This window comes from Caldimonas hydrothermalis, from assembly GCF_056746695.1.
This window is the reverse complement of sequence record NZ_JBWQXA010000013.1, coordinates 1-57671: the sequence shown is the minus strand read 5'-3', so window position 1 is coordinate 57671 and position 57671 is coordinate 1. Positions and strand designations below refer to the sequence as shown.

The window sequence follows — 57671 nt, the reverse complement described above, 5'->3', positions numbered from 1 at the left end:
CGCGCATCCGATCCGATGCTGCCAGGCATCAGCCGCGGCGGAGTTTGCAAGCCCTCCCAGTTGTAGGCGGCCAGCGCCTGCCCGGTGCAGCCGATCAGCTCAGACAACAAGGCCGGAGCGACCGCGCCATCGATCACCACGGCCGGTAAATCCAGAAAGGCTGCGCCGGACACCACGCAGTGCGCCAAGGCCCGTGCCGCGTCGTCGACCCATTGCCGCGCGTGGGGCCACCACGGTTCTTGCAGCGCGCGATCGTCATAGGCGGCCATGGGGTCGAGCCCGTGTTCGCGCAAACGCTGCTCGAGGTCCCACAGCGAGGCGCGACTGAGCAACTGCGGCGGCACCTCGCCAGCACCGCGCTCGGCCACGCCCAGCGGCAGCGAGGCCACGGCGCCGGCATTGCCATGCTCGCCGCGATGCAAGCGCGAATGCAGCACCAGCCCACCGCCGATGAAGGTATCCAGAAACAGATAGAGAAAACTATGGATGTCGCGGCCCTTGCCTTGCAGCAGTTCAGCCACGCAAGCCGCGACCGTGTCCCTGGCAAAACTGACCGGCAAGGACGTCATGCGCTGCACTTCGGCGGCCAGGTCGAGCTGGTTCCATGCGTCGGACTGCGCGCGGGTCAGACCCAACATGCGGTGCCAGCCCCCGAGCTGGAATGGCGCGGCCACGCCCACCCCCACCACCCGCGAGGCCAGCGGCCCGAGCCGACGCAACAACTCTTCGAGATGGGTCCGGATGGTGGGCAACAGGGTGCTCGCATCGGGAAATGCGTAGGTCTCGCTGATGCGCTCGCGCACCCGTCCGGTGAAATCCACCAAGAGCCAGTCGGCACTGCGCCGTGCAATCTTGATGCCAATGGCGAAGGCGCCATCCGGGTTCAAGCCAATGGGCACCGAAGGCTGCCCCACCTTGCCCCGCACAGGCGCGCCGCGGGTGAGCAGATCGTCTTCGTCCAAACGGGCGATGATCAAGCCGATGGTCTGTGCCGTCAGCCCGGTGATCCGGGCCAAATCGGCTTTGGCCAGGCGACCATGCGTGCGCAGCGCTTGCAGCACCACGCGCTCGTTGAACTGCCTCAGGCCGACCTGGTTCGATCCGCGGGGGCGCAAGGGTTGTCCGGCGATCTCGGCCAGGCGGGGGGATGGATCGTTGGAAGGGTTCACGGCAAGTCAATGTGCACGCAATGACGATAACGGCCGCGCGGATCAGGGCCGCAAGAGGGCGCTGGCTGACATCAGCACGTCGTCGTGCCCCCGTTCGGCCGGCACCTGGAGCCGCTTGGGGCCGAGCCGCGGATCGACGTCGAGCATGTCGCGGCCTCAGGCCAGGCACTCGGCCGGGATGGCCTCGGGGGGCATGGCACCGGTCATCACGGCCACGGTATCGCTCATGCTGATGGTTTTCGGGTTCACCACCGCCGCGCGTTTGCCCAAACGGGCAATGTGGATGCGGTCGGCAATCTCGAACACATGCGGCATGTTGTGGCTGATCAGCACCACCGACAGGCCCCGATCGCGCACGCGGCGGATCAGCTCGAGCACCATATTGCCTTCCTTGACACCGAGGGCGGCGGTGGGCTCGTCCATGATGACCACATGCTGCGCAAAGGTGGCCGCTCGAGCCACCGCCACGCACTGGCGCTGCCCGCCCGACAAGGTCTCCAAGGCCTGCGTCATGGAACGGATGCCCACCTTCAGCTCGTTCATGCGGGCGATGCTTTCTTCGAGCATCTTTTTCTTGTCGATCGCCTGGAACACCCGGCCCCATAGGCCTTGGCGGCGGATCTCGCGGCCGAGGAAAAGGTTTTCGGCAATCGTCATTGCCGGCGCCACGGCCAGGTCCTGGTAAACGGTCTCGATGCCGGCGCGACGCGCATCGATGGGGCTGCGAAAGTGCACCCGTCGTCCGTCGAGGTGGATGTCCCCTTCATCGGGCTGGACGGCCCCCGACAGGCACTTGATGAGCGAGGACTTGCCCGCACCGTTGTCGCCGATGACGGCCAGGATCTCGCCCGCTCGCAACTCGAAGTCCGCTCCATCCAAGGCCGTGACCTGACCGTAGCGCTTGACCAAGCCCTTGGCCTGCATCACGACGCAGGGTTTGCTGTCGATGCCCATGCTCAGCGCCCTCCTTGGCGGGACATCCGGTCGGTGAGGACCGCCAGAATCACCAAGATGCCCGTGACCAGGATCTGATACACCGACGACACGCCCATGAGCGTGAGGCCGTTGCGAAACACTCCCACGATCAGCGCGCCCACCAGCGTGCCCAGAACGATACCGCGTCCGCCGAACAGACTGGTGCCGCCCAGTACCACGGCGGTGATGGCGTCCAGGTTCTCGGTCTGACCCGCATTGGGATCGCCAGCACCGATGCGCGCCACCGACAGCAGCGAGGCAATGCCGTAGAACACACCGGCCATCATGTACACGCCCAGCAGCACCTTGTCGGTGGAAATGCCCGTCAGGCGGGTGGCTTCGGGGTTGTTGCCCACCGCATAGATGTGGCGGCCCGGTGCGGTGTCACGCAGATACAGCCAAGTGATCAGATACAGCGCCAGCATCAGCACCACGCCATACAAGATGTTGGCCTGACCGATGCGAAAGCTGTTGCCCAGCCAAGTCAGGCCCTCGGGCACCTCGGTGATGGTTTGCGAGCCCGAATAGAGCTGGGTGATCGCAAACGCAATATTGAGCATGCCCAGCGTCACAATGAACGGCGGCAGCTTGGCCTTGGTGACCAGCAAACCATTGGCCAGGCCGAACAGCATGGTCACCGCCAGACCCAGCGCGATGGCCAGCGGCGCTGACAAACCGAAATCGGCCGCCGTCTTGGTCATGACGATGGCGCCCAGGGCCATCACCATGCCGCAAGACAGATCGATCCCGGCAGTCAGGATGATCAAGGTCTGGCCGATCGCAATCGTTCCCACCACCATCACCTGCTGCAAGATCAGCGAAAAGTTCTGCAGGGTGAGAAAGCGCTCGCTTTGGGTGGCGAAAAACGCGCAGGCACATAGCAGGGCCATGAAAGGCCCCAAGGTGCCCGCAGGGGGCAATGAGTTGCGCAAGATCTTCATGACATCGGGTCTGTGTGAGATCGGTGCAGGCAGCCGCCAAGCCGTGCATCCCCGGCCCGGCCCCTCGCCGGGCCCGATGCGCCCAGACGAGGTCAGCCGGCACAGCGGCATGCGCACAACCGCTTACTTGTTCCCCCAGCAAAGCTCCAGCCCGGTGGCTACGTCCTTGCTCTCCACACCCGGCAGGGGCTTGGCGGCGATCAGCGTCACGCCGGTGTCGGTGTAGCCGCTGGCCTTCTTGCCCGTCTTGGCGTATTCGACGCCGGCGGCCACGCCCATCGAAGCCATGCGCAAGGGGTATTGCTGGCTGGTGGCGGCGATCGCGCCGGCTCCCACGTCCTTCACCCCGGCGCAGCCGCCGTCGACCGAGACGATGATCACGTCCTTGTCCCGGCCAGCGGCCTTGAGCGCTTTGTACGCCCCCGCGGCGGCCGGCTCATTGATGGTGTAGACCACATTGATGTCTGGATTTTTTTGCAGGCAGTTTTCCATCCCCGTCTGCCCCTTGGCCGCATCGCCGTAGCTATCGGCCATGCACACCACGCCAGCGGCCTTGCCTCCCAGTTCATTGCTCTTGGCGTCCGGAGCCTTCAAGCCCATGCCTTTGAGGAAGCCGTTGTGACGTTGTGCACCGACCGGATGCCCGGGAAACAGGTCCAAGGTGGCGATCACGGGCTTCTTGGCACCCAGGGCGGCCTTGGCGTACTGTCCAATCAACACACCGGCCTTGTAGTTGTCGGTGGCGAAAAATGCGTCCACCGCGGACGGCGGGTCGGTCGGGCTGTCCAAAGCGATCACCATCACGCCTTGCGCCTGGGCTCTTCTGATGGCGGGAATGATGGCCTTGGCATCGCTGGGCGCGATCAAGATGGTCTTGGCGCCAGCGGCCACCATGTTCTCCATCGCGGTCACTTGGCCGGCATTGTCACCATCGGTTTTGCCAGAGGCCACGATCAGCTTGGCGCCCAGCTTCTTGGCTTCGGCCTCGGCACCTTCCTTCATCTTCACGAAGAAGGGGTTGGACTCGGTCTTGATGATCAGCCCGATCACGGGTTGGGGCTGCGCCAAGACGCAGCCCATCGCCACAGCCAGCAGGGACGACACGAAGACGGCTTTGTGCATGAAAAGTCTCCTCAGATCCGGTCTTCTCCGCAGCCCCGGCCGCATGTTCGGCCCCCTCGGTCGGGACAAACCCCGGCATCCGCTGCGGATGCAAGCCACTATAGTTACCCACACGTAAATAAATCAACTAGATTTAGTTATGGTTTTCCCTGCCCCTGACGTCCCGTCCTCCACGCCGGTCACCGTCGCCACCGCCGGCGAGGCCCTGATGGATCTGATCCAAGATGCCGACGGCCGCCTGCGGCCCTGTGATGGCGGCGCGGTGTACAACCTCACCCGTGCCCTGGGCCTGCAAGGCGTGGGCACGCTCTATCTCAACCCCCTGTCACGGGATCGCTTCGGCCGCGGGCTGGCCCAGGCCCTCGTCGATGCCGGCGTGACGCTGGCGCACGAGGAACCCGTCCATGAACCGACCTCGCTGGCCGTGGTCAGCCTGGACGACGCCGGCAAGGCGAGCTACAGCTTCTACCGCGAGGCGGTGGCCGATCGTCGGGTCGATGCAGCCACGATGATCGCCCAGTGCGCAGCCCAACCCGGGCTCAAAGCCGTGGCCACCGGCTGTCTTGCCTTGGTGCCCCATGACAGCCACAAGTACTTGCCCTGGTTGCAGGCGCAACGCGCAGCCGGCCGCCTGGTGGTGGTCGATGCCAACCTGCGCCCGGCGATCGTGCCTGACATGACGGCCTACCGATCCAGCGTGATGGCCGCGCTGGGCCAGGCCGATCTCATCAAGGTCAGTGACGACGACTTGCACGTCCTGGGCTTCACTCAAACCGATTCGCTGCTCGCAGCGCGCGAGCTGCTGGCGTGCACGCCGGCGCGCTGGCTCGCCCTGACCCTCGGCCCTCGGGGGGCCGTCTTCATGACCCGAGACGGGGCTGCATGGAGCGCCGCCGAGGTCTTGCCCGTGAGCGTGGCCGATACCGTGGGCGCCGGCGACTGTTTCCTGGCCGGCATGCTTGCCGCGCTGATGCACCGCCCGGCGATGCACTCGGCCAACCGGGCCGACGCCCTGCAACTCGGTGCCGAGGATGTGGAGGCCTTGCTGGCCCATGCCATCGCCAGCGCCAGCCTGTGCGTGCAGCAAGTCGGCTGCAAGCCCCCAAGCCGCGAGCAGGTGCTGCAGCGCCTGGCCCAAGGCCGGCCTCGCTGCCAATCGCTCACCTGATCGCCTCCCGGCCCGAGGCCGCGGCCACGGCGGCAGCGTCCCCAGATCCCTGTCCTTCGTCCACGGGTGCGCCGCAGGCCCCTCGCGCCGCCGACCCGCATCGGCCGCCGCAAGTCGCGGCATCGGCTCACTGCTCGCCCAAGGACGAGCCCGGGCACGCCCCCGGCTCGTTCACGATACTTTCCTTCGCCAACCAGGGTAATTACCAGCCAACTTTCGCAATCCAGTATCAGCTTTGCATCGTCACGTACCAAAAGCGCGCGGGCGTATCACCAAGATCCGTTCTGCGGTTTCCGACGCGAAGCCTCCCGCAAGCCCGAGGGCTCGATGAATCCGAAACCTTTGTTCAAAGGAGACACGACGTGAGATTTCGACTGATCCCCCTGCTCGCCGCCGGCCTGTGGGCCGCCACGGGCGCCCACGCGGCCACCGAGCTGGTCATCGCCACCGTGAACAACGGCCACATGATCGAAATGCAAAAACTGTCCAAGCATTTCGAAAGCGCCAACCCCGACATCAAACTCAAGTGGGTCACGCTGGAAGAAGGCGTGTTGCGTCAGCGGGTGACCACCGACATTGCCACCAAAGGGGGGCAGTTCGACATCATGACGATCGGCATGTACGAGGCGCCGATCTGGGGCAAGAAGGGCTGGCTGCAAGAGCTCAAGACCGACGCCAGCTACGATGTCGACGATCTGCTGCCGGCCATCCGCAGCGCCTTGACGGTGGGCGGCAAGCTGTACGCGGCGCCGTTTTACGGCGAGTCCTCGATGCTGATGTATCGCAAGGATCTGGCGGACAAAGCGGGCTTCCAAATGCCTGAGCGCCCCACCTGGACGCAGGTGGCCGAACTGGCGCGCAAAATCCACAACCCGCCCAACACCTATGGCATTTGCTTGCGCGGCAAGCCGGGCTGGGGCGACAACATGGCTTTCTTGTCGACCCTGGTCAACACCCATGGCGGCCAATGGTTCGACATGCAGTGGAAGCCGCAGATCGACACCAAGCCGTGGAAGGACGCCATCACGTTCTATGTGGACTTGCTCAAGAACTATGGCCCCCCCGGCTCGTCGGCCAACAGTTTCAATGAGATTTTGGCGCTGACCAATTCGGGCAAATGCGGCATGTGGGTCGATGCGACGATCGCAGCGTCCTTCGTGAGTGATCCCAAGCAATCCAAGGTGGCCGAGCACATGGCCTTTGCGCAAGCGCCCGTCGCGGTCACGCCCAAGGGCGCCAACTGGCTGTGGTCCTGGAATCTGGCGATTCCGGCGGGCTCCAAGAAAGTCGATGCCGCGCAGAAGTTCATCACCTGGGCCACGAGCAAAGACTACATCCAACTGGTAGCCAAGACCAACGGCTGGGCCAATGTGCCCACCGGCACCCGCAAATCCACATACGCCCACACGGAGTTCCAGAAAGTGGCCCGCTTCGCGGCGGCTGAACTCAAGGCGATCGAATCGGCCGACCCGACCGACGCCACCCTGCCCAAGAGCCCATATGTCGGCGTGCAGTTTGCCGCCATCCCGGAATTTCAGGCCATTGGCATTGCCGTGGGACAACAGATGAGCGCTGCGCTGTCTGGTCGGATCACCGTCGATGCGGCTTTGAAAGCCAGCCAGACGGCCGCCGACCGCGAAATGCGCAAGGCTGGCTACTACAAGTAGTAAGCAACTAAGCGCAACGGACGGTCCTCACCCGCCTTCTGATCGAACGAAGGGCACCCGCACCGACGCGGGTGCCTCGATGTTTTCCATCGATTGCCGACCATGCATCGCCCCGCCTCGCGCACACTGCCGCGCCTGCTGCTCACCCCTGCCGTGGCCACGCTGTTTTTGTGGATGATCGTGCCACTGGCAATGACGCTGTACTTCAGCGTCATCCGCTACAACCTGATGCAGCCCGACCAAAGCGGCTTCGTCGGTTTGCAGAACTTCGAGTTCTTCATCACCGACCCGTCATTTGCCACATCGGTGCTCAACACCGTGGTGCTGCTGGGCAGCGTGATCGTCATCACCGTGGTCTTGGGCGTGGCGATTGCCTTGCTCGTCAATGAGCCTTTCGCAGGACGCGGCATCGTTCGTGTGTTGCTGATTTCGCCGTTCTTCGTCATGCCCACGGTCAATGCGTTGATGTGGAAAAACATGATGATGAACCCGATCTACGGCGTGTTGGCCCAGATCTGGACCTTCTTCGGTGCCGAACCCGTGGACTGGCTCACCGACCATCCGCTGCTGTCGGTGATCGTGATGATCTCTTGGCAATGGCTGCCCTTTGCCACGCTGATCTTCATGACCTCGCTGCAGAGCATGGACCGCGACCAGCTCGAAGCCGCGCGCATGGATGGGGCCACCTATCTTCAGCAACTGCGCTACCTGTATTTGCCGCATTTGGGCCGTTCGGTGGCCGTGGTCGTGATGATCGAACTGATCTTCCTTTTGTCGATCTTTGCAGAGATCTACACCACCACCGGCGGAGGCCCAGGAGACGCCAGTACCAACCTGGCGTTCCTGATCTTCAAACAAGCACTGTTGAACTTCGACGCCGGCGTGGCTTCGGCCGGCGCCCTGTTCGCCGTGCTGATGGCCAACATCGCCGCGATCTTCCTGATCCGCATGGTCGGCAAGAACCTCGACAAATAGAGCTTGCGATGGCACGTCGATCCACCTTCACCCTGACCGGCGCGGTACGTACCGCGCTCGCGTGGTCCACCTCCTTGGCGTTGTTTTTCCCGCTGGGATGGCTGCTGCTGACCGCCTTCAAGACCGAGCTGCAAGCCATCGCGGTGCCCCCCTTGTTCTTCTTCGAGCCCACGTTGGAGAACTTCCATGAAGTCCAGGAGCGCTCGGACTACCTGCACTACGCCTGGAATTCGGTGGTCACCAGCGTGGTGTCCACGCTGCTTGGTCTGGCCATTGCAGCACCGGCGGCCTACGCCATGGCCTTCCACAGGGGCAAGCGTGACAAGGACATCCTGATGTGGATGCTGTCGACCAAGATGATGCCCGCCGTGGGCGCGCTGGTCCCCATTTACGTGCTGGCGCAGAAAAGCCATCTGCTGGACACGCGAGTGGCATTGATCATCGTCTTCACGCTGTCCAACTTGCCCATCATGGTGTGGATGCTGTACTCGTCTTTCAAGGAGATTCCGCGCGAGATCCTGGAAGCCGCCCGCATGGATGGCGCCACCCTGTGGCAGGAAGCCACCAAGGTCTTGCTGCCCTTGGGCATGGGAGGCGTGGCCTCCACCGGTTTGCTGTGTTTGGTGCTGTCCTGGAACGAGTCCTTTTGGGCGCTCAATCTGAGCTCTGCCAAAGCCGGCACCCTGGCCACACTGATTGCCAGCTACTCCAGCCCCGAGGGCCTGTTCTGGGCCAAGCTGTCAGCGGCCTCGCTGATGGCCATCGCCCCCATCGTCGTCTTCGGCTGGTTCAGCCAGAAGCAGCTGGTGCAAGGCCTGACCTTCGGCGCCGTCAAGTAACGATCCACCCGTGAACCACGCCATGGCTTATCTACAACTCCAAGGGATCGAGAAGTATTTCGGCGCTCACCGCGCCATCAAAGGCATCGACCTGAGCATCGAGAAAGGAGAGTTCATCGTCTTCGTAGGCCCGTCCGGTTGCGGCAAATCCACGCTGCTGCGCCTGATCGCGGGTCTCGAACACATCGACGACGGGCGGCTCGTTCTGGACGGCAAAGACATCACCCACGCCCCGTCGTCCAAACGCGATCTGGCCATGGTGTTCCAGAGTTACGCGCTGTACCCCCACATGAGCGTGTACGAGAACATGAGCTTTGCGCTCAAGCTGGCCAAGGTCGATCCCAAGGTGATCGACGAAAAAGTGCACAACGCTGCACGCATACTCGACCTCACGCCCTATCTCCACCGCACCCCGAAGGAGCTGTCGGGCGGGCAACGTCAGCGGGTGGCCATCGGCCGCGCCATCGTGCGCTCGCCCAAGGTGTTTCTCTTCGACGAACCACTGTCCAACCTGGACGCAGCGCTGCGAGGCCAAACCCGGGTGGAGATCGCCAAGCTGCACCGTGACCTCGGTGCCACCACGATTTACGTGACGCACGATCAAGTCGAAGCCATGACCTTGGCCGATCGGGTGGTCGTGCTGCGCGACGGCGTGATCGAACAAGTGGGCACGCCGCTGGAGCTGTATGACAAGCCTGCCAACCAGTTCGTGGCGCAGTTCATCGGCACGCCTCAGATGAACGTCGTTGCGCTGAGCCAAGCGCCGGAATCGGTGCTTGCTCAGGCACCTGAAGGTGCTCGAGGCGGTGCCGTTGGATTGCGGCCCGAGCATGTGCGTGTGCGCGGCGCCGGCAGCACGCCCGTGGTGGCCCGCGTGGACCTGGTCGAAGCCCTGGGTGCCGAGACGCTGATCTACGCCAGCACGCCCCTTGGGGCGCAGTTCGTGGCGCGTCAAAACGAACGCACCGCACTGCAGGCCGGACAAGCCGTCAGCCTGGACATCGACGTCGCACACGCCCATTGGTTCGATACCGCCGGCCGGGTCGTCCCACCTGCCACCCATTGAGCCCGCCGATGGTCACCCTGCCAGCTTTGCACGGCAAAACCGCCGCCATCACGGGTGCAGCATCGGGCATCGGATTGGCCTGTGCCAAGGCCATGGCTGATGCCGGCGCACAAGTGGTGTTGATCGACCACGATGCCACAGCCTTGGCAAGAGCATGCGCAACGATCGGTCCGCAGGCTCGCCCTTTGGTGCTGGACTTGCTAGACCCGGCGCAATGCAACTGCCTGCTGCAACGCACCTTGAGCCTGGTGGATCGGTTGGACATCTTCCATGCCAACGCGGGCCTGTACATCGGCGGCGACTTGCTGGAGACGACACCGCAAGCCATCGACCGCATGCTCGGTCTCAATGTCGGAGCGGTGATGAAGAACGTGCACAACGTGCTGCCGCACATGATCGAGCGCGGCACAGGCGACATCATCGTCACCAGCTCGCTGGCCGCTCACTTCCCCACGCCTTGGGAGCCGGTCTATGCATCGTCCAAATGGGCCATTCACTGCTTCGTGCAGACGGTGCGACGGCAGGTATTCAAACATGGCATCCGTGTGGGTTCGGTCTCGCCCGGCCCGGTCATCACCGGCCTGCTCTCCGATTGGCCCGCCGACAAGCTCGCCCAGGCCAAAGCCAACGGCAGTCTCATCGAGGCCCGCGACGTGGCCGAGGTGGTGCTGTTCATGCTCACTCGGCCGCGCAGCATGACCATTCGCGACGTCGTGCTCATGCCCACGAACTTCGATCTCTGACACGCTCACTTTGCAGCCACACATCATGCATTTCATCCTGCATCTCGGCTTGGGTTCGTTTCACCGTGCGCATCAAGCCGTCTACCTCCACCAGCTGCGCCAAGGAGGCGACTTGCGCTGGGCCATCGCCGCCGGCAATCTGCGCCCGGACATGGCCGACACCATCGCCGCGCTCGAAGCGCAAAACGGCCGCTACACCTTGGAGACCGTCACGCCCCAGGGCCAGCGAAGCTACACGGTCATCGAATCGATCCAGCGCATCATCCCCTATCAAGACGACTTGGCGCCTCTGATCGCCCTGGGCGCAGATCCTGCCACCCGCATCATCAGCTTCACCGTCACCGAAGCGGGCTACTATCTGAATGCCAAAGACCAACTGGACTGGACCAACTTCCCGGACCTGCAAGCCGACCTCGACGCCGTGAAGTCTGGGCGGGCTGGACACACGATCTATGGCGCGCTCGTGACCATCCTGCGCGCACGCATGAAGGCTGGCGCCGGAGCCGTCACGCTCTTGAACTGCGACAACCTGCGCCACAACGGCCAACGCTGTCGCGCGGGACTGCTGCAGTTCATCGACGCGCTCGCAGAGTCCCACCTCAAAGATTGGGTGCTTTCCTACACCCGCTGCCCCAATGCGATGGTCGACCGCATCACGCCGCGGCCCACCCCTGCGGTGGCCGAGCGCGTGAAGGCCGCCACGGGCTGGGACGACAAAGCTGCGCTGATGAGCGAGAGCTTCATCCAGTGGGTGATCGAAGACGACTTCATCGCCGGGCGCCCCGAGTGGGAGAGGGTTGGCGTCGAAATGGTCGAATCCGTGCAGGCCCACGAAGAAGCCAAGATCCGCCTGCTCAATGCCACCCACAGCTGCATTGCGTGGGCCGGCACGCTGGCAGGTTACCGCTACATCCACGAAGGCACCGTCGACCCCGAGATCCGGCAAATGGCCTACGACTATGTCACCCATGACGCCATCGCCGTGCTGCAACCCAGCCCGATCGACTTGGAAGCGTACCGCGACGTGGTGCTGGACCGTTTTGCCAACCCCGCCATTGCCGACACCAATCAACGCGTGGCGATGGATGCGTTCTCCAAGATTCCCGGCATGATCGCGCCCACCATCCGCGACAAGCTCGTGCGCGGCCAAGGTTTCGACAGCGTGGCAATGCTGCCGGCGCTGTTCTTGGCGTACTTGCAACGCTGGCATGTCGGGCAGATTCCCTACACCTATCAAGATCAGGCCATGGATCCAGCCGTCGCGCATGCGATCTGTGAAGCGAGCGATCCGGTGGCCGCTTACGCTGCGGACACCACCTTGTGGGGCGAGATGGCCGGCCACGCCGAGCTGGTCAGGGCCTTGCGCAAGGCCTACGATCGGGTACAGCGGTTCGTTGCCTCGCGCACCACGGCTTGACCCATAGAAGCTGTCGCTTGCCGCTTCGGTGCCCGCCCTCTGCAAGGAGTACCGACCATGACGATCAAGATGCCGCCGCCGCGCCAGATCAAACCGGAGCTCGAGCGTGACTTCACGCGCTCTCCGGCGCTGGGTTACGAGCCGTCCGATGAGGTGGGCTTCGTGCGTTGTCTGGAGCATGGTTTTCCCACGCCCCTGGCGCGCTGGCATTACCACGACGAGTACGAACTGCACTTGATCACCTGCACCAGCGGCAAGGCCTTCGTCGGGGACTGGATCGGTCCTTTTCAGCCCGGACACCTCGTGCTCACAGGGCCCCGCCTGCCCCACAACTGGGTCAGCAGCGACATGCCCGAAGGCGGTGTGCCGCAGCGCGACTTGGTGATTCAGTTCCCTCACGAACCGCTGGTGCAGGCGGCCCAGACCATCCCCGAGCTGCGCGACATTCTTCCCCTGTTGGAGCGCGCCAAGCACGGCATCGAGTTCTTCGGCTTGTCGCAGCGGGCCGAGCAGCACTGGCATCGCGTCAAGGCCGCCAAAGGCCTGCGTCGATGGAGCGCGTTTTGCGATTACCTGGCCGACTTGGCCGCTTGCACCGATTACCGGCTCTTGTCGAGCGTGCAACTGCAAAGCACGGACGACGACCGCTCCATCGACCAGATCCATGCCGTGGTCAGCCGCATCACCGATCGCTTGGCCGAGGATCACTCGGCGCGCGCCTTGGCTGCCGAACTGGGCATGAGCGAAAGCCGTTTCTGCCGCTTTTTCCGCAAGGCCACCGGCAACACGTTCACCGATTTCGTCAACCGGGTGCGTATCAGTCGTGCCTGTCAGCTGTTGATGGACACCGAGCATCCGATCGTCCACATCTGTTACGAGGTGGGATTCAACAACGTGGCCAACTTCAATCGACGCTTCCGGGAGATCAAGGGGATGACCCCCTCCGAATACCGCAAACTCAGTCTCACGCGCTTTCATGGCGCGGCCTGACCCCCCATGTATCTCGGTCTGGATCTCGGCACGTCCGAACTGAAAGCGCTGCTGCTGTCGCCGCAGCATCGAGTCATTGCCACGGCCCGCGCGGCCTTGACGGTGCAACGCCCTCACGCCATGTGGAGCGAGCAGGACCCGGCTCAATGGTGGTTGGCCTTGGAACGGGTGATGGACGCGTTGCATCACCAGCACCCCGCCGCCCTGGCTCAGGTGCAGGGCATCGGGCTGTCCGGGCAGATGCATGGCGCCACCCTGATCGATCGCCACGATCGGGTGCTGCGGCCCGCCATTCTGTGGAATGACGGCCGCAGCCTGCCGCAGTGCCATCGGCTCACGCGCGAGGTGCCGCAGCTGAGCGCCATCACAGGCAATCTGGCCATGCCCGGTTTCACTGCGCCCAAGCTGCTGTGGGTGCGCGAGCACGAACCCGAGGTGTTTGCCCAGGTGGAGCGCGTGCTGCTGCCCAAAGACTGGCTGCGGCTGAAGCTCACCGGTGAGGCGGTCAGCGACATGTCCGATGCATCCGGCACGCTGTGGCTGGATGTGGGACGGCGCGATTGGTCCGATGCCCTGCTCGCAGCCTGCGGCTTGAGCCGGGCACACATGCCCCGTCTGGTCGAAGGCAGCGAGGTGTCGGCCTTCGTCAAGCCGCAGTGGTGCGCACGCTGGGGCTTGCCGCCCCGCGTTCCGGTGGCCGGTGGCGCCGGCGATAACGCGGCCAGTGCGGTAGGCATGGGGCTGATCCGGCCCGCGGAAGGCTTTGTCTCTTTGGGCACATCGGGAGTGGTGTTCGTCAATGGGGCGTCGTTCCACCCCAATCCCACACAAGCCTTGCATGCCTTTTGTCACGCCTTGCCCAAGCGCTGGCACGTGATGAGCGTGATGCTCAGCGCCGCCAGCGCCGTGACCTGGGCCACCCGGCAGTTGGGATATCCACACGAGGCGGCTTTGCTGGAAGCCGCAAGCGCCTTGTCGGAGCGAGAACAGCAGCAAGCCCCCTTGTTCTTGCCTTACCTCAGCGGCGAGCGCTCCCCGCACAACGACCCGCTGGCCACCGGCGCCTGGGTGGGCTTGCGCGCACAGCACGAACGGGACCACCTGGCCTATGCGGTGGCCGAAGGTGTGGGCTTTGGCCTGCTGGACGGACTGAACACCATCCCTCGCACGCGCCCCGCGCTGCAAAGCCTGTCGCTGGTCGGTGGCGGCTCGCGAAGCGACGGCTGGGCCCAATTGCTCGCCGACATCCTGGCGCTGCCCCTGACGCGCCACCACGATGCAGACACCGGCGGTGCCATCGGAGCGGCGCGTTTGGCCTGGCTGGCCTGTGGCGCCAGTCAAGACGAGGTGTGCATCACACCCGCGGTGGCCCGAGGCTTCGAGCCCCAGTCCTCGCGCACGATGTGGCTGCGCGAGCGGCATGCGCGTTTTTCTGCCCTGTACCCACGGCTTCACGCCGATGAAGCACGCGGCAGCGCTTTGATGCATGGCTGAATGGCGCTGCGCTGCCGCGCTGCTGGCGGCCGGCCGATCCACGCGGCCGCCCCACCATGACAAAGGCCGCCGGGCGCTTGCCTGCGGCGGCCTTGCAAGGGAATCAGGCGGGCACTCAGTTGCCGGTGGGCACTTTGCCTTCCACGCCCTTGACGTAGAAGTTGATGCCGTGCAGGAACTTGTCGTCGGCCACCTCGCCGGCTTTCAGGACTTCCTTGCCGTCTTGCCCAACGATCGGGCCTTTCCAGATCTGGAAGCTGCCATCCTTCAAGCCGGCCTTGACGGTTTCGACCTTGGTGCGGATGTCGGCGGGCACTTTGTCCGAGATCGACACCAGATCGATCGCGCCTTCCTTGACGCCCCACCAGGTGGTCTCGGTCTTCCAGGTGCCCTCCAGCACGTCGCGCGTGGCCTTGATGTAGTACGGCGCCCAGTTGATGATGGCCGAGGCGAGATGGGCATTGGGGCCGAAGTGGCTCATGTCGGAGTCCCAGCCGAAGGCCAGCTTGCCGGCCTTTTCGGCCGCCTGCAGCACGGCCGACGAGTCAGTGTTCTGGAACAGCACGTCGGCGCCCTGGTTGAGCAGGGACTGCGCGGCCTCGCCTTCCTTGGGCGGGTCGAACCACTTGTTGACCCACACCACCTTGGTCGTGACCTTGGGGTTGACGCTCTGGGCGCCCAGGGTGAAGGAGTTGATGTTGCGGATCACCTCGGGGATGGGCACCGAGCCGACCACGCCCAGGGTGTTCGACTTCGTCATCGCGCCGGCGATCACGCCAGCCATGTAGGCGCCTTCATAGGTGCGCGAGTCGTAGGTGCGCATGTTCTCGGCCGTCTTGTAGCCGGTGGCATGCTCGAACTTCACGTCCTTGTGGTCCCCCGCGATCTTCAGCATGTAGTCCATGTAGCCGAAGGTGGTGCCGAAGATGAGCTTGTTGCCCTGGTTGACCATGTCGCGGATCACGCGCTCGGCATCGGCGCCTTCGGGCACGCTCTCGACGAAGGAGGTCTGCACGCGGTCGCCGAACTCGGCCTCGATGGCCTTGCGGCCGTTGTCGTGCGCGAAGGTCCAGCCGGCATCCCCCACCGGCCCCACGTAGGCGAAGGCGATCTTCAGCGGCTCGGGCTTGGCGGCCGGGGCCTGCGCGGCAGGCGCCGGCGCGGGCGCCTCTTCCTTCTTGCCGCAGCCCACGAGAGCGGCCGCAGCCGCCAGGGCCCCCAGGCCGGCCAGACGGACCAGGGTGCGTTTGGTGAAGTCGGTCATGTCGAAGAGTCTCCGATGAATGGGTGGAGGAAGGGGAATGGGCAATTATGTCGCCATCAGCTGCCGGGGTAGAAGGGCTTGCCCAGCGAGGCCGGCATGTTGACGCGGATGAAGCTCGGGTTGCGCGAGATCAGCACCAGCACCACGATGGTGGCCAGGTACGGCAGCATCGTGAGCAACTGGCTCGCAATCTGCACGCCCTGGCCCTGCAGGTGGAACTGGAGCATGGTCACGCCCCCGAACAGGTAAGCCCCAAGCAACACGCGTGCCGGGCGCCAGGTGGCAAAGGTGGTGAGGGCCAGCGCGATCCAGCCCTTGCCGGCGATCATGCCCTCCACCCACAGCGGGGTGTAGATGACCGAGATGTAAGCCCCGGCCAAGCCGCACAGCGCGCCGCCGGCCAGCACGGCCAGCAGGCGGATGCGCCGCACCGGATAACCCAGGGCATGGGCCGACTCGGGCGACTCGCCCACGGCGCGCAGCACGAGGCCGGCACGCGAGCGGTAGAGGAACCAAGCCAGCACCAGTGTCAGCGCGATGGCGAAGTAGACCATGGGGTGGTGCTTGAAGAAGGCCGAGCCGAAGAACGGCAGATCGGCCAGGCCCGGGATCTCGAAGCGGGGCCGGTCGCTCAGGCGTTCCTGGGTGTAGCCGATGCCGACGAAGGCGGAGAAGCCCACACCGAAAAGGCTGAGCGCCAGACCCGAGGCGTACTGGTTGGTGTTGAGCCAGATGACCAGCACCCCGAACACCAGCGCCATGGCCGCGCCGGCGCCCGCGCCCGCGGCAAAGGCGAGCCAGTCGTTCCCGGTGTGCACACCGGTGGCAAAGCCGGCGATGGCCGCGACCAGCATCATCCCCTCGGCGCCGAGGTTGACGATGCCGGCCCGCTCGTTGATGAGCAGGCCCAGCGAAGCAATGGCCAACACGGTGCCGGCATTCATCGTGGCTGCAATCAGCAGGGCAATGGGTTCCATTCAGGCCTCCCGCTGGACCGTGGTGAGCCTCGCACCGCGCTGCCAGCGGATGCGGTGGTGGATCAGCGTGTCGCAGGCCAGCAGCGCAAACAACAGCAGGCCCTGGAAGACACCGGTGATGGACTTGGGCAGGCCCATGCGCGACTGGGCGAGTTCGCCGCCGATGTAAAACATGCTCATCAGGATGGCCGAGAACACGATGCCCACGGGGTTCAAACGTCCGACGAAGGCCACGATGATCGCGGCAAAGCCATACCCGGACGGCACGTGCGGCGTGAGCTGGCCCAGCGGGCCGGCCGCCTCGAGCGCGCCGGCCAGGCCGGCCATGCCGCCGGAGATGAGCAGGGCTGTCCACAAGGCTTGGCGCGAGGAGAAGCCCGCATAGCGCGCGGCCATGGGCGCCAGCCCCCCCACCTGCAGCTTCAGCCCCGCATAGGTGCGGAAGAGGAAGACGGCGAACACGGCGACCATCACGAGCGCGATGACCAGACCGATGTGGACCCGCAGGCCGGTGAACAGGCGCGGCACCTTGGTCGCCTCGGCAAAGGTGACGGTCTGCGGGAAGTTGAAACCCGCCGGGTCTTTCCAAGGGCCGTAGACGAGATAGCTCAGCAGCATGTCGGCCACGTAGACCAGCATCAGGCTCACGAGGATCTCATTGGCGTTGAAGCCGTCGCGCAGGCCGGCGGTGAGGGCCGCCCACACCATGCCGCCCACGACGCCGGCCAGCAGCACGACGACGAAGAACCCGCGGGCGGTGTCGGGCCCGGCCTGCATCGCCACGCCGCCGGCGAAGATGGCCCCCAGGATGAACTGGCCTTCAGCGCCGATGTTCCAGACATTGGAGCGGAAGCACACGGCCAGCCCCAGGGCGATCAGCACCAGCGGCACGGCCTTCATCGCCAGCTCGCTGAGCTGGTAGCCGCTCTTGAGCGGCTCGACGAAGAACATCTGCAGGCCGCGCACCGGATCCTTGCCGAGGACGATGAACAACCCGATGCCGATCAGCACGGTCAGGGCCAGCGCCAGCAGCGGCGAGGCCAGGGACATCGCCCGCGAAGGCGTCGCACGGGCTTCAAGCTTGAGCATGGGCCACTCCGTTGGGAGACGATGCGGGAGCCTGGGGGGTCTCGCGCGGCCACAGCCCGCTCATCCATTCGCCGATGCGCTCGACGGTGGCTTCGCGCGTCGGGACCGGGGGCGAGAGCCGTCCCTGCGCGATCACGACCAGCCGGTCGCTGATCTCGAACAGCTCGTCGAGCTCCTCGCTCACCACCAGCAAAGCACAGCCGGCGTCGCGCAACGCCAGCAGCTCGCCACGGATCTGCGCGGCCGCGCCGACGTCCACCCCCCAGGTGGGCTGGGCCACGATCAGCACCTTGGGGCTGGCGCTGATCTCGCGTCCGACGATGAACTTCTGCAGGTTGCCACCCGACAGGCTCTTGGCCGCCGCAGCCGGCCCGCCGGCCTTGACCTGGAAGCGGCGGATGATCGCCTCGGTCATCTCACGCACACCGCGCATGTCGATCCAGCCGGTGGTGCGGTGCACGGCCTCGGTGCGCGTGAGCAGGGTGTTGAGCGCCAGCGACATGGTGGGCACGGCCCCGCGCCCCAAGCGCTCCTCGGGCACGAAGTGCAGGCCTTGCTCGCGGCGACGGCGGGCGTCGTGGTGGGCGATGTCCTGGCCGAACAGGCGGATGCTGCCCGCCGGGGCGCGCGTGTCCTCGCCCGACAGGGCGGCCAGCAGCTCCTGCTGGCCATTGCCCGAGACCCCGGCCACCCCGAGGATCTCGCCGGCGCGCAGCTCGAAAGCGATGTCGTGCAGCGCGGTGCCGAAGGGGTGGAGCTTGGGCAGGCTCAGGCCCCGCACAGCCAGCGCCACCGGCCCAGCCTGGGCCTCACGGTGCACGAGTTCGGGCGGATCGGAGCCGATCATCAGGCGCGACAGGCTGGCGTTGGTTTCCTTCGTCGGATCGACCTCGCCGGTGACCCGGCCGCCGCGCAGCACCGTGCAGTGGTGGCACAGCGCACGGATCTCGTCGAGTTTGTGGCTGATGTAGAGGATGGAGCAGCCGGTGTCGGCCAGCTTGCGAAGCGTGACGAAGAGCTTGTCCACGGCCTGAGGCGTGAGCACCGAGGTGGGCTCGTCCAGGATGAGCAGCTGCGGGTTGGTGAGCAGCGCGCGCACGATCTCGACGCGCTGGCGCTCGCCCACGCTGAGCGTGTGCACCGGGCGCCCGGGGTCGACGTCCAGACCGTACTGCCCGGAGACCTCGCGGATGCGCTCGCTCACCTGGGCCAGACTCAACCCCCGGCCCAGGCCGAGCCACACATTCTCGGCCGCAGTGAGGGTGTCGAACAGCGAGAAATGCTGGAACACCATGCTGATGCCCAGTTCGCGCGCCTCGTGCGGATTGCGCACCCGCACCGGCTGCCCGTTCCAGCGCATCTCGCCCTCGTCGGGCTGCACCGCGCCGTAGATGATCTTCATCAGCGTGGATTTGCCGGCCCCGTTTTCGCCCAGCACGGCATGGATCTCGCCGGGGGCGACCTTGAGGTTCACCCGGTCGTTGGCCTTGACGGCGGGGTACTGCTTGCTGATGCCCAGCAGTTCGAGGCGCAGGGGCATGGGGTTCTCCAAAGAACGGGCCGGTGGGTTCACGGCCCGTGATTGTGCCTGCGCGGGCGCGGCAGCGGCCAGATGCAAATGCCGGGCCAGCCTGAACGACAGGCCTCGAGGCGTTTCAATGCCCCCCGATGAAGATGAACTTGAAGAGGAAGATGCCGCCGATGATCCACACCATCGGATGGGCCTGGCGAGCCTGGCCGGTGCACAGCTTGAGCACCGCATAGCTGATGAAGCCAAAGGCGATGCCGTTGGCGATGGAGTAGGTCAGCGGCATGGTCAGCGCGGTGACGGCCGCCGGGATGACCTCGGTGGTGTCCTCCCAGTCGAGCTCGGTGAGCTCGCGCAGCATCAGGCAGGCCACAAAGAACAGCGCGGGCGCCGTGGCATAGGCCGGCACCGAACCCGCCAGCGGCGAGATCATCAGGCAAGCCAGGAAGAGCACGGCCACGGTCACGGCCGTCAGGCCCGTGCGCCCGCCGGCCTGCACGCCCGAGGCGCTCTCGATGTAAGCCGTGGTGCTGGACGTGCCCAGCAGCGATCCCGCAAAGATGGCGCCGCTGTCGGCCAGCAGCGCCCGGTTCATGCGGTGCATCTTGCCCTCACCGAGCAGGCCGGCGCGCTTGGCCACGCCCATCAGCGTGCCGGTGGCATCGAAGAGTTCGACCAGAAAGAACACGAGGATCACGTTGAACACCCCCACCGCCAGGGCCCCGCGGATGTCCAGCGCCAGGAAGGTCGGCGCGATCGAGGGCGGCGCGGAGAACACGCCGACGAAGCTGTTGCCCGCGAACACGAAGGACAGCACGGTGGCCAGCAAGATGCCGATCAGGATGGCGCCGCGCACCTTCAGTCGGTCGAGCACCACGATGGTGAAGAAACCCAGGACGGCCAGCACCACCGAGGGCTGGTGCAGATTGCCCAGCGTCACGTAGGTGGCCTTGGACGCGGCGACGATGCCGGCGCTCTTGAGGGCGATGATGGCCAGGAACATGCCGATGCCCACCGTGATGGCCACGCGCAGCGAGTGCGGGATGCCCCGGATGATGAGTTCGCGCAGCTTGAGCAGGGTGACGAGCAGGAACAGGCAGCCGGAGATGAAGACCGCCCCCAGCGCGACCTGCCAGGTGTAGCCCATGCCCAGCACCACCACGTAGGCGAAGTAGGCGTTCAGGCCCATGCCCGGGGCCAGGGCGATCGGGTAGTTGGCATACAGGCCCATGATCAGCGTGCCCAGTGCCGCGATCAGGCAGGTGGCCACGAAGACGGCGTCCTTGGGCATGCCGGCATCGCCCAGGATGGAGGGGTTGACGAAGATGATGTAGGCCATCGTCAGGAAGGTCGTCAGCCCCGCGGTGAGCTCGGTGCGCACGTCGGTGCCGTGCGCGCGCAACTGGAACCAGCGCTCCAGCAGCGGCCGGGGCGCGGCGACGGGCCTCGGCGGGTGGATGTCGGCAACGCCGGGCGTGGGATCGGTCTGGGCCTGCATGACTTGTCTCCTTCTTGCGGGTCGGGTCCGCCCGCTTGTGATGGTCAGGGAACGGGATTCGGGGAACGGCGCTCAGCCGGTGTCGCGCCGCACGCGTGCAACGCCAGCCACGAAGGCCTCGGCCAGGTGACGCTCGTCGGCCAGGGTCATCCAGGCAAACACCTTCTCGTGCAGCCCCGTGGCCACGGCCAGACGGCGCTCGCCCACGGGGCCTCGGGCCCAGTCCCACACGCACAGGTCGGCCATGCGGCCGGCCTCCAGGCTGCCGATCTCGTGGTCCAGCCCCAGGGCGAGCGCGGCGCCGCGGGTGGCGGTGTACAGGCCCTTCCACGCGGTGAGCTTCACGCCCTGCAAGGCCTGCACCTTGTAGGCTTCGGCCAGCGTGCGGATCATCGACAGGCTGGTGCCGCCGCCCACGTCGCTGGCCACGCTCACGCGCGCCCCGGCGTCTTCCAGCGCACGCCAGCCGAACAGGCCGCTGCCGAGGAACAGGTTGGAACTCGGGCTGTGGGCGATCTGGGCGCCGGTGGCCGCCAGCACGGCGCGGTCGGCCTCGTCGAGCCAGATGCCGTGGGCCAGCACGGCGCGCGGGCCGAGCAGGCCGTGGCGGTGATAGACGTCGAGGTAGCTGCGCGCCTGCGGAAAGAGCTCACGCACCCACGCCACCTCGGCGCGGTTCTCGGCCACATGGGTCTGCATGTACAGCCCCGGCACCTCGCGCATCAGGCGGCCAGCCATCTCGAGCTGTGCCACCGTGCTGGTGGGGGCGAAGCGCACGGTCATCGCATAGGCCAGTCGGCCACGGCCGTGCCAGCGTTCGATGAGCTCGCGGCTGTCGGCCTCGGCGCTGTCCACGGTGTCCAGCAGCGCCGGCGGGGCGTTGCGGTCCATCAGCACCTTGCCGGCCACCATGCGCATGCCACGGGCATGGGCGGCGGCCAGCAGCGCGTCGGCGCTGACTTTGTGCACCGTGGGAAAGACCACCGCGCTGGTGGTGCCATGGGCCAGCAGGGCATCGCAGAAGCGTTCAGCGCCGGCCCGGGCCTCGTGCGGGTCGGCATAGCGCTGCTCGGCCGGGAAGGTGTAGGTGTTCAGCCAGTCCAGCAGCTCGGTGCCGAAGCTGGCGATCACGTCGAGCTGGGGCGCGTGCACATGGGTGTCAACGAAGCCCGGCAGCACGAGGCGGCCGCGATGGTCGATGCGCGTCCAGCTCGCATCGAGCGCGGCATCGCTGGATTGCGCGCCGCGGATCACGCCGTCCTCCACCAGCAGCCAGTGGTCGGGGCGGAAGCGCACGGCCGCGCCCGGCTCGGCGCCCCAGCCCGGATCGGCGGTGAAGTCGAGCAGGTCGCCGCGCAGGGCGAACTTGGAGCGTGGAACGGCGGTCATCGGGCAGGCATCGAGGGGATCGGGGTCATTGGAGTCATTGGGGCGCCAGGGCACGGGCGACATCGCGCACCTGCTCACGGAACCAGCGATGGGCGGCGGACGGGTGGGTGCGGTCGTGCCAGAGCTGGTAGTAGCTCATCGGCGGAAAAGCCACCGGGCAGCGCACGATGCGCACCGGCAGGTGGTGGACGTAGCGCTGGCAGAACTGCCGCCCGGTGGTCAGCACCAGCAGGCTGGCCGCCACCATCTGGGGGATCTGCCCAAAGTGGGCGCTGCGCACGGTGACGCGCCGGTGCAGGCCCTGGGCATCGAGGTAGGCGTCGATCACGCCCAGGGCTTCGCGCCCGGTGTGCAGCGGCGTGGGCGCGACGTGTTCGCAGTCCAGGTAGCGCTCGACGCTCCAGCCGCGGGGGCTGCGCACGGCCGGGTGGTCCTGATTGACCAGGCAGACCACCTCGTCGGTGAGCAGGCGCCCCAGGTGCAGCTCCTCGGGCGGTTCCAGCCAGTTGCCCACCACGAGGTCGACCTCGCCCGAGGCCAGGGCGCGGCGCACATCGAACTCGGCCGTCAGCGGCACGAGGTCGAGCTGCACGAGCGGCGCCTCGTGCTTGATGTGGGCCACGAGCTGGGGCAGAAAGAGCGGGTCGAGGTAGTCGCTGGCGGCCACGCGGAAGGACCAGGCGGCCGTCTGCGGGTCGAAGCTGCGGCTGCGCTGGCGCGCCCCGAACAGGCGCTCGGCCTCGCGCAGCACGGTGGCCGCAGGCTCCAGCAGGTCCAGCGCGTTGGGCGTGGGCGCCATGCCGTTGCCCGAGCGCACCAGCAGCGCATCGCCCGTCAGCTCGCGCAGCCGACGCAGATGGGCACTGACGGCCGGCTGGGTCAGGCCCAGCTTCAAGGCGGCACGGGAGACGCTGCGTTCGGTGATCACGGTGTGCAGGACGCGGACGAGATGGAGCTCGATCTTGTCGAAATCAGCGCGCAGTGTCATATCCGTTCCCCGATAACCTTTATTCACATTCTCGTATACACAGGGACGACGTTGGCGTTACCGTTGCGGTATCCGCTCCCGGGCTGCTGCCTGTGCAGGAGTGGTCTCGCACCATCACCTTCGACGCCATGCATACGCGACCGATCCGCTTTTACGCCCAAGGCCGGCTGCACACGCTGCCGCAGGCCGTGCCCACCCGCACGGTGCTGCAGCACCTGCGTGAGGACCTCCACTGCACCGGCACCAAGGAAGGCTGCGCCGAAGGCGACTGCGGCGCCTGCACCGTGGTGATCGGCGAGCTGGCCGATCTCTCGTTGCCACCGGCGCCCGGCGTCAGCCGCGTGGGTGCCCTGGACCTGCGCAACGTCAACGCCTGCATCCAGTTCCTGCCGACACTGGACGGCAAGGCCCTGTTCACGGTGGAGGATCTCAAGCGTCTGGCCGGCGGCCGCCTGCACCCGGTGCAGCAGGCCCTGGTCGAATGCCACGGCTCGCAGTGCGGCTTTTGCACCCCGGGCTTCGTGATGTCGCTGTGGCACAGCTACGAACGCCACGGCGGCGGTGCCGCCGGGCGGCCCAGCCGTCAGCAACTGGCCGACGACCTGTCGGGCAACCTGTGCCGGTGCACCGGCTACCGGCCCATCCTGGACGCGGGCGAGCGCATGTTCGACCTGCCGGCCGTGAGCTTCGACACCGCGCCCATCGAACAAGCGCTGCGCAGCCTGGCCGGCGACCAGGGCGCGCAGCTCGCCTCCCCCGAAGGCACAGGCCGCTTCTTTGCCCCGCGCACGCTGGCCGAACTGGCCGAGCTGCGCCTGGCCCATCCGCAGGCCCGGCTGCTGGCCGGCTCCACCGACGTGGGCCTGTGGGTCACCAAGCAGAGGCGCGATCTCGGTGACCTCATCTACGTGGGCGAGGTCGCCGAGCTCAAGCGCATTGAGCGGCGCGACGGCCTGCTGCACATCGGCGCGGGCGCGACGCTCGAGGCCGCCTGGAGCGCCCTGGTGGCGCAGTATCCAAGCCTGGCCGAGCTGTGGCTGCGCTTTGCCTCGCCGCCGATCCGGCATGCCGGCACCATGGGGGGCAACGTGGCCAATGGCTCACCCATCGGCGACAGCGCCCCGGCGCTCATCGCGCTGGATGCGCGCATCGTGCTGCGGTGCGGCCCACGGGTGCGCCGCCTGATGCTCGCCGACTTCTACCTCGACTACATGAAGAACGCGCTGGAGCCCGGCGAGTTCGTGCAGGCGCTGGAGGTGCCCCTGCCCCAGGCCGGGCAGGTGGTGCGCGGCTACAAGATCAGCAAGCGCTACGACAGCGACATCTCGGCGGTGTGCCTGGGGTTGTCGCTGTGGCTGGACGGCGACACCGTGCGTGACGTGCGCCTGGCCTACGGCGGCATGGCCGCCACGGTGCGCCGCGCCCCCCATGCCGAGGCCGCGCTACGCGGCGGGCCCTGGTCGCACGAGCGTGTGCAGGCTGCAATGCAGGCGCTCTCGCAGGACTACCAGCCGTTGACCGACATGCGGGCCACGGCCGAGTACCGGCTGAGGGTGGCGGGCAACCTGATCCTGCGGGCCTGGCACGACACCCGCCCCGGCGCGGCCCCCGTGATGGTGTGGCAGGACATGCCGCACGCCCTGCCCGCCCCGGCCGACGTGTGAGGACTTGCCATGAACAAGCGTGCCGACCTGACCGAACTGAACCCCAGCGAGCCCTTCCCCGCCTACCGGGACAACGTGGCCCTGCGCATCGATGCCGACGACGAGGCGCGGCGCCTGCGCGCCGGGGCCCGCGTGGGGGTGAGCCGCCCCCACGAATCGGCCCACCTGCACGTGGCCGGCGAGGCCACCTACACCGACGACATCCCCGAGGTGGCCGGCACGCTGTATGCGGCGCTTGGTCTGTCACGCGAGGCCCATGCGCGCATCACCGCGCTGAACCTCGACCCCGTGCGGGCGCAACCGGGTGTCGTGGCGGTCTACACCGCGCGCGACATCCCCGGCACCAACGATGTCGCCCCCATCGTGAAGGGCGACGACCCCATCCTGGCCGACGGTCTGGTGCAGTACGTGGGCCAGCCCGTGTTTGCGGTGGTAGCCACCTCGGTCGAAGCCGCCCGGCGTGCCGCGGCCCTGGCCCGGCAGCCCGAGGTGGTGACCTACGAGAGCCTGCCGGCTGTGCTCACCCCGCAAGCCGCGCATGCGGCCGGCCGCTACGTGCTGCCGCCCATGCACATGAGGCGCGAAAGCGCACCGGGCGCGCTCGAGCAGGTGCTGGCCCGGGCACCGCGCAAGCTCAAGGGCGTGTTCGACGTGGGGGGCCAGGAGCAGTTCTACCTGGAAGGCCAGATCGCCTACGCCCGCCCCCTCGAAGACGAGGGCATGCTGGTGCAGTGCTCGACCCAGCACCCCACCGAGATGCAGCATGTGGTGGCGCAAGCCCTGGGCCTGCAGGCCCATCATGTGCGCGTGGAATGCCGGCGCATGGGCGGCGGCTTTGGCGGCAAGGAGTCGCAGTCGGCGCTGTTCGCCTGCGTGGCGGCCGTGGCAGCGCGCACACTGCGCCGCCCGGTCAAGCTGCGCGTGGACCGGGACGACGATTTCCTCATCACCGGCCGGCGCCACTGTTTCCACTACGACTACGAGGTGGCCTACGACGACGAGGGCCGCGTGCTGGCAGCCCGGATCGACATGGTGTCGCGCGCGGGCTTTTCGGCCGATCTCTCCGGGCCGGTGATGACCCGCGCGCTGTGCCACTTCGACAATGCCTACTGGCTGCCCGAGGTGGCGATCCATGGCTACTCGGCCAAGACGAACACGCAGAGCAACACGGCCTTCCGCGGCTTCGGTGGCCCGCAAGGCGCGATCGCGATCGAGCAGATCCTCGACTCCATCGCGCGCGACCTCGGCCGCGACCCGCTGGACGTGCGCAAGCTCAATTTCTATGCCCGCGAAGGCCAGACCACCCCTTACGGCCAGCCGGTCGAGGACAACGTGATCCACGAGCTGGTGGACGCCCTGGAGCGCAGCTCGGACTACCGCGCCCGGCGCGAGGCCGTGCGGGCCTTCAATGACGCGAGCCCCGTGCTGAAAAAGGGCCTCGCACTCACGCCGGTGAAGTTCGGCATCTCCTTCAACGTGCCGCACTTCAACCAGGCCGGTGCGCTGGTGCACGTCTACAACGACGGCTCCATCCTGGTGAACCACGGCGGCACCGAGATGGGCCAGGGCCTGAACACCAAGGTGGCCCAGGTGGTGGCCCATGAGCTGGGCGTGAACTTCGAGCGCGTGCGCTGCAGCGCCACGGACACCGACAAGGTGGCCAACACCTCGGCCACCGCGGCCTCCACCGGCAGCGACCTCAACGGCAAGGCGGCCCAGGACGCCGCCCGCCAGATCCGGCAGCGGCTGGCCGCATTTGCCGCCAGCCGGTATGGCGGCTCGCCGCAGGAGGTGCGCTTTGCCAACGACACCGTGAGCGTGGGCGGCCGCAGCCTGCCGTTCCACGAGCTGGTATGGGAGGCCTACCTGGCGCGCGTGCAGTTGTGGAGCGACGGCTTCTACGCCACGCCCAAGATCCACTGGGACCCGAAGACCCTCAAAGGCCGCCCCTTCTACTATTTCGCCTATGGAGCCGCCGTGTCCGAAGTGATCGTGGACACGCTCACCGGCGAGGCGCGCACGCTGCGCGCCGACGTGCTGTACGACGCCGGTCGCTCGCTCAACCCGGCCGTGGACATCGGCCAAGTGGAAGGCGCTTTCATCCAGGGCATGGGCTGGCTCACCACCGAGGAGCTGTGGTGGCATCCGGTGAGCGGCCGGCTGATGACGCACGCACCGAGCACCTACAAGATCCCCACGGCCAACGACGTGCCGCCGGTGTTCAACGTGCGGCTGTTCGATGCCGAGAACCGGGAGGACAGCATCCATCGCTCCAAGGCGGTGGGCGAGCCGCCGCTGCTGCTGCCCTTCTCGGTGTTCTTCGCGATCCGCGATGCCATCTCGGCCGTGGGCGGCCACCGTGTCGATCCGCCGCTGCGCGCACCGGCCACGCCCGAGGCCATCCTGGCGGCCGTCGAGGCCGTGCGGCGGGCCGCCTGATGGTGCGCCAGACCGCCCGCACCTGGCTGGACCGTGGCCTTGCGGCCGTGGTGGTGAGCGTGGACCACACCCAGGGCTCGGCCCCGCGCGAGGCCGGCACGCGCATGCTGGTCTCGGCCGCCGAGGTGGCCGGCACCATCGGGGGCGGCCACCTGGAGTTCGAGGCCATCCGTCTGGCACGCGAGGCCCTGGCCCAGCCGGGATGGACGGCCTTCACGCAGCGCTTCCCGCTGGGCCCGCGCCTGGGCCAGTGCTGCGGCGGCGTGGTCGTGCTGCGCTTTACCCCGCTGGACGAAGCCGCCTGGGCCGACTGGGCCGTCGAGGCACCGCGCTTCGTGCTGCAGCTCTATGGGGCCGGCCATGTCGGGCGCGCCCTGGTGCGCCTGCTGGCGACCCTGCCCTGTGAGGTGCAGTGGATCGACGAGCGCGACGACGCCTTCCCCACCGAAGCCCCGGGGAGCGAAGCGGCCCATGTCGAGCGCATCTGCGTGGACGGCGTGGAGGCCGAGGTCGACCGCGCCCCGCCCGGGGCCTGCTACCTCGTGATGACGCACCAGCACGACCTGGATCTGCGCATCACCGAGGCCATCCTGCGCCGCGGCGACTTCCGCTATTTCGGCTTGATCGGTTCGAAAACCAAGCGGGCGCGCTTCGAGCACCGGCTGGTCGAACGGGGCATCGCGCCGGAGGTGATCGCGCGCATGCGCTGCCCGATCGGCGTGCCGGGCATCGAGGGCAAGGCGCCCGAGGTGATCGCGGTGGCGGTGGCGGCCGAGTTGCTGCAGGCCACCACCTCCCCGGCCGCCAGCTGAGTCATCTCACGCAGCCGCGTGTTCGCCCGGCGGCGAGCCGGCCACGCGGCGCAGCGCCTCGACGTCCAGCACTTTCACGGTATAGCCCGCCACGTCAATGACCTGGCGCTCGCGCAACTGGCGCAGCACGCGCGAGAAGGTCTCGGGGGTCACGGCCAGTTGCGAGGCGATGGCCCGCTTGCGTTCGCGCAGCGCCACCAGGGCGGTCTTGCCGCCCTCGCTGCCGGGACGCAGCTCGGCATGCTCCAGCAGCCAGGTTGCGCAGCGGGCCTCGGCATCCTTGAGCATCAGGCCCAGGGTGCCTTCGGTCAGGCAGCGCACCCGGCGAGCCAGCGCGCGCACCAGGCCGTCGGCGAGGCTGGGGTGGTCCATGCAGCACTCGCGCACCGCCTCGCCATCGAAGGACCACAGCAGCGCCTCGCCCTGGGTCACCGCATCTTCGAGGTAGCGAGCGTCCAGCCAGGCGCTGGCCACATCGAGCCACTGACCGGGCTCCACCAGCCGGGTCTGCTGGGCGAGCCGCCCCTCGCGCAGCGTGCCCAGCGCCACTTGGCCCGAGACCACCAACCACAGCGCCAAGCCCCTCTGGGTGCGATCGAAGACCACCTGCCCCCCCTCCAGCAGGTGTTCGCGTGCCACAGCGGCCAGGGCCTGTGCCGCCTCGCGGGTGACCCGCGCCGGCGCCAGCGCGGCCTGTAGCAGCGCCACCCTGGCGTCGAAAGGAATGCCCCGCTCACGCTGGGCCGCGCCGGCGGGATGGCCTCGGTATCGGTCCATGAGCCTGTTCATCGTCTGCTCCACACACCCGGAGATCGTCGAGCCCCGACTGTCTCAGTTCGGCCCGCGGCGGGTATTGCGTTGGCTCAAGAAAGCCGATCTGCACCGGCCCGGCCTCCCACGGCCTGCGGGTTCTCCCCAGGAACGAAACTTGATCCACCGCAAGGCCCATCGGCCCGCACCTTCCCCCGCTCAGGGCATTGCGCGCACAATGGCCGACACCCCCGGGCCCATCGCACCGGGCCCTGCAGCGCCGCCATGCTTCCCGGTTTCCAGTCTCCCGCCGTCGGCTTCGACCAGCCCTTCGAGATGCTCGAGGCCTGCCATGAACGCGTGCAACGCAGCGTGGCCCTGTTGCAGCGCCTGGCCGAGCATCTGCACCGGGTGGGCAACGACGCGCCGGCCCGCCAGGCCGCGGCCGATGTGCTGCGCTATTTCGACGTGGCCGCCCCGCACCACCACGAAGACGAGGAGCGCCATGTCTTCCCGCCGCTGCTGGCCCTGCCCCGGGACGCGGCCCATGCTGCGGTGCACGCCGCGGTGCGCCGGCTCCAGCAGGACCACCGGCTGATGCACCATCTCTGGCAGGGCCTGCGCGAGGCGCTGCAGCGCATCGCGCAGGGCCAGGAAGCCGACTTCTCGCACCAGGAACTGGAACTGCTGCAGCGCTTCATCGGGCTGTACGACAGCCACATCGCGCTGGAGGAGACCGTGATCTACCCCGCGGCCCGCGGCCGGCTGAGCGCACGGGACCAGGCGGCGATGGGGCTGGAGATGGCCTCGCGTCGGGGGGTGGTCTCCACCGGCCCTACCGCCGCGACACGCTGAAAGCCGGTTGCTGACGGGCGCTGGCCACCAGGCGCAGCACGCCCTGCAGGCGCTCCTGATCGACCGGCTTGGTGAGATAGTCGTCCATGCCCGCATCCATGCAACGGGCCCGGTCCATCGGCATGGCCCGTGCCGTGAGGGCCACGATCGGGCAGCGCCAGCCGTACTGGGCCTGCAGGGCCCGGATGCGGTGGGTGAGTTCGATGCCGCTCATCCCGGGGATCTGCAGGTCCAGGAAGATCAGGTCGAACTCCTGCGCATCGCACAGCGCCAGCGCCTCCTCGGCGGTCACCGCCGCCGCGACCTGGTGGCCGCAGCGCCGGATCATCTGGCTGGCGATGAAGCGGTTGACCGCGTGGTCGTCCACCAGCAGCACGTGCAGGCCCTGGGCATCCTCGGGCAACCCCTCGTCGGTCTCCAGCCCGGCCAAACCCAGGTAGCCGGTGGACTCATAGCGCGAGCGCGCCTTGTCGCGCGAAACATTGACCGTGGTGGACGCGGCCGTGCCCCAGCTCTGCAGGAGTTCGTCATCACCCGCCGACTGGGCCGACGGGACCAGGGGCAGCAGCGGCAAGGTCAGGTGGAAGCGGCTGCCCACACCGAGCTCGCTTTCGGCCCACAGCTGTCCGCCCAGCGCCTGCGCCAGCCGGCGCGAGATCGTCAACCCCAGCCCGGTGCCGCCAAACTCGCGGGTGGTGGAGCTGTCGGCCTGGGTGAAGGACTCGAAGATGCGATCGAGCTTGTCCGGCGCGATACCCACGCCGGTGTCGGCCACGCACAGGTGCAGCACCGCCGAGCCGCCACGGCCTTCAGGCCAGGCCGTCACGTCCACCCGGCCCTGGCGCGTGAACTTGATGGCATTGCCCACCAGGTTGACCAGGATCTGACGCAGCCTCAGCGGGTCGCTCACAAGCTGCGACGGCAGTTCGGGCGCCACCGTGCACCGCAGGCTCAGGCCCTTGTCGGCCGCGCGCGGCTCCAGCGGCGCCAGCACCTCGTGCAGCAGTGCCTGCAGGTCGAAGCCGAGCTGCTCCACGGTGAGGCGCCCGGCCTCGATGCGCGAGAGGTCGAGGATGTCGTTGAGGATGTTCAGCAGCGACGTGGACGAGGACTTCACCAGCGTCAGGTAGCGGCGCTGTGTCTCGTTCAGCGGGGTGTCCAGCGTGAGGTCCACCAGGCCCATGATGCCGTTCATCGGCGTGCGGATCTCGTGGCTCATGTTGGCGAGGAACTCGCTCTTGGCCCGGCTGGCCGCCTCGGCAGCGGTCTTGGCCTCACGCAGGGCGGCCTCCACCTGCTTGTGCTGCGTGATGTCGGTCACCACACCGAGGATGCCGCCCACCTGGCCCTGGGCTCCCGTGAACAGGGTGCGGCTGTGGATCAGTTCGCGCATCTCGCCCGAGGGCAGGGCCAGGCGCGTCTCGAAGGTCTGCACTCCACCACTGGCGAACAGGCGCTGATCGTGCACCTCCTCGTCGGCGCCGCCGCTGCCCAGGACGTCGCGCGCGGTGCGGCCCAGGAAGTCCTCGCGGCGCACGCCGAAGAGGTCCTCACAGGCCCGGTTGCAGCCGATGTAGCGGCCCAGCGCATCCTTGAAGTAGACCGGGTTCGGGATGATTTCGACCAGTTCTTCGATGAAACGGAGCTGGTGCAGCACCTCCTCCTCGGCCTGGCGCTGCAGCGTCACGTCGGTGTGCGTGCCCACCATGCGCAGCGCCTGCCCCTTTGCATCGCGCGCCACCACCCGGCCGCGCGAGCGCACCCAGCGCCACTGGCCGTCTCGGCTGCGCACGCGGAATTCGCCCTGGTAGCGCGGCGTCTCGTTGCGCAGGTGGGCCTGGAGCTGCTCACGGGCCTCGAGACGGTCCTCGGGGTGCATGTGCTCGCGCCAGCGCTCCAGGGTCATCTCGAACTCCCCCGGCGCATAGCCCAGGATCTCCAGCAGGCGGGGGCTGAAATAGGCCTCGCCGGTCGTCAGGTCCCAGTCCCAGAAGGCGTCCTGCACGCTCTCCATGGCCAGGCGCATGCGTTCAGCGTCACGATGCTGCTGTCGCGCCTGGGCCAGCTCGGCCTCCAGCGCGGACTGCGCGGACGCCACCGACTCCAGCCAGCGCTGCAGCTTCACGACAGCCTGCGCCCGCCCCGCCGGCTCGGCCAACACGAGGGCGCGCAGCCAGGCGGCCAGCTCCTCGGGCTGGCTCATGCCCAGGTGGGTATGCATCAGCTGCGTCAGGGACGACCCCCAGTTCATGCGGGCAGGCTCGGCGAGGACTATGCGTTCTTTCGGCATAGAAGGAGCATTGTGCCGGTTGCCAGGCAGGCCCATGTCCCCCAAGAGGGGGAACTCACAATTCGCAACAGTGCCGCCCCGGCCCCCCGTCGATTTCTTCACGCCTGGGCGTGCTGCGATCCAGGGCTCACCGGCAGGGGCCATGCCATTGACGAAACACCCAGGGCGGCATCGGGTCGGGATGGGCAAAGAGCCCCCGCCGTGCCGCCCGGGCCTGGGCTTGCTCGTCATCGTAGAGGCCGCGCCCCGACGCAAAGCGGTAACTCCAGGCCCATCCCTCGGTCACCATCCAAGCCCCCACGTCCTCGCCGTCGTGACGCAGCCGCCCCAGCCAGCGGGCATAGGCGTCCCGTCGGTGCAGGTGAATGCGCACCGATTGGCCGTGCAGCCGCTGCGCCAGCGCCGTCCGGGCTTCGGGACCGCCCGCCTGACAGGTCTCGGGCGCATCGATGCCGTCGATGCGCACCTTCACCCGGCCTGCGGGCTGCCAGCCTGCATCGCCCAGTTCGACCCAGACCGTGTCCCCGTCAGTGACATGGACCACCGTGGCCAGGTGCTCCACCGGCACGGGGCCCTGCGCTGTCGCCGCGGTCGGCCAGGCAGCACACAGGGCGAGCACCGCCCGCACGATCCCGGCCCGCAAGCCCGGCCCCTCAGGCCCTTGCCCTGCGGGGGCCTGCCGCGACAGAATGCACCCCGGGGCGACCACCGGGCCCCGCGGGCCCGACGGCAGACCGGTTCCAAGGAGGATCGCCATGCCGACCTATCAATACCGTTGCGAAAAGTGCGGGCATGTCTTCGAGCATGTCGAACACATCGCCGAGCACGAAACCGTGCGACTGACCTGCCCCAAATGCGGCAGCCCGGCCGTGCAGCATACGCCCACGCGCTTTTTTGCACAGACCTCGAAGAAGAGCTGAACCGCACGGGCCGTGCGACAAAGGCCCTGCGGCTCACGGATCAAGACCCCTGTGGGCGTCCTTCAGGATGCGGGCCAGCCGGTCGGCCAGTTTTTCGTTGCTGAGTTTCTCGCGGAAGCGCTCGACCATCAGCGGCAGGCTCATCGGGCTGGGGTGGCGCAGGTCCACCACCTCGCGGCGCCAGGCCTGCAGCCGCTCCAGCGTGGCGGTGAGGCGCCGCAGGTCGAGTTCCTGACTGAGCACCTCGCGCTCGGCCTGGCCGAGCAGCAGGTTGCCGGCATCGTACTTGCGGAAGACCTCGAAGAACAGGCTGCTGGAGGCCTGGAGCTGCTTCATGCTCTTGGGGGCGCCCGGGTAGCCGCTGAACACCAGCCCCGCCACACGGGCGATCTCGCGGAAGCGCCGCTGCGACAGCTCGCTGGCGTTGAGGCTGGCCAGCACGTCGCGCAGCAGCTCGTCCGTGGTGAAGACCGAGCCGTCCAGCACCGGCGAGAGGTCCACCGGCTCGGCACTGAGCAGCTCGAAGCCATAGTCGTTCATCGCGATGCTGAAGGTGTTGGGCCGATCGCGCGCCAGCCGCCAGGCCAGCAGGCTCGCCAGCCCCAGGTTCACGAAGCGACCCGCAAAGGGATAGAGGTAGAGGTGCTGGCCTTCGCGCGAGTGGTAGCGCTCGATCACCAGCGTGCCGGGCCGGGGCAGCCGCGAGACGCGACGCTGCATCTCCAGCATGGGCCGCGCCGTCTCCAGCTCGGGCTCGACGAAGTCGCCCTGGTCGGCCCCGGCCAGCAGTTCGAGCACGGCGTCGGCCATCTCGGTGGACAAGGGCATCTTGCCGCCGCCCCAGCGCGGCACGGCCCCGCGGTGCTTCTCGGCACGGCGCACGTAGGCCGTCATGTCCTGCACGCGGATGAACTCCAGCAGCCGCCCGCCGAAAAGGAAACAGTCGCCCTTCTTCAGGCGCGCGATGAAGCTCTCCTCCACCGAGCCAAGACTGGCCCCGCCCAGGTACTTCACCTGCATCGACGCGTCGCTGACGATGGTGCCCACCTGCAGCCGGTGGCGGCGCGCGATGCCGGCATCGGGCACGCGATAAACACCCTCGACACATTGCACACGATGGTATTCGGGGTAGGCGTGCAGGCTCTCGCCGCCGCGTTCGACGAACGCCAGGGCCCAGCGCCATTCGGTGTCGGTGAGCTCGCGGTAGGCCCAGGTGCTGCGCACCTCGGCCAGCAGGTCGGAGGCTTCGAAGCCGCCGCCCAGGGCCACGGTGACGAGGTGCTGCACCAGCACGTCCAGCGGCTTGTCGGGCGACTCGCGCTTTTCGATGCGCCCGGCCTGCGCGGCACGGCGCGCAGCGGCGGCCTCCACCAGTTCCAGCGTGTGGGTGGGCACCAGGGTCACGCGGCTTGGCCGGCCCGGCGCGTGGCCGCTGCGGCCGGCCCGCTGCAGCAGGCGTGCCACGCCCTTGGCGGAACCGATCTGCAGCACACGCTCCACCGGCAGGAAGTCCACGCCCAGGTCCAGCGAGGAGGTGGCCACCACGGCCTTCAGCCGCCCCTCCTTCAGGCCCCGCTCCACCCACTCCCGCACCGCCTTGTCGAGCGAGCCGTGGTGCAGCGCGACGATGCCGGCCCACTCGGGCCGCGCCTCCAGCAGCATCTGGTACCAGATCTCGGCCTGCGAGCGGGTGTTGGTGAAGACCAGGCTGGTACCCGAAGCTTCGATCTCCTCGACCACCGGCGCGAGCATCTGCCCGCCCAGGTGGCCCGCCCAGGAAAAGCGCCCCGGCTCGTGAGGCAGCAGGGTATCGATCACCAGGGTCTTGTCCACCCGTCCCTGCACCAGCTGGCCCCCGTGGTGCCCCAGCAGCACGGCCATGGCCTCTTCCAGGTTGCCCAAGGTGGCGCTCAGGCCCCAGGTGACGAGTGACGGATGCCAGCGCCGCATCCGCGCGAGCGCCAGCTGCACCTGCACCCCCCGCTTGTTACCCATCAGCTCGTGCCATTCGTCCACGATGACGGTGTGAACCCCGGCCAGCCGCTCGCGTGCATCGGAGCGCGTGAGCAGCAGGCTCAGCGACTCGGGCGTAGTGACCAGGGCCTCGGGCAGGCGGCGATCCTGCCGGGCCCGCTCGGCGCTGGGGGTGTCGCCGGTGCGCAGGCCCACACGCCAGCGCGGTGCCAGGTCCGGCAGGGGCAGAGACAGGGCCCGCACCGAGTCGGCCGCCAGGGCCCGCATCGGCGTGATCCACAGCACCCGCGCGCCCGCTCGCGCCGGGGCTTGTTTGCGGTCGCGCATCAAGGCCCCCAGCCACACCGCATAGGTCTTGCCCGAGCCGGTGGTGGCATGGAGCAGTCCGCTGCGCCCGGCCGCCATGGCCTGCCAGACCTCGCGCTGGAAAGGAAAGGCCTGCCAACCTCGCCCGGCCATCCAGGCCTCGGCCGGGGTGAGGTCCCGTTCGTTGGCGTCGCGGTCGGTACCCATCGGCTCAGGCCGTGAGGATCCAGCCTTCGAGCCCGTCCACCTGCGGCGGCCAGCCCCAGCGCGGCCGATCGAGCGCCCAGGCCGCCTGCATCAGGCACAGCACGGCGTCCAGCCGGTCGCCGCAGGCATCAGCCGCCAGCTCATCGCGCTGCGCCGAGCTCAGGTGCAGTCGCAGGCCGAGCCGGCTGCGCCCCTGCACCAGCGCCTCGATGAGGTCCTTGCGGGCGATCAGGCGTTCGGGCGTCTGGCGGGCCGCTTCGTCGCTCTTGTAGCTGCGCGCACCGATCAGCTCGCGCGCCAGCATCCCCGGGTAGCCCTCCAGCGCCACGCGGGAGGCATCGCCCGCCTGCAGGCCCGGCAGGTGCACGCCGGCGCGTCGCAGCGCCGGCACGCCCGCGTGCAGCATGTAGGCCACCGGTGGGTTGACCCATTTCATCGACGGCGATGAGCCTGCCGGCCGGTCGGCCGCCCGGTGGGCAAACTTGGCTCCCGCCGGCCGTGCCTGGCAGAAGGCCGCGAAGGTGGCCCGGATCTCGGCACGCGGCAGGGCGGCGTAGTGATCCATCAGCGCCGGCCATTCGGTGGGCCAGCCCAGCTGCTCCACCAGCTCGCGCGGCAGCCCGAACGGGAAGTCGAACGCCCCCACCCAGGGGCCGGGCTGAGCCAGCCAGGCCTCGAAGCCGGCTTCATTGGTCAGCGCCTGCATCTGCAGCAGGCGTACGCGCGAGCCCTGGCGCTCGCCGACGGCGACGGTGATGGGCTTGCGCCGCGTGGGCCGGCTGGTGAAGTCCACGCCCACCAGGCGCAGCCCTTCGGGCCAAGGCCCATCGGCATGGGGATTCAGCAACAAGTCTTGCACGGGTGCATTGTCCCGGAGCCGGCAAAGCCCCGCCCGACTCCTCCACAATGGAGGGCTTCAGCCACCAGACCATGGATCAAGCCCTCTCGCCCGCTTCGCCGCGCCGCCTGGGGCGGCGCATCGCCTGGACGCTGGCGGCCCTGCTGGTGCTGGGTTTCGCCGGCCTGCAAGGGGCCGCCTGGCAGCTCAAGGCCCAGGTCGAGCAGGCCCTGGGGCCGCGCGCCACGGTGGGCAGCCTGCGCATGACCTGGGCCGGCGTGGAAGCCACCGAGGTGCGCGTGCGCTCCACCCGCAGCGAGCGTGCCGGGAGCTGGCCGGCCGACGACGAGCTGCGCGCCCAGCGCATCGTGCTCACGCCCGACCTGTGGGGCCTGCTCAGCGCCGACCTGCGCGTGCGCCGGGTGCGGATCGACGGCGGCTACCTGTCGATGTGGCGCACGCGCGAGGGGCGATTGCGTGTGCTGCCGGCCCTGTTCGACCGCCCGCGAGACCCCAAGGCCTCCGGCCAGGACGGCGCCGGACCGCCCCTGCACATCGCGCAGATCGAGCTGCACGACGCGGCGCTGGAGTTCTTCGACGCCACGGTACGCCAACCGGCCCTGAAGCTGCGCCTGGAAGGTCTGCACTCACGCGTGGGGCCGCTGGACCTGCCGGGCCTGGACACCCCCACCGCCTTCGAGCTCGACGGCACGCTCAAGGGCGTGCAGCGCGATGGCCGAGTGAAGCTCTCCGGTGAGGTGACCCTGGCCACCACCGATGCGCGCGTGAAGGCCGACCTGCGCGGCGTGGACCTGGTGGCCCTGCAGCCCTACCTGATCAAGGTGTCGGAGGCCGGGGTGCGACGCGGTGCGATGGACCTCAGCATAGACGCCCGCGTGCGCCAGCAGCAGTTGCATGCCCCGGGCCGGCTCACACTGACCGGGCTGGAGCTGAACAGCAGCGGTGGCGTGCTGGGCACCTTCGCGGGCGTGCCGCGTCAGGCGGTGCTGGCCGCGATGAGCCGCGACGGCCGGCTGGAGGTGGCCTTCACGCTGGAGGGCCGCCTGGACGATCCGAACTTCTCGCTCAACGAGAACTTCGCGCTGAAGGTCGCCGGCGGTATCGCCTCGGCCCTGGGCGTGAGCCTGGGGGGCGTGGTGGAAGGCGTGGGGAGCGTGATCAAGGGCCTGTTCGGCCGATGATCGAGGCGGTGGCGATCAGTTCCTCCAGCAGCGCCATCGAGACCCGGCCCGGCACGGTGTAGGGATCGAGGGTGGGCTTCTCGGAGTACTTCAGCACGATGGACGGATTGATCTTGCCGAGGTTCACCTGGCCCATCGTCCAGCCGGCAAAACGGCGTTCGGTGATCTCTTCGTAGTGCAGCAGCACCACGTCCTTGTGGCGGTCGTCGCGGACGATATCGCCATAGAGCTTGTTGACCGCCTCACGCCCGCCCTCGAGCACCTGCATGAACAGGCCGCCGCTGTGGCACAGGATGCCGGTGATGCCCAGCGGCGGGTTGTGGGCCCGCGATTGCGCCAGGATGGACTCGATGACCTCGTGCGTGAGCGGCTGGGCCGCGCGGCTGGCATAGAGCAGACGGACGAGCATGGGGGGACCTCATGGCTTCTTGCTGTTGAGCAGCGCCAGGAACTCGCGGCGCAGGTTGGCGTCCTTCAGGAAGCTGCCGCGCATCACGCTGTTGACCATCTTGGAGTCCATGTCGCGCACGCCGCGCCACTGCATGCAGAAGTGGTCGGCCTCCATCACGATGGCCAGGCCGTCGGGCTGCATCTTGTCCTGCAGCAAGTCGGCCACCTGCGTGACGGCCTCCTCCTGGATCTGCGGGCGGCTCATGATCCATTCGGCCAGGCGTGCGTACTTGGACAGGCCGATCAGGTTCGAATGCTCGTTGGGCATCACGCCCACCCACAGCCGCCCGATGATGGGGCAGAAGTGGTGCGAGCAGGCGCTGCGCACCGTGATGGGCCCGACGATCATGAGCTCGTTGAGACGTTCCACGTTCGGGAATTCAGTCACGTCGGGCTCGGCCACGTAACGGCCCTTGAAGACCTCGCGCAGGTACATCTTGGCCACACGGCGGGCGGTGTCCCTGGTGTTGTGGTCGCTCTCGGTGTCGATCACCAGGCTCTCAAGCACGCCGGCCATCTTGGCCTGGACCTCGTCGAGCAGGGCCTCCAGCTCACCCGGCTCGATGAACTCGGCGATGTTGTCGTTGGCATGGAAGCGGCGCTGCGCGGCCTTGATGCGCTCGCGGATGCGCACCGAGACCGGCACGCCTTCGTCGTCGCTGGGCTTGGGAACGGAACTCAGTGCGGTCATGGACGTGGGCCTTGCGGGGGTCAGGCGCCGATCCTAGCAGCCGGGCCGCGCGCCCCCGCGCATCCTCGCGCAATGGCCCCCGGGTGTCCAGGCCTATCGCAGCAAAGCCTCCAGCGAGGTCAGGCTGTCGGCCTCGTGCAAGGGCTTGTCGTCGCGGATGCGCAGCATGCGGGGAAAGCGCACCGCCAGGCCGCTTTTGTGGCGCGTGCTGCGGTTGATGCCTTCGAAGCCGATCTCGAACACCAGCGTCGGCCGCACGCTGTGCACCGGCCCGAAGCGCTCCAGCGTGGTGCGGCGGATCACCGCATCGATGCGCCGGAACTCCTCGTCGCTCAAGCCCGAATAGGCTTTGGCAAACGGCACCAACTGCAAGGCCCCGGGCTGCGCCGGCTCGCGCCGGGCGATCGCCTCCACCACCGCCTGGGCCTCGGCCGCATCGCACGGCGGACGGCTCCACAGCGCAAAGGTGTAGTCGGTGTAGAGGCTGGCCCGGCGCCCGTGGCCGCGCTGGGCATAGATCAGCACGGCATCCACGCTCAGCGGGTCGATCTTCCACTTCCACCACACGCCTTCGGCCTTGGTGCGCCCGGTGCCGTAGCGGGCCTCGCGCTGCTTGAGCATCAGGCCCTCCACGCCGCGCTCGCGCGAACCCTCGCGCAGCCGGGCCAGCTCTGCCCAGTCGGCCGCCTCCACCAGCGGCGACACCTGCAGCACCGGCCGGCCGTCGGCGCGCTGGCCGAGACTGGCCGCCAGGGCCTCGAGCTGCAACCGGCGCGCCGCCTGCGGCTGCATCCGCTGGTCCCGGCCCTCCCGCTCCAGCAGGTCATAGGCGAGCAGCACCACCGGCACTTCGGACAGCACTCGCCGGCTCAGGGTCTTGCGGCCGATGCGCTGCTGCAGCAAGGCAAAGGGCGCGGGCCGCTCGTCCTTCCAGACCACCAGTTCCCCATCGACCACGGTGCCGTCGGGCCAGGCACGTGCCGCCTCCACCACCTCGGGAAAGCGATCGGTCATCAGCTCCTCCCCACGCGACCAGATCCACACCTGGCCGGCGCGGCGCACCACCTGCACGCGGATGCCGTCGTACTTCCACTCGGCCTGCCAGCCGGCCACCGGCCCCAGCACCCCGCCCATCGCCTCGACCGGTGTCTCCAGCGGATGGGCCAGGAAGAAGGGATAGGGCTGACCGGCGTCCAGGCGTGCATCGATCGACGGCGACACCAGGGCCTCGAAACGTGCCGCATCGGGCGGTGCACTGGCGGCACGGCCCGTCGTGGCCAAGCCCATCAGCCGCTGGGCGATGACCTCGGGTGGCAGGCCGGCATGCTCGGCCAGCGCGCGTGTCACCAGCAGACGCGACACCCCCACGCGAAAGCCGCCACCGATCAGCTTGCCCAGCAGGAAGCGGCCGGGCGTGTCGAGTTCGGCCCACCACTGGCGCAGCCGCTCGCGCTGCACCTCGGGCGGGGCCTCGCGCAACGGCAGCAGGCGCTGCTCCACCCAGTGCGCCAGCCCCAGGTCCGCGCTCGCCGCCGGGGGCGGCAGGATCAGCGCGATGGTCTCGGCCAGATCCCCCACGCTCTGGTAGCACTCCTCGAAGAGCCAGTCGTCAATGCCTGCCGCCTCGCAGGCCCAGGCCTTGAGCTGGGCCGTCCCCACCACCCGACGCGGCCGGCCACCGCTCAGGAAGTACACCGCCCAGGCCGCGTCGGCCGCTGCAGCGCGCTCGAAGTAGCGGCGCAGCGCCGCCACCTTGTCGCGGGTGGACGTGGTCGCGTCCAGGTCGGCATAGAGGCGGGCGAAGTCGCGCATCGCAAGCGTCAGTTCTCGTCGCCGTACTCGGTGCGGAACGAGCCGGCCTCCAGACCCTGCTGCTGCAGCCAGCGCACCATCACCGCTTCGTACCCATGTGTCACGATCACACGCGACGCCCCGCTTTCGCCGATGGCCCGCAGCAAGGCTGGCCAATCGGCATGGTCACTGAGCGCGAAGCCCCGGTCCACGCCCTGCCGGCGCCGCGTGCCGCGCAGACGCATCCAGCCGCTCACGTAGCCGTCACGCGCCTCGGCCAGGCGGCGCTCCCAGGCGCTGCGCGAAGCTGCCGGCGGGGCGATGACCAGGGCCCGGGCCAGCGTCTCGGCCGTCAGCCCCTGCCCCAGCTCCAAGACCTCGGGCAGCGGCACGCCGGCCGCCACATAGGCCCGGTTCACCGCAGCGACGGCAGGGTGCACCACCAGCGGCCCCGGCCCCTCGCCCAGGCCGTGCAGCAAGCGCTGCGCCTTGCCGAAGCTGTAGGCGTACAGCAGGCTGGGCCGGCCCTCGGCTGCGTTGGCGGCCCACCAGTGCCGAATGTCGTTTAGCACCTGCGCCTGCGGCTGCCACCGGTAGATGGGCAAGCCGAAGGTCGATTCGGTGATGAAGCAGTCGCAGCGCACCGGCTCGAAGGCAGCGCAGGTGCCATCGGCTTCGAGCTTGTAGTCGCCCGACACCACCCAGACCTCGCCACGATACGCCAGCCTCACCTGGGCCGAGCCCAGCACATGCCCGGCAGGGTGCAAGGACACCGTGACACCGCCGATCGTCACCGTCTCGCCATAGGCCAGGGCCTGCAGCGAGATTTCGCCCAGGCGCTCGCGCAGCACGCCCGCGCCCGGTGCGGCCGCCAGGTAGTGCCGGTGGCCGCTGCGCGCGTGGTCGGCATGGGCGTGGGTGATCACCGCACGCTCCACCGGGCGCCAGGGGTCGATGTAGAAATCGCCGGCCGGGCAATACAGCCCCTGCGGGCGCGCCACCACGAGATCGGTGCGCGCGGCCATGCCTTCAGTACCGTCCGGTGGCCCCGGCCACCCGCATGAAAAGGCGCGCCATCCAGGCCACGAAGCCGCGACGCAGGTAGCGCCGCCATGCCGGCAGGCCCAGAGTCTGCACCGTCACTTCCCTTGAGGCGGCAACGGCCTGGTCGATCTCACCGGCCAGCTCCTGGACGAAGTGTCGGTCCTGCACGATCACGTTGCCCTCGAGGTTGACCAGCAGCGACAGAGGGTCGATGTTGGAGCTGCCCACGGTGGCCCAGTCATCGTCGACCACGGCCACCTTGGCATGCAGGAAGGCCGGGGTGTACTCGAAGATGCGGATGCGGTGGCCCAGCATCTCGTCGTAAAGCGCCTGCGCCGCCAGCGCCGCCATGCGGTAGTCGACCTTGCCCTGCAGCAGCAGCCTCACTTGCACGCCCCGCTGCGCCGCATGGCGCAAGGCACGGCGGAAGGCCCGACCCGGATAGAAATACGGACACACCAGGTCCACCCGCCAGCGGGCGCGACGGATGGCCTCGATGTAGGCGCGCTCGATGGTGCGCCGCTGCCGCAGGTTGTCGCGCACGACAAAGGCCACCCGCACCGGGCGCGGATCGCTCAGCGCCTGCTCCACCACCTGCCAGCGTGTCGTGCGCAGGCGCCGCAGCAGGCGCCGCGCACGCGCCACCGGGTGGGAGCTGCGCGCCAGCTCGACGAGTTCGTCGCGCCAGTCCCGCCCCAGACGCGAACGCGTCCACAGCGCGCGTGCAGTCTGCTCCATCATGGCCACCACCGGGCCGCGCGCCTCCACCGCATAGTCCAGCCGCGGCTCATCGCTCCAGCCGTGATGGATGTCGAGCCGGTCGTCGATGATGTTGATGCCCCCGACGAACCCCACGTCCGCATCGACCACGCACAGCTTCTGATGCAGACGGCGCAATTGCCCGGGTTGCAGCCAGCTTCGCCAGCCCTGCAGCGGACGGAACACGGAAAAACGCACCCCGGCCTCGGTCAGCTCGCGGCCGATGCGCGCCAGCGCCAGCCCCGAACCGAAGCCGTCGACCACCACACTGACCCGCACCCCGCGCCGCACGGCCTGCGCCAGGGCCGCCATCATGGCCTGGCCCGCCACATCGTCATGAAAGATGTAGGTCAGCAGCCAGACCCGGTGCCGGGCACGGGCGATGGCCTCGTGCATCGCGGGAAAGAGCTGATCCCCGCCGCGCAGCAGCCGCACCTGGTTGGATCCGGTGAACAGCGCCCGGGCCTGGGCATACCAGGCCAGCACGTGGCGGTCCGGTTCCGACGGTCCGTCCAGGACCCGGGCCTCGTCGGGGGGGGCTGCCATCGCTCAGACCGGCTCCAGCTCGGCCACCAGGGGCAGGTGATCGGACATGCGCGCCCAGGACGTGCCGCGTGGCACGAAGGTGGATACGCAGCGCAGGCCACGGGTATAGACACGATCCAGGGCAAACACCGGCACGCGCGACGGGAAGGTCAGCGGCCGCCGGCCCTCGGAGTCGCCCGCACGCTGCAGGCCAAGCTCCGACATCGCCGGGTTGAGCTTCTCACCCCAGTCGTTGAAATCGCCGGCCACCACCAGCCAGGCGTCGTGCGGAACATGCCGTTCGATGAACTCGGCCAGCCGCTCCACCTGGCGCATCCGGCTGGCATGGATGAGTCCGAAATGCGCCACCACCGCATGCAGCTCCCCCCCCTGCCACTGTACGGGCACGTGCAGCAGCCCGCGCTGCTCGAAACGGTGATCGGACACGTCGTGGTGTCCGACATCGCCGATGGGCCAGCGCGACAGCAGCGCGTTGCCATGCTCGCCGTCGCGCGTGACCGCGTTCGTGCGGTAGGCAGCCACATAGCCCTCGGGCGCCAGAAAGTCGGCCTGCGACTGCTCGGGCCAGCCGAACCAGGTGCGCTCGAAGCGCCGGGCATCACGTCGGTGGAAGCGGCGCACCTCCTGCAGAAAGACGAGGTCGGCATCCAGCGCCTCGACACCCAGGCCGAGGTTGTGAATCTCCAGCCGCTTGAGCGGCCCCACGCCCCGCACCCCCTTGTGGATGTTGTAGGTGGCCACCCGCAGCCGCCGGCCCTCGGTGCCCGAGGCCGCCGGGAGCTGGCTGGACTGCAGGGGGTTCATGCCTGCCCCCCATCACCCTGGAGCGCAAACCGCGGCAGCATCAGCACGGCTTCCGCGTTCGAGGGCGAGAAGCAGCGGTCGGCCGCCTCCCGCCAGGGCAGCCAGGCGTACTGCAAGTGCTCCCGGGGGGCCAGGCGGACGGGAATATCGCGCGGCACCCGCAGCCCGAAGACATGCTCGGTATTGTGTGTCACGCCGGGCGCGTAACGGTGACGCCAGACCGGATAGATCTCGTAGACGTTGCGCAGCCCCCAATCGACCAGATGGGCCAGCGGCACGGCCGGCCCGCCGATCTCGATGCCGGTCTCCTCGGCCACTTCCCGGATGCAGGTCTGCACCAGAGGCTCGTCGGGCCGGTCCTTCGAGCCGGTGACGCTCTGCCAATAGCCGGGACGGTCGGCCCGCTCGATCAGCAGCACCTCCAGCGCCGGACTGTGGATGACCACGAGGACGGACTCCGGGATCTTCGGCGGGCGTTCACTCACGGCGGCAACTCCTGTCACAGCGGGGATTTTGGATCATCCGCCACCTGCGGCATCCCGGATGCATCCCGAAAGCAACAAGGGGTGGCTGTGGCCACCCCTTGGAGCACGGGACCACCCGAACGTTCAACCGCCTGCGGACGGTTGGGGGTTGCGCAGGCGGATGTGCAGCTCGCGCAATTGCTTCTCGTCCACGTACGACGGCGCACCGGTCAGCAGGCACTGGGCCCGCTGGGTCTTGGGGAAGGCGATGACGTCGCGGATCGACTCGGCCTTGGCCATCAGGGTCACCAGGCGGTCCAGGCCGAAGGCCAGGCCGCCGTGGGGAGGCGCGCCGTACTGCAGGGCATCGAGCAGGAAGCCGAACTTCTGGCGGGCCTCCTCCGGCCCGATCTTCAGCGCGTTGAACACCTTGCGCTGCACCTCGGCGCGGTGGATGCGCACCGACCCGCCGCCCAGCTCCCAGCCGTTGAGCACCATGTCGTAGGCCTTGGCGATGCACTTCTCCGGCGCGGTGTCCATCCAGTCCTCATGGCCGTCCTTCGGCGCGGTGAAGGGATGGTGCACCGCGTTCCAGCGCTGTTCGTCCTCGTCGAACTCGAACATCGGGAAGTCCACCACCCACAGCGGCGCCCAACGGTCCTCGAACAGGCCGCTCTTCCTGCCGAACTCGCTGTGCCCGATCTTCACGCGCAACGCGCCGATGGCATCGTTCACCACCTTGGCCTTGTCGGCCCCGAAGAAGATCAGGTCGCCGTTGCGCGCGCCGGTGCGCGCCAGGATCTCGCCGATCGCGCCGTCGTGCAGGTTCTTGACGATGGGCGACTGCAGGCCGTCGCGGCCCTTGCCCACGTCGTTGACCTTGATCCAGGCCAGGCCCTTGGCGCCGTAGATCTTGACGTACTCGGTGTAGGCATCGATCTCGCTGCGGCTCATCTCGCCACCGCCGGGAATGCGCAGCGCCACCACCCGCCCGCCCACGCTGTTGGCCGGGCCGGAAAAGACCTTGAACTCGACGTCCTTCATCACGTCGGTGAGCTCGGTGAACTCGAGCTTGACGCGCAGGTCGGGCTTGTCCGAGCCGTAGCGGTGCATCGCCTCGGCATACTTCATGACCGGATAGACCGGCAGTTCCACGCCCATCACGTTGCGGAAGACCGTGCGGATCATGCCCTCGAACATGCCGCGGATCTCCTCCTCGGTGAGAAAGGAGGTCTCGATGTCGATCTGGGTGAACTCGGGCTGGCGGTCGGCGCGCAGGTCCTCGTCGCGGAAGCACTTGGTGATCTGGTAGTAACGGTCGAAGCCAGCCACCATCAGCAACTGCTTGAAGAGCTGGGGAGACTGCGGCAGCGCGAAGAACATGCCGTCGTGCACCCGGCTGGGCACCAGGTAGTCGCGCGCGCCCTCGGGCGTGCTCTTGGTGAGCATGGGCGTCTCGACGTCGATGAAGCCGTTGGCGTCCAGGAACTTGCGCACCTCCATCGCCACCTTGTAGCGCAGCATCAGGTTCTTCTGCATGTAGGGGCGGCGCAGGTCCAGCACCCGGTGCGTGAGACGCGTGGTCTCCGAGAGGTTCTCGTCGTCGATCTGGAAGGGCGGGGTCACGCTGGGGTTGAGCACCTCCAGCTCCAGGCACAGCACCTCGACCTTGCCGCTGGTGAGGTTGGCGTTTTCGGTGCCGGCCGGACGCGCGCGCACCTTGCCCACCACCTTCAGGCAGAACTCGTTGCGCACGCCTTCGGCGATCTTGAACATCTCGGGGCGATCGGGGTCGCACACCACCTGGACCAGGCCCTCGCGGTCGCGCAAGTCGATGAAGATGACGCCGCCGTGATCCCGGCGACGATGGGCCCAGCCCATCAGGGTCACGGTCTGGCCCATCAGCGCTTCGCTGACGAGGCCGCAGTAGGTGGTTCTCATGCAATCACTCCGATTCGGGGAGGGGCGCCAGGGAGCAGCACCCAAGGGCCGATCAGCCCTGGAGGCGCCGGGCCGTGCACGGCCCGGCCGGGAAATCCATCAATGACAGGCGCAAGAGCCGCCGCAGGGCGTCGAGGCCGCGCCGGCAGGGGCCGCCGCACCGGAGGACGAATCGCCGGCCCCCGAAGCCGAGGCCGTGGCCGCCGAAGCGGCACCGGCAGAGGCCGAGGCGCCGGCAGCACCCGATGCCCCCCCGCGGAAGTCGGTCACGTACCAGCCCGAGCCCTTGAGCTGGAAACCGGCGGCGGTGACCTGCTTGCGGAAGGTTTCGGCGCCGCACCGCGGACAGTGCGTCAGCACGGGATCGGAAATCTTCTGGAGCACGTCCTGCCCATGCCCGCAGGACTCGCACTTGTAAGCATAGATGGGCATAACCGACACCAAGAGGGGAACGCAAAACCCGAAATTATAGGCGGGCTGCCAGGGTTCAAGTCCGCCCGCCGGGACGGCAGTCCTCGGCGGGCAGACCTCGCCGGCCCAAACCGCCCATCGCGCCAGGGAGGCACGTTTCCTGCATTGGTGCCCCGAGAAGCCACCCCTATAATCCGCGCGCACCGCCCTCCCCCCCTCGCCGCGAAAGGATGTCCCGATGCTGCTGACCCTCGTGTTCGTCTACCTGGCACTGTCGATCGCCATCGGTTTGTACGCTTCGCGGCAGGTCCACAGTGCGCGCGACTACATCACCGCCAGCCGCCACCTGCCCTTCCCGGTCGTGATGGCCATGGTGTTCGCCACTTGGTTCGGGGCCGAAACCGTCCTGGGCATCTCGGCCACCTTCCTGGACGAAGGCTTCCGCGGCCTGATCTCCGACCCGCTGGGCGCCTCGCTGTGCCTGGTGCTGTTCGGCCTGATCTTCGCCCGCCCGCTGTACCGGATGAACCTGCTCACCCTGGGCGACTATTTCCGCGTGCGCTACAGCCGTCCGGTCGAGCTGGCGGTATCGGTGTGCATCGTGCTGTCCTACCTGGGTTGGGTGGCCGCGCAGATCACCGCCCTGGGGCTGGTCTTCAACGTGCTTTCGGCCGATGCCATCTCGATGAACGAGGGCATGCTGATCGGCATGGGCGTGGTGCTGCTCTACACCGTGTTCGGCGGCATGTGGTCGGTGGCGGTGACCACCTTCGTGCAGATGATTGTCATCGTCGTGGGCCTGTTGCTGGTCAGCGGTGAAGCCGCCCATCAAGCCGGCGGCGTGGCCACCGTGATCGCCAAGGCCGCAGCCGACGGCAAGTTCGAGTGGCTGCCCAGTCTGGATGCGGTGGACATCCTGGGCTGGACCGCTGCGCTGCTGACGATGGCGCTGGGCTCCATCCCCCAGCAGGACGTGTTCCAACGCGTCAACTCCTCCAAGAACGAGTTCGTCGCTGTCTGGAGCACGGCGCTGGGCGGCGTGGCTTATTTCTTTTTCGCCTCGGTGCCCTTGTTCCTGGCCTACAGCGCCCACCTGATCGACCCGGCCCTGGTCACCCGGCTGATGGAAGTGGACTCCCAGCTCGTGCTGCCCACGCTGGTGGTCGAACGCATGCCGTTCTGGCTGCAGGTGGTGTTCTTCGGTGCGCTGCTGTCGGTGATCATGAGCACGGCCTCGGGCACGCTGCTGGCCCCGGCCGTGACCTTCGCCGAGAACGTGCTGCGCCCCTACATGAAGGGCCAGAGCGACCAGCAGTTCCTGAACATGACCCGCGTGATCGTCGCTTGCTTTGCAGTGCTCGTCACGACCTATGCCGTGGCCACCGATGCCACTATCCATACGATGGTCGAGAACGCCTACCGCGTCACGCTGGCCGGCGCCTTCGTGCCCCTGGCCTTCGGCCTGTTCTGGAAGCGGGCCAACAACCGCGGTGCGGTGCTGGCCCTGGTGCTCGGTCTGGGCACCTGGCTGGTGCTGGAGGTCTTGGGCATCGACGAGCCGGTCGAGCCCCAGCTCTTCGGTCTGCTGGCCAGCGCGGTGGGCATGATCATCGGCGGCCTGACGGGGCCGGCCACGCGGCCCCAGGCCGTCGCCCAGGGCGCTTGAGCCGCGCTGCCGACACCCGGCGCAGCGGCTCCTACCACCAGGGCCGTGCCCGGGTCAGGGCCTGCATCGCCAGCAGGCCCAGCGTGAATCCGATGCCGCCATACAAAATGGCCTGGAGCAGGCGATTGGTGCGGCGCTGTTCCTTGATCAGCCGCTGCAGTTCCTGCCGGTGCAGCGCCGGCGGATGCTGCAGGGCATGGTGCAGCAGCCGCGGCAGCTCGGGCAGCAGCTTGGCATAGCGCGGCGCCTCCTTCTGCAGCCGCGCCCACAGCCCCCGCCACCCCACCTGTTCGTGCATCCAGCGCTCCAGGAAGGGCTTGGCCGTGCTCCACAGGTCCAGATCGGGATCGAGCTGGCGGCCCAGGCCTTCCACGTTGAGCAAGGTCTTTTGCAGCAACACGAGCTGCGGCTGGATCTCAACGTTAAAGCGCCTCGAGGTTTGGAACAGACGCATCAGCACCTGGCCGAGCGAGATGTCCTTCAGCGGCTTGTCGAAGTGCGGTTCGCAGCAGGCCCGGATGGCCCCCTCTAGCTCGTCCACCCGGGTGTCGGGCGGCACCCAGCCGCTTTCCAGGTGGAGCTCGGCCACGCGCTTGTAGTCGCGCCGGAAGAAGGCGATGAAGTTCTGCGCCAGGTACTCCTTGTCGAACTCGGTGAGCGTGCCGATGATCCCGAAGTCCAGCGCAATGTAGCGGCCAAAGCTGGCCGGATCGACACTGACCTGGATGTTGCCCGGGTGCATGTCGGCGTGGAAGAAGCCATCGCGGAACACCTGCGTGAAGAAGATCGTCACGCCGTCGCGGGCGAGCTTGCGGATGTCCACCCCCGCCTCGCGCAGGCGCTGCACCTGGCTGATCGGGATGCCGCGCATACGCTCCATCACGATGACCTGCTCGGCGCACAGGTCCCAGACCATCTCGGGCACGATGACGAGGTTCAGGCCCTCCATGTTGCGCCGCAACTGCGTGGCGTTGGCCGCCTCGCGCACAAGGTCCAGCTCGTCGTGCAGGTATTTGTCGAACTCGGCCACCACCTCGCGCGGCTTGAGGCGTTTGCCATCGGGCCACAGCCGTTCGACCCAGGCGGCCAGGATGCGCAGCAGGCCCAGGTCCTCCTCGATGACCTTGAGCATGCCCGGGCGCAACACCTTGACGGCCACCTCGCGGCCGTCGCGCAAAGTGGCAAAGTGGACCTGGGCGATCGAGGCGCTGGCCACCGGCTCGCGATCGAAGTCGGCAAACAGTGCCTGCAGCGGCCGACCGAAGGACGCCTCGATCGTGCGCACCGCCTGGTCTGCAGGAAAGGGCGGCACGCGGTCCTGCAGCCGGGCCAGCTCGTCGGCCACCTCGGTGGGCAGCAGGTCGCGCCGGGTGGACAGGACCTGTCCGAACTTGACGAAGATGGGGCCCAGACGCTCGAGCGCCTCGCGCAGCCGCTGGCCAGCCGGACGTCCGAACCGGCGGCCCACCCCCAGCACCCGGGCCAGCAGGCGCACCGCAGGCTGCGGCGCCTCGCGCAGCACGATCTGGTCCAGGCCGAAACGCCAGACCGTGTAGAGGATGACCGTCAGTCGCAGCAGGCGTTTCATCCGGGTTGCCCGGGCCGGCCCGTCGCTGCGCCCATGCGGGCTGCCAGGGGAGCCATGGCCCTCAAGGCCGCCTGCACCCCGCCCCCCAGGGCACGCAGCACCGCCGCGGCCTGGCGGGCAGCGGCATCGCCCATCAGGCGCGACAGATCCTCTTCCGGATCCCAGCGCAGGTGCTCCATCAGCCAGGCCAGGGTCGTGGCCAGTTCGGCATCACCTTGCAGGCTCACCGACGAGCGGTCACCCGAGAGCAGTTCGGCGGCCAGCCGCACCGGATTGGATGCGTCCACCACCAGCTCCAGGGCACCGGCGTCGTCGATCGGCGCCTCCACGCGCTCCAGCAGCCCGGCAGGCGTGATCTCCCAGCAGGCCGATGGCGGGGGCGGTAACCAGGACGGCCAGCCGCTCAAGCTCAGGCGCACACGCCGGCCCGCCTGGGGAACCAGCCGGCGCATGGCCATGGGCTCGGAGGCCAGCAAGTGGTTCAGCGCCAGCGTGACGCGATCCAGCACGGCCGGACCGAGCAGTTGGAGAAGGGGTTCGAGCATGGCCGCGATTGTAGGTGGGCCGTCCTCCCCCCGGCCGGGGTGATCTTCGCCTCGGGCCCTTCTGGAACAATGCGCGCTTCAACGGCCCAAAGAGTCCTCCATGCCTCGCATCTTGCTGACCGGTGCCACCGGCTACATCGGCTCCCACACCTGGCTGGCCCTGCACGCCGCCGGCCACGAGGTCGTCGGCCTCGACAACTTCGCCAACAGTTCGCCCGCCGTCCTCGATCGGTTGGCCGAGCTCACCGGCACCGCGCCCGTCTTCGTACAGGCCGATGTCTGCGATACCGCAGCCCTGGACGACGTGTTCGGGCGCCACGCGATCGATGCCGTCGTGCATTTTGCGGCCCACAAGGCCGTGGGCGAATCGGTGCAGCGCCCCCTGGCCTACTACCGCAACAACCTCGGCGGCCTCCTGAGCGTGGCCCAGGCCATGCAGGACCACGGGGTCTTCCGCCTGGTCTTCAGTTCATCGGCCACCGTCTACGGGCAGCCCGAGCGTCTGCCCATCACCGAAGACGCCCCGCTGGCCACGACCAACCCCTACGGCACCACCAAACTGATGGGCGAGCGCCTGCTCGACGAGCTGCGACGCTGCGACCCGCGCTGGCAGATCGCCAGCTTGCGCTATTTCAACCCGGTGGGCGCCCACGAGAGCGGCCGCATCGGCGAGGATCCCCGCGGCACACCGAACAACCTGATGCCCTATGTGTGCCAGGTGGCGGTGGGCGTGCGCCCGGAACTGCAGGTGTTTGGCGGCGACTACGACACCCCTGACGGCACCGGCGTGCGCGACTACATCCATGTGATGGATCTGGCCGAGGGCCACGTGGCTTCGCTGCGCTATCTGCTCGAAACCGGCCAGTCCCACACGGTGAACCTCGGCACCGGCCAGGGCTACAGCGTGTTGCAGGTGATCCGCGCCTTCGAACAGGCCAGCGGGCGCTCGATCCCCTATCGCATCGTCGAGCGCCGCCCGGGCGATGTGGCGGCCTGCTACGCCGACCCGGCGCAGGCACGGCGGCTGCTCGGGTGGACCGCGCGGCGCGACCTGGCCGCCATGTGTGCCGACGCCTGGCGCTGGCAGAGCACGCATCCCCGCGGCTTCGCCGGCTGAATGAACCCGCTGTTTCGGCCGTCCGTGGCGGCCTTGTGACAGCCTGGCGCGCAGTCACCCCCCAGGCACGGGATGTGACAAATGCACGCCCTGCCGGACACTTCCCGACACACTTCAAGGGGAAGGTTCCATGAAAACGCTGATGGTCGTGGTCGCGCTTGGGCTGCCGATCGGGGCTGCCGCCGTCGACCGCGGCCTCGTGGACCGCCCGGCCGGCGACGCGCCCGCCGACACGGCCCTGACGGCGACCGCCTCGCCGCCGCAGGCAGCGCCGAGGGCGATGGCGCCCGCCCGCGACGCTGTAGTGTCCAACCCGCTTTCGGCCCCCCAGGTTCGATCAACGAACGACGGGGGTGGCGTGTGGTCGGGCCTCCAGGCGGTGCCCATGCGTGCAGCGCTGACCGAGCCCGTCCAGACGGCCTCGGGATCGTCACGTCCGCCCGAACGTCTGCCGCGATCGGGCACCCAGTGGTATGCGCTCATCGCCGCCGGGGTGGCCGCCGTGGGCTTCATGGCCAGTCGCCGCACGCGCGGCTGAGACCCGCAACGATCTGCTCTCCCCCAGTGCGGCCACCCCAGGGTGGCCGCACTGCCTTGGACAGCACCCAGGAAAGGTCGCTCCCCTCCCCTCATTCACGGGCCCCGTCCAAGACGTCCCCCCCCAGATCACGTGGGTCGCCGGCAAAGGCTTCCGGCCCACAATCCAACGAGATCCGCCCCCGTGTGTCCGCGAGCCGCTGGGCTCGCCGGCGCCGTCGCGTCGGACACCAGGCCGGATCCCTGCGCTGCCGCCCCATGCCCTGAAACCTTGCATGTTCGACGACCGCAACAGCCACAAACGCACCTTCTTCGGCGCCCCGCAGTCCATCACCTCGATGGTGGCCGCGCTGCTGGAGCCCGGCCTCATGGTGGCGTCGCTCCTGCTGGCCTATGCCTGGTTCGATCAACCCGTGGGGCGCCCTGAACTCGTCCTGAGCCTGCTGGTGTTCGCGCTGGCCTTTCCCGGGCGCGACCGCTTCCGAGACAACCTTCTGGCCGCCGCCACCGACATCGCGCTGAGCTGGTTCACGCTGATGGTCATCTTCGGCCTGCTCGGCTACGCCACCAGCAGCTTTGGCCTGTTCGACACGCGCGCCCTGCTGCTGTGGGCTCTGGCCACCCCGGTGCTGCAATGGCTGGCGGTGTGGGCCGGGGCCCACATCGTGAACCACCACGCGAACCTGCCCCGCTCGCGGCGCAGCGCCGTCGTGGTGGGCGCGGGCCCGCTGGGCGAGAAGGTGTCGCGCGCGCTGGCCGAACGGCGCAACCGCGGCATCGACTTCCTCGGCTACTTCGACGACCGCACCGACGACCGGCTGCACGAAGGCGCCGCGCCGCACCGCTTGGGCATGCTGCGCGATGTGGGCGCCTATGTGTCGGCCCACGGCGTGCGCGATGTCTACATCACACTGCCCCTGGGGTCGCAGCCGCGCATCGTCCGGCTCCTCGAGCAGCTCCAGGGCACGACGGCCAGCCTGTACTACGTGCCCGACGTCTTTGGCATCAGCATCATCCAGGGCCGGTTGCACGACATGGGAGGCGTGCCGGTGGTGGGCATCTGCGAGACCCCTTTCACCGGCACGAACGAGCTCGTCAAGCGCCTGAGCGACATCGTGATGGCCAGCCTCATCCTGGTGGTGATTTCCCCGCTGATGCTGGCGATCGCCCTCGGTGTGAAGCTGAGCTCGCCCGGCCCGGTGATCTTCAAGCAGCGCCGCAACGGTCTAGACGGCGAGGAGATCATCGTCTACAAGTTCCGCTCGATGCGCACCCTGGACGACGGGCCGGTGGTGAAGCAGGCCACCAAGAACGACCCGCGCATCACGCCCTTCGGCGCCTTCTTGCGCAGGACCTCGCTCGACGAACTGCCCCAGTTCATCAACGTGCTGCAAGGCCGCATGAGCATCGTCGGCCCACGCCCCCATGCCGTCGCGCACAACGAACAGTACCGTCGCCTGATCAAGGCCTACATGGTGCGCCACAAGGTGCGCCCAGGCATCACCGGCTGGGCACAGGTCCATGGCTATCGCGGCGAAACCGAGGTGATCGAGAAGATGCAGGCCCGCGTCGAATACGATCTGGAGTACCTGCGCAACTGGTCGCTGGGCTTGGACCTCCAGATCATTGCGCGTACGATCCGCCTGATGCTGTTCGATAGGCATGCGTATTGATGCTGATGCGGATTTCGCAACGGCACCCCACGATCCATCACACAGCCTGAAGGAGCCCCGGTGAGCCCAAGTCCTGTCGCAACAACGTCGGCCCTCCGCAGCCTGCCTCTCGCATCGATCCTGTGGATGCTCAGCCCGGTGGCCCAGGGTCAGCCCACCGAAGGCCCCCCAACGACCGCCACCCGCCCATTCACCCTGAGCGTGAGTCAGGCCTTCACACATGACACCAACCTGTTTCGCAGTCCCAGCGGCACCCCGAGCGAGAGCGATCTGCGGTCCGTGACGGGCTTGGCGGCGGAGTTGAGCCAGCCCATGGGCCGCCAGCGCTTGCATGCCAGCGCTGCCGTTGCGGCCCATCGGTTCCGCGACTTCGACTCCCTCGACCATGTCGCCAGCTCCGCCCACGCCGGCATCGACTGGTCCACGGTGGAGCGGCTGTCCGGCACCCTGCGTTATGCTTACAACCGCAGTCTGGCGGACTACGGAACCGCCGGCGCCCCGCGCATCACCACCCGCAACCTCGAAAGCGCCCAGTTGGCCGAGTTCACGGCCCGCTACGGCATCACCGCTCGTACCGCCTTGCGTGCAGGATTGGAGCACCGCAGGGTGGATTACTCGGCCCAGGCGTTCCGGGATCGCGAGTACCGCCAGGACGTGGTGGCCCTGGGGATCGAGCACGGTGTGGAGCGAGCCCTGCGGCTGGGCGTCGGTGTGCGCCACACGGACGGCCGACGGCCACGCTTCACCGAGGTCTCGCCCGGCGTCTTCCGGGCTGACGACAGCACGCGCCGTGACGTGGACCTCACTGCGGAGTGGACGCCCACGGGACGCAGCACGTTCAACGGCCGCATTAGCCACAGCCGGGAGGACCATTCGGCACCGGAACTTGCCGACTTCTCCGGCATCACCGGGTCCTTGGGGTGGGACTATGCGCTCACCGGCAAGATCCGCATGCGCGCTCAGTTCGACAGGGACACGGGTGCTGAGACACGCTTTGCCGATTTCACGGGGGGGGCCCCCGATTACACGCTGGACAGCAGCCGTGTGACCAATACGGCGCAACTCGGCTTGCGTTACGCCCCGACAGCGAAGATCGAGGTCCAGACCGGGTATCGCCACAGCACGGGCAAGCTCTCGAACACCTCTGGCGAGTCGGGCCGCGACACCACGCGTGCAGTCAACCTGGGCATCCATTACGCCATCAGCCGCTCGTTCGACATCGGCTGCCAATGGCAGCATGAGCGGCGCACCAGCGATACGAGCCTGTCGTCCCCCTACCGGGCAACGGTGACGACGTGCCTGGCCCGGCTGGCCCTGAGGTGAGCGCCGCCGCCCCGGCCATGGATCGCGATGTCCGCGGGCCTGTCTGGATCGTGCATGTCTGGATCATGGCAGTGCTAATGGCATGCATTCATGCACCCCTGACCAAGGCCAATGCTGCATCACCGGTCGACCCGATGAACCGTGTAGACGCCAAAGCGGCCGATGGACACTGGCCCCAGACCCCCCGTTCGTCGGCCCGGATCTTCATCTCAGGGCACAGCCTGACCGACCGCCCCTTGCCAGACCAGCTCGCCGCCATCGCGGACAGCCTGGGGACTCCTGCCCTGTGGGAACGCCAGTACATCGTCGGCTCCTCGATCCGTCGACGCACGCGAGGCGAGGCGGACGATCCCTCGGTTTGGGCCGGCTATCGCGAAGGCTACAACCGCGACGGCGAAGGTCTGGACGTGGTGGCTGAGCTGCGTCGTCCATCCGTGCACCCCGACCGTCCCTACGATGCCTTGCTGATCACCGAACAGCACGGTCTGCTGGGCACGCTGATCTGGAACGACACCGTCCGCCATCTGCGCCACTATCATGAGCGTTTCATTGAGGGCAATCCACGCGGTCAGACCTACTTCTATGAGGCCTGGATCAGCCTGGACGACAAGGACCGGCCCGAGCGCTGGATCGCCTATGAGCGTGCAGCCTCCCCGGTGTGGCAGTGCATCGCCACCCGCATCAACGTGTCCCTGCAAGCCGAAGGGCGCAGCGACCGGATCGTCTCCCTGCCGGCAGGCCGTGCACTGGCTGAACTCGTGGCGCGCGCCCTTCAGCCTTCGGGTTTGCCTGGCCTGGGCGGGCCCAAGGCACGCGATGTGGTGAACCGCCTGATCAAGGACGATGTCCACCTAACCCCTCTGGGCAGCTATTACCTGGCCTTGGTGAGCTACGCCGCCATCTATGAGCGTTCGCCGGTCGGAGCCTGGGCGCCGCCGGGAACCGACCCTGCGCTGGCCTTTGCGCTGCAAAGCTTCGCGTGGGATTTCGTATCGGGCTACTACCGGTCTTATCGACCGATGAGCCTGCAGCAATGCAAGCAATACCTCCAGGATGAATTCATCGGCCTGTACTGGGCCTATGTGCGCGACGCCTACTGGCGCCGAGAAACCCATCTGCTGGCAGCCTATGTCCGCTGGGCCAGGCATCTGCTGACCTGGCGCCATCGTTTGTCGCGCTCGGACGAGCGCAATCCTTTCCACCATGATCCAGCCACCGATGCCAGGCACTGGTGGGCTGCTCCTTCGGAGCGAAGCGAAGCCCCGTCCCGCCAGCCTGGGAGTGCGGCACCTGCGGCAAAAATGTAACCAGTCGTAAGCGACTGCCTCTCTTCGCCCTCGCCGCAGGAAAGCCTCCATCCCAGGGGGAGAGACCCCTCGAATGAGGGGTAGTTCACACTTGACTTTGCCGGTTTCTGCTCACGACTTGTTACGCCGTTACAGGTCCCTTACGGCTGGCCGGGGGACGCCTCGCTACGATCCGCGGCAGCAATCCTTGCCTCTGGTGGAAAGCGCTCAGACGCCGTCTGACAACACCGGGTCGCAGTGCTGACCGCCGAACCAGCTCTTCACGTCGCAACGACGTCACGGTTCGCCGTGCCTCCAGCACTGCCTCAGGGCCCAGTGGTTTCGCCGATACGCGCGACCCGGGGGGATGTTCTCGATTCACTGAAGTAGTGCAATGAAACAATCAAGCAATCAATCGCGGTGGGCCGTCTTGGCACAGACCATGGCGGCCTGTGCGGTGCTGGCTGCTTGCGGTGGCGGATCCGGCAGCAGCGGCACCGATGATGTCCTTCAATCGGCGCCCGTCGATGGGCAAGACGTGCATATCGATGCACAGGGACGCAGCTGGTGGTGGAACGGCAACCGCTGGTTGCAGGGCACCAAGCCCGCCCCCAGTCCCGCTCCCGCACCGGCACCGGCCCCCGGCAGTTGGACCGTGTGCGCTGCCGAGAATCAGTACTGCTCATTCTCCGGCACGGCCCAGGTTCGTTATGGTGCCTCGGGCAGTTACGCTTATGGCACTTTCACCAACGGTGTGAACTGCTCGAACGCCGTGTTTGGGGACCCGATCTTCGGGGTGGCCAAGCAATGCGAGGTCGCCGCCGAGGCGGCCCCGGCCCCGGCTCCGGCTCCGGCTCCGGCTCCCGCTCCGGCTCCCGCTCCGGCTCCCGCTCCCGCTCCGGCTCCGGCTCCGGCTCCGGCTCCGGCTCCGGCTCCGGCTCCGGCTCCGGCTCCCGCTCCGGCTCCGGCTCCGGCTCCGGCTCCGGCGCCTGCACCCGACAACGGACAGACCTCCACTTCGGTGGTGGCGCGTCTGTCGGCCACCCGGACCTCGGGTGTGGCCCCGCTGGCTGTGATGTTCGATGCCACGGCCACGACCTCGTCGCTGTCGGGCGTCGACCCCTACCGTCAAGTCACCTACAGCTTCGATTTCGGTGATGAGCGTGGTGAGCGGTGGTCGATCTCCGGCCTGCCCAAGAACACGCAGATTGGCGGCCCGCTGGCCGCACATGTCTTCGATGTGCCTGGCACCTATACCGTTCGCGTGCGAGCCATCGACAGCACGGGCGCCTCGACCACCGCGTCGATGACGGTGACCGTTCACAATGCGGACTCGGTCTACAGCGGCAACCAGACGGTATGCGTATCGCCGACGGCGAACTATGCGGGGTGCCCGAGCGGGGCGCTGACGCAGACGGGGCTGCCCAGCAGCTACAGCGGCAAGCGCGTGCTGCTGCGCCGTGGCGAGAGCTTCGGCCA

At 67.9% G+C, this 57671-nt stretch carries 49 protein-coding genes (1 of these 49 running past the window's edge); 22 read left to right on the top strand and 27 right to left on the bottom strand.

The window, feature by feature from the left end:
* The 4 genes from AC1ECW_RS14665 to AC1ECW_RS14650 form a co-directional block, all read right to left on the bottom strand.
* Window positions 1-1169 carry the 5' portion of an ROK family transcriptional regulator gene (locus AC1ECW_RS14665; protein ID WP_481202129.1) on the bottom strand. The gene continues 73 nt to the left of window position 1, outside the view, so the window shows 1169 of its 1242 coding nt (coding positions 1-1169); it begins with the start codon at window positions 1167-1169; the stop codon falls past the left edge of the window.
* Between the two features lie 156 nt (window positions 1170-1325).
* The gene (locus tag AC1ECW_RS14660) at window positions 1326-2123 is read right to left on the bottom strand and encodes an ATP-binding cassette domain-containing protein (RefSeq protein WP_409701982.1); all 798 of its coding nucleotides are present in this window, start codon (window positions 2121-2123) and stop codon (window positions 1326-1328) included.
* Window positions 2124-2125: 2 nt separating this feature from the next.
* Window positions 2126-3085, bottom strand: coding sequence for an ABC transporter permease (locus AC1ECW_RS14655; protein WP_409701980.1), 960 nt, complete (start codon window positions 3083-3085; stop codon window positions 2126-2128).
* 123 nt (window positions 3086-3208) lie between these two features.
* The gene (locus tag AC1ECW_RS14650) at window positions 3209-4207 is read right to left on the bottom strand and encodes a sugar ABC transporter substrate-binding protein (protein WP_409701978.1); all 999 of its coding nucleotides are present in this window, start codon (window positions 4205-4207) and stop codon (window positions 3209-3211) included.
* 139 nt (window positions 4208-4346) lie between these two features.
* Between AC1ECW_RS14650 and AC1ECW_RS14645 the strand changes: the two genes are divergently transcribed.
* The 9 genes from AC1ECW_RS14645 to xylB all read left to right on the top strand — a co-directional run bounded on the left by AC1ECW_RS14645 (window position 4347) and on the right by xylB (window position 14566).
* Complete coding sequence (locus AC1ECW_RS14645) at window positions 4347-5375, top strand: PfkB family carbohydrate kinase (RefSeq protein WP_409701976.1); 1029 nt, start codon at window positions 4347-4349, stop codon at window positions 5373-5375.
* 464 nt (window positions 5376-5839) lie between these two features.
* On the top strand, window positions 5840-7042 hold the full coding sequence (locus tag AC1ECW_RS14640) for an ABC transporter substrate-binding protein (protein WP_409702086.1): 1203 nt from the start codon (window positions 5840-5842) through the stop codon (window positions 7040-7042).
* Between the two features lie 102 nt (window positions 7043-7144).
* The gene (locus AC1ECW_RS14635; RefSeq protein ID WP_409701974.1) at window positions 7145-8017 is read left to right on the top strand and encodes a carbohydrate ABC transporter permease; all 873 of its coding nucleotides are present in this window, start codon (window positions 7145-7147) and stop codon (window positions 8015-8017) included.
* Window positions 8018-8025: 8 nt separating this feature from the next.
* Complete coding sequence (locus AC1ECW_RS14630; protein WP_409701973.1) at window positions 8026-8856, top strand: carbohydrate ABC transporter permease; 831 nt, start codon at window positions 8026-8028, stop codon at window positions 8854-8856.
* Window positions 8857-8878: 22 nt separating this feature from the next.
* On the top strand, window positions 8879-9922 hold the full coding sequence (locus tag AC1ECW_RS14625) for an ABC transporter ATP-binding protein (RefSeq protein WP_409702084.1): 1044 nt from the start codon (window positions 8879-8881) through the stop codon (window positions 9920-9922).
* A gap of 8 nt (window positions 9923-9930) precedes the next feature.
* Window positions 9931-10665, top strand: coding sequence for an SDR family oxidoreductase (locus AC1ECW_RS14620; RefSeq protein WP_409701971.1), 735 nt, complete (start codon window positions 9931-9933; stop codon window positions 10663-10665).
* A gap of 25 nt (window positions 10666-10690) precedes the next feature.
* Window positions 10691-12082, top strand: a complete 1392-nt coding sequence (gene dalD, locus AC1ECW_RS14615; RefSeq protein ID WP_481202128.1) for a D-arabinitol 4-dehydrogenase — start codon at window positions 10691-10693, stop codon at window positions 12080-12082.
* 57 nt (window positions 12083-12139) lie between these two features.
* Window positions 12140-13072: a helix-turn-helix domain-containing protein gene (locus AC1ECW_RS14610; RefSeq protein WP_409709810.1), complete on the top strand. Its 933-nt coding sequence runs from the start codon at window positions 12140-12142 to the stop codon at window positions 13070-13072.
* A gap of 6 nt (window positions 13073-13078) precedes the next feature.
* Window positions 13079-14566, top strand: coding sequence for a xylulokinase (gene xylB, locus AC1ECW_RS14605; protein ID WP_409709813.1), 1488 nt, complete (start codon window positions 13079-13081; stop codon window positions 14564-14566).
* 115 nt (window positions 14567-14681) lie between these two features.
* Here xylB and AC1ECW_RS14600 read toward each other — a convergent pair whose 3' ends face one another.
* The 7 genes from AC1ECW_RS14600 to AC1ECW_RS14570 all read right to left on the bottom strand — a co-directional run bounded on the left by AC1ECW_RS14600 (window position 14682) and on the right by AC1ECW_RS14570 (window position 23299).
* Window positions 14682-15830 carry a BMP family ABC transporter substrate-binding protein gene (locus AC1ECW_RS14600; protein WP_481202127.1) on the bottom strand — a complete coding sequence of 383 codons (1149 nt, stop codon included), beginning with the start codon at window positions 15828-15830 and terminating at the stop codon, window positions 14682-14684.
* Window positions 15831-15886: 56 nt separating this feature from the next.
* Window positions 15887-16807, bottom strand: a complete 921-nt coding sequence (locus tag AC1ECW_RS14595; protein ID WP_409710473.1) for an ABC transporter permease — start codon at window positions 16805-16807, stop codon at window positions 15887-15889.
* Entirely contained in the window at window positions 16808-17896 is a 1089-nt protein-coding gene (locus AC1ECW_RS14590) for an ABC transporter permease (protein WP_409710476.1), read from the bottom strand.
* The gene (locus AC1ECW_RS14585; protein WP_481202126.1) at window positions 17883-19436 is read right to left on the bottom strand and encodes an ABC transporter ATP-binding protein; all 1554 of its coding nucleotides are present in this window, start codon (window positions 19434-19436) and stop codon (window positions 17883-17885) included. Before AC1ECW_RS14585 ends, AC1ECW_RS14590 begins: the two co-directional genes overlap by 14 nt.
* Window positions 19437-19551: 115 nt before the next feature.
* The gene (locus AC1ECW_RS14580) at window positions 19552-20922 is read right to left on the bottom strand and encodes an NCS2 family permease (RefSeq protein ID WP_409709247.1); all 1371 of its coding nucleotides are present in this window, start codon (window positions 20920-20922) and stop codon (window positions 19552-19554) included.
* 72 nt (window positions 20923-20994) lie between these two features.
* Window positions 20995-22311 carry a guanine deaminase gene (gene guaD, locus AC1ECW_RS14575; protein WP_409709250.1) on the bottom strand — a complete coding sequence of 439 codons (1317 nt, stop codon included), beginning with the start codon at window positions 22309-22311 and terminating at the stop codon, window positions 20995-20997.
* Window positions 22312-22345: 34 nt separating this feature from the next.
* Complete coding sequence (locus AC1ECW_RS14570) at window positions 22346-23299, bottom strand: LysR family transcriptional regulator (protein WP_409709254.1); 954 nt, start codon at window positions 23297-23299, stop codon at window positions 22346-22348.
* A gap of 128 nt (window positions 23300-23427) precedes the next feature.
* On the opposite strand from AC1ECW_RS14570, the gene xdhA reads away from it, so the two are divergent.
* From xdhA to xdhC, 3 genes are read left to right on the top strand one after another with little or no spacing between them, the layout of a single operon-like run.
* A complete protein-coding gene (gene xdhA, locus AC1ECW_RS14565) occupies window positions 23428-24963 on the top strand; it encodes a xanthine dehydrogenase small subunit (RefSeq protein ID WP_481202125.1) in 1536 nt (511 codons plus the stop codon).
* 9 nt (window positions 24964-24972) lie between these two features.
* The gene (xdhB, locus tag AC1ECW_RS14560) at window positions 24973-27402 is read left to right on the top strand and encodes a xanthine dehydrogenase molybdopterin binding subunit (RefSeq protein ID WP_409707058.1); all 2430 of its coding nucleotides are present in this window, start codon (window positions 24973-24975) and stop codon (window positions 27400-27402) included.
* Complete coding sequence (gene xdhC, locus AC1ECW_RS14555) at window positions 27402-28214, top strand: xanthine dehydrogenase accessory protein XdhC (protein WP_409707055.1); 813 nt, start codon at window positions 27402-27404, stop codon at window positions 28212-28214. Before xdhB ends, xdhC begins: the two co-directional genes overlap by 1 nt.
* 6 nt (window positions 28215-28220) lie before the next feature.
* Here the strand turns inward: xdhC and AC1ECW_RS14550 are convergent, their stop codons facing one another.
* Window positions 28221-28991 carry a Crp/Fnr family transcriptional regulator gene (locus AC1ECW_RS14550; RefSeq protein ID WP_409707052.1) on the bottom strand — a complete coding sequence of 257 codons (771 nt, stop codon included), beginning with the start codon at window positions 28989-28991 and terminating at the stop codon, window positions 28221-28223.
* 258 nt (window positions 28992-29249) lie between these two features.
* Between AC1ECW_RS14550 and AC1ECW_RS14545 the strand changes: the two genes are divergently transcribed.
* Window positions 29250-29819 carry a hemerythrin domain-containing protein gene (locus tag AC1ECW_RS14545; protein ID WP_409707049.1) on the top strand — a complete coding sequence of 190 codons (570 nt, stop codon included), beginning with the start codon at window positions 29250-29252 and terminating at the stop codon, window positions 29817-29819.
* Here AC1ECW_RS14545 and AC1ECW_RS14540 read toward each other — a convergent pair.
* Together AC1ECW_RS14540 and AC1ECW_RS14535 are read right to left on the bottom strand one after the other, a co-directional pair.
* The gene (locus AC1ECW_RS14540; protein ID WP_481202124.1) at window positions 29800-32040 is read right to left on the bottom strand and encodes a PAS domain-containing protein; all 2241 of its coding nucleotides are present in this window, start codon (window positions 32038-32040) and stop codon (window positions 29800-29802) included. The two genes, AC1ECW_RS14545 and AC1ECW_RS14540, sit on opposite strands and share 20 nt — an antisense overlap.
* A 196-nt stretch (window positions 32041-32236) precedes the next feature.
* A complete protein-coding gene (locus AC1ECW_RS14535) occupies window positions 32237-32677 on the bottom strand; it encodes a thermonuclease family protein (RefSeq protein ID WP_481202123.1) in 441 nt (146 codons plus the stop codon).
* A gap of 187 nt (window positions 32678-32864) precedes the next feature.
* Between AC1ECW_RS14535 and AC1ECW_RS14530 the strand changes: the two genes are divergently transcribed.
* Complete coding sequence (locus AC1ECW_RS14530; RefSeq protein WP_409660896.1) at window positions 32865-33029, top strand: FmdB family zinc ribbon protein; 165 nt, start codon at window positions 32865-32867, stop codon at window positions 33027-33029.
* A 33-nt stretch (window positions 33030-33062) separates the two neighbouring features.
* Here the strand turns inward: AC1ECW_RS14530 and AC1ECW_RS14525 are convergent, their stop codons facing one another.
* Window positions 33063-35516 (bottom strand): ligase-associated DNA damage response DEXH box helicase, encoded by a 2454-nt coding sequence (locus tag AC1ECW_RS14525; RefSeq protein WP_409707040.1) that lies wholly within the window; start codon window positions 35514-35516, stop codon window positions 33063-33065.
* A 4-nt stretch (window positions 35517-35520) separates the two neighbouring features.
* Window positions 35521-36375: a DUF429 domain-containing protein gene (locus AC1ECW_RS14520; protein WP_481202122.1), complete on the bottom strand. Its 855-nt coding sequence runs from the start codon at window positions 36373-36375 to the stop codon at window positions 35521-35523.
* Between the two features lie 71 nt (window positions 36376-36446).
* On the opposite strand from AC1ECW_RS14520, the gene AC1ECW_RS14515 reads away from it, so the two are divergent.
* Window positions 36447-37556 carry a DUF748 domain-containing protein gene (locus AC1ECW_RS14515; protein WP_409709016.1) on the top strand — a complete coding sequence of 370 codons (1110 nt, stop codon included), beginning with the start codon at window positions 36447-36449 and terminating at the stop codon, window positions 37554-37556.
* Here AC1ECW_RS14515 and AC1ECW_RS14510 read toward each other — a convergent pair.
* The 9 genes from AC1ECW_RS14510 to AC1ECW_RS14470 form a co-directional block, all read right to left on the bottom strand.
* Window positions 37534-37965: a BLUF domain-containing protein gene (locus tag AC1ECW_RS14510; RefSeq protein ID WP_409709019.1), complete on the bottom strand. Its 432-nt coding sequence runs from the start codon at window positions 37963-37965 to the stop codon at window positions 37534-37536. The genes AC1ECW_RS14515 and AC1ECW_RS14510 overlap by 23 nt on opposite strands.
* Before the next feature lie 9 nt (window positions 37966-37974).
* On the bottom strand, window positions 37975-38697 hold the full coding sequence (gene folE / locus AC1ECW_RS14505) for a GTP cyclohydrolase I (protein ID WP_409709022.1): 723 nt from the start codon (window positions 38695-38697) through the stop codon (window positions 37975-37977).
* Window positions 38698-38790: 93 nt separating this feature from the next.
* A complete protein-coding gene (locus tag AC1ECW_RS14500) occupies window positions 38791-40509 on the bottom strand; it encodes an ATP-dependent DNA ligase (protein WP_481202121.1) in 1719 nt (572 codons plus the stop codon).
* 8 nt (window positions 40510-40517) lie between these two features.
* Complete coding sequence (locus AC1ECW_RS14495) at window positions 40518-41513, bottom strand: ligase-associated DNA damage response exonuclease (RefSeq protein WP_481202120.1); 996 nt, start codon at window positions 41511-41513, stop codon at window positions 40518-40520.
* Window positions 41514-41517: 4 nt separating this feature from the next.
* A complete protein-coding gene (gene clsB / locus AC1ECW_RS14490) occupies window positions 41518-42837 on the bottom strand; it encodes a cardiolipin synthase ClsB (protein ID WP_481202119.1) in 1320 nt (439 codons plus the stop codon).
* 3 nt (window positions 42838-42840) lie between these two features.
* Window positions 42841-43641, bottom strand: coding sequence for an endonuclease/exonuclease/phosphatase family protein (locus AC1ECW_RS14485; protein ID WP_481202118.1), 801 nt, complete (start codon window positions 43639-43641; stop codon window positions 42841-42843).
* Window positions 43638-44126, bottom strand: coding sequence for a dihydroneopterin triphosphate diphosphatase (gene nudB, locus AC1ECW_RS14480; RefSeq protein ID WP_409705983.1), 489 nt, complete (start codon window positions 44124-44126; stop codon window positions 43638-43640). The genes AC1ECW_RS14485 and nudB overlap by 4 nt, the downstream gene beginning before the upstream one ends.
* Window positions 44127-44249: 123 nt before the next feature.
* Entirely contained in the window at window positions 44250-46046 is a 1797-nt protein-coding gene (aspS, locus tag AC1ECW_RS14475) for an aspartate--tRNA ligase (RefSeq protein WP_481202117.1), read from the bottom strand.
* 99 nt (window positions 46047-46145) lie between these two features.
* The gene (locus AC1ECW_RS14470; RefSeq protein WP_409705977.1) at window positions 46146-46478 is read right to left on the bottom strand and encodes an FmdB family zinc ribbon protein; all 333 of its coding nucleotides are present in this window, start codon (window positions 46476-46478) and stop codon (window positions 46146-46148) included.
* Window positions 46479-46695: 217 nt separating this feature from the next.
* Here AC1ECW_RS14470 and AC1ECW_RS14465 point away from each other — a divergent pair, with 217 nt between their 5' ends.
* Window positions 46696-48123 carry a high affinity choline transporter 1 gene (locus tag AC1ECW_RS14465; RefSeq protein WP_409705974.1) on the top strand — a complete coding sequence of 476 codons (1428 nt, stop codon included), beginning with the start codon at window positions 46696-46698 and terminating at the stop codon, window positions 48121-48123.
* A gap of 31 nt (window positions 48124-48154) precedes the next feature.
* Here the strand turns inward: AC1ECW_RS14465 and ubiB are convergent, their stop codons facing one another.
* Both ubiB and AC1ECW_RS14455 read right to left on the bottom strand, forming a co-directional pair.
* Entirely contained in the window at window positions 48155-49711 is a 1557-nt protein-coding gene (gene ubiB / locus AC1ECW_RS14460) for a ubiquinone biosynthesis regulatory protein kinase UbiB (RefSeq protein ID WP_481202116.1), read from the bottom strand.
* The gene (locus AC1ECW_RS14455; RefSeq protein WP_481202115.1) at window positions 49708-50256 is read right to left on the bottom strand and encodes a hypothetical protein; all 549 of its coding nucleotides are present in this window, start codon (window positions 50254-50256) and stop codon (window positions 49708-49710) included. Before AC1ECW_RS14455 ends, ubiB begins: the two co-directional genes overlap by 4 nt.
* Window positions 50257-50356: 100 nt before the next feature.
* Here AC1ECW_RS14455 and galE point away from each other — a divergent pair, with 100 nt between their 5' ends.
* The 6 genes from galE to AC1ECW_RS14425 all read left to right on the top strand — a co-directional run.
* Window positions 50357-51373 (top strand): UDP-glucose 4-epimerase GalE, encoded by a 1017-nt coding sequence (gene galE, locus AC1ECW_RS14450; protein ID WP_481202114.1) that lies wholly within the window; start codon window positions 50357-50359, stop codon window positions 51371-51373.
* 130 nt (window positions 51374-51503) lie between these two features.
* Window positions 51504-51911, top strand: coding sequence for a hypothetical protein (locus AC1ECW_RS14445; RefSeq protein ID WP_481202113.1), 408 nt, complete (start codon window positions 51504-51506; stop codon window positions 51909-51911).
* A 274-nt stretch (window positions 51912-52185) separates the two neighbouring features.
* Window positions 52186-53583 (top strand): undecaprenyl-phosphate glucose phosphotransferase, encoded by a 1398-nt coding sequence (locus AC1ECW_RS14440; RefSeq protein WP_409705959.1) that lies wholly within the window; start codon window positions 52186-52188, stop codon window positions 53581-53583.
* A 201-nt stretch (window positions 53584-53784) separates the two neighbouring features.
* Entirely contained in the window at window positions 53785-54906 is a 1122-nt protein-coding gene (locus tag AC1ECW_RS14435) for a porin family protein (RefSeq protein ID WP_409705956.1), read from the top strand.
* A gap of 134 nt (window positions 54907-55040) precedes the next feature.
* The gene (locus AC1ECW_RS14430; RefSeq protein ID WP_481202112.1) at window positions 55041-56213 is read left to right on the top strand and encodes a hypothetical protein; all 1173 of its coding nucleotides are present in this window, start codon (window positions 55041-55043) and stop codon (window positions 56211-56213) included.
* A gap of 1036 nt (window positions 56214-57249) precedes the next feature.
* Window positions 57250-57671: PKD domain-containing protein (locus AC1ECW_RS14425; protein ID WP_481202111.1), on the top strand; the 422-nt coding region annotated here is incomplete at its 3' end.

Bases quoted from the DNA above. Each gene is read 5' to 3' on its own strand.
- clsB (WP_481202119.1), bottom strand. From the start codon at position 42,837: ATGGCAGCCCCCCCCGACGAGGCCCGGGTCCTGGACGGACCGTCGGAA.
- AC1ECW_RS14585 (WP_481202126.1), bottom strand. From the start codon at position 19,436: ATGCCCCTGCGCCTCGAACTGCTGGGCATCAGCAAGCAGTACCCCGCC.
- AC1ECW_RS14485 (WP_481202118.1), bottom strand. From the start codon at position 43,641: ATGAACCCCCTGCAGTCCAGCCAGCTCCCGGCGGCCTCGGGCACCGAG.
- AC1ECW_RS14440 (WP_409705959.1), top strand. From the start codon at position 52,186: ATGTTCGACGACCGCAACAGCCACAAACGCACCTTCTTCGGCGCCCCG.
- AC1ECW_RS14430 (WP_481202112.1), top strand. From the start codon at position 55,041: ATGAACCGTGTAGACGCCAAAGCGGCCGATGGACACTGGCCCCAGACC.
- galE (WP_481202114.1), top strand. From the start codon at position 50,357: ATGCCTCGCATCTTGCTGACCGGTGCCACCGGCTACATCGGCTCCCAC.
- AC1ECW_RS14525 (WP_409707040.1), bottom strand. From the start codon at position 35,516: ATGGGTACCGACCGCGACGCCAACGAACGGGACCTCACCCCGGCCGAG.
- AC1ECW_RS14540 (WP_481202124.1), bottom strand. From the start codon at position 32,040: ATGCATACCCACCTGGGCATGAGCCAGCCCGAGGAGCTGGCCGCCTGG.
- AC1ECW_RS14590 (WP_409710476.1), bottom strand. From the start codon at position 17,896: ATGCTCAAGCTTGAAGCCCGTGCGACGCCTTCGCGGGCGATGTCCCTG.
- AC1ECW_RS14630 (WP_409701973.1), top strand. From the start codon at position 8,026: ATGGCACGTCGATCCACCTTCACCCTGACCGGCGCGGTACGTACCGCG.
- AC1ECW_RS14495 (WP_481202120.1), bottom strand. From the start codon at position 41,513: ATGGCCGCGCGCACCGATCTCGTGGTGGCGCGCCCGCAGGGGCTGTAT.
- AC1ECW_RS14650 (WP_409701978.1), bottom strand. From the start codon at position 4,207: ATGCACAAAGCCGTCTTCGTGTCGTCCCTGCTGGCTGTGGCGATGGGC.
- AC1ECW_RS14530 (WP_409660896.1), top strand. From the start codon at position 32,865: ATGCCGACCTATCAATACCGTTGCGAAAAGTGCGGGCATGTCTTCGAG.
- AC1ECW_RS14470 (WP_409705977.1), bottom strand. From the start codon at position 46,478: ATGCCCATCTATGCTTACAAGTGCGAGTCCTGCGGGCATGGGCAGGAC.
- AC1ECW_RS14620 (WP_409701971.1), top strand. From the start codon at position 9,931: ATGGTCACCCTGCCAGCTTTGCACGGCAAAACCGCCGCCATCACGGGT.
- xylB (WP_409709813.1), top strand. From the start codon at position 13,079: ATGTATCTCGGTCTGGATCTCGGCACGTCCGAACTGAAAGCGCTGCTG.
- dalD (WP_481202128.1), top strand. From the start codon at position 10,691: ATGCATTTCATCCTGCATCTCGGCTTGGGTTCGTTTCACCGTGCGCAT.
- AC1ECW_RS14445 (WP_481202113.1), top strand. From the start codon at position 51,504: ATGAAAACGCTGATGGTCGTGGTCGCGCTTGGGCTGCCGATCGGGGCT.
- AC1ECW_RS14455 (WP_481202115.1), bottom strand. From the start codon at position 50,256: ATGCTCGAACCCCTTCTCCAACTGCTCGGTCCGGCCGTGCTGGATCGC.
- AC1ECW_RS14640 (WP_409702086.1), top strand. From the start codon at position 5,840: ATGATCGAAATGCAAAAACTGTCCAAGCATTTCGAAAGCGCCAACCCC.
- AC1ECW_RS14570 (WP_409709254.1), bottom strand. From the start codon at position 23,299: ATGACACTGCGCGCTGATTTCGACAAGATCGAGCTCCATCTCGTCCGC.
- guaD (WP_409709250.1), bottom strand. From the start codon at position 22,311: ATGACCGCCGTTCCACGCTCCAAGTTCGCCCTGCGCGGCGACCTGCTC.
- AC1ECW_RS14580 (WP_409709247.1), bottom strand. From the start codon at position 20,922: ATGCAGGCCCAGACCGATCCCACGCCCGGCGTTGCCGACATCCACCCG.
- AC1ECW_RS14550 (WP_409707052.1), bottom strand. From the start codon at position 28,991: ATGGACCGATACCGAGGCCATCCCGCCGGCGCGGCCCAGCGTGAGCGG.
- AC1ECW_RS14625 (WP_409702084.1), top strand. From the start codon at position 8,879: ATGGCTTATCTACAACTCCAAGGGATCGAGAAGTATTTCGGCGCTCAC.
- AC1ECW_RS14600 (WP_481202127.1), bottom strand. From the start codon at position 15,830: ATGACCGACTTCACCAAACGCACCCTGGTCCGTCTGGCCGGCCTGGGG.
- AC1ECW_RS14500 (WP_481202121.1), bottom strand. From the start codon at position 40,509: ATGCGCGACTTCGCCCGCCTCTATGCCGACCTGGACGCGACCACGTCC.
- xdhC (WP_409707055.1), top strand. From the start codon at position 27,402: ATGGTGCGCCAGACCGCCCGCACCTGGCTGGACCGTGGCCTTGCGGCC.
- AC1ECW_RS14635 (WP_409701974.1), top strand. From the start codon at position 7,145: ATGCATCGCCCCGCCTCGCGCACACTGCCGCGCCTGCTGCTCACCCCT.
- xdhA (WP_481202125.1), top strand. From the start codon at position 23,428: ATGCATACGCGACCGATCCGCTTTTACGCCCAAGGCCGGCTGCACACG.
- AC1ECW_RS14660 (WP_409701982.1), bottom strand. From the start codon at position 2,123: ATGGGCATCGACAGCAAACCCTGCGTCGTGATGCAGGCCAAGGGCTTG.
- AC1ECW_RS14610 (WP_409709810.1), top strand. From the start codon at position 12,140: ATGACGATCAAGATGCCGCCGCCGCGCCAGATCAAACCGGAGCTCGAG.
- xdhB (WP_409707058.1), top strand. From the start codon at position 24,973: ATGAACAAGCGTGCCGACCTGACCGAACTGAACCCCAGCGAGCCCTTC.
- AC1ECW_RS14545 (WP_409707049.1), top strand. From the start codon at position 29,250: ATGCTTCCCGGTTTCCAGTCTCCCGCCGTCGGCTTCGACCAGCCCTTC.
- AC1ECW_RS14465 (WP_409705974.1), top strand. From the start codon at position 46,696: ATGCTGCTGACCCTCGTGTTCGTCTACCTGGCACTGTCGATCGCCATC.
- AC1ECW_RS14595 (WP_409710473.1), bottom strand. From the start codon at position 16,807: ATGGAACCCATTGCCCTGCTGATTGCAGCCACGATGAATGCCGGCACC.
- AC1ECW_RS14510 (WP_409709019.1), bottom strand. From the start codon at position 37,965: ATGCTCGTCCGTCTGCTCTATGCCAGCCGCGCGGCCCAGCCGCTCACG.
- folE (WP_409709022.1), bottom strand. From the start codon at position 38,697: ATGACCGCACTGAGTTCCGTTCCCAAGCCCAGCGACGACGAAGGCGTG.
- ubiB (WP_481202116.1), bottom strand. From the start codon at position 49,711: ATGAAACGCCTGCTGCGACTGACGGTCATCCTCTACACGGTCTGGCGT.
- AC1ECW_RS14645 (WP_409701976.1), top strand. From the start codon at position 4,347: ATGGTTTTCCCTGCCCCTGACGTCCCGTCCTCCACGCCGGTCACCGTC.
- AC1ECW_RS14515 (WP_409709016.1), top strand. From the start codon at position 36,447: ATGGATCAAGCCCTCTCGCCCGCTTCGCCGCGCCGCCTGGGGCGGCGC.
- AC1ECW_RS14655 (WP_409701980.1), bottom strand. From the start codon at position 3,085: ATGAAGATCTTGCGCAACTCATTGCCCCCTGCGGGCACCTTGGGGCCT.
- aspS (WP_481202117.1), bottom strand. From the start codon at position 46,046: ATGAGAACCACCTACTGCGGCCTCGTCAGCGAAGCGCTGATGGGCCAG.